Source organism: Devosia submarina (assembly GCF_003056345.1).
Classification (GTDB): Bacteria; Pseudomonadota; Alphaproteobacteria; order Rhizobiales; family Devosiaceae; genus Devosia; species Devosia submarina.
Map to the genome: position 1 here is coordinate 1 of NZ_PYWB01000007.1, position 53457 is coordinate 53457.

Annotated in this window: 70 protein-coding genes and 4 pseudogenes (1 of these 74 only partly in view); 30 read left to right on the top strand and 44 right to left on the bottom strand. The window is 59.9% G+C overall.

Annotated features, from left to right (window positions below; genetic code table 11):
* Both DDE77_RS11165 and DDE77_RS11170 read left to right on the top strand, forming a co-directional pair.
* A partial coding sequence (locus tag DDE77_RS11165) for an integrase core domain-containing protein (RefSeq protein WP_157959627.1) occupies positions 1–187 on the top strand: 187 nt, incomplete at its 5' end.
* A 60-nt stretch (positions 188–247) separates the two neighbouring features.
* Positions 248–1183, top strand: a complete 936-nt coding sequence (locus DDE77_RS11170; RefSeq protein ID WP_108397562.1) for an acyltransferase family protein — start codon at positions 248–250, stop codon at positions 1181–1183.
* Here the strand turns inward: DDE77_RS11170 and DDE77_RS11175 are convergent.
* The 8 genes from DDE77_RS11175 to DDE77_RS11210 form a co-directional block, all read right to left on the bottom strand.
* On the bottom strand, positions 1180–2790 hold the full coding sequence (locus tag DDE77_RS11175; RefSeq protein WP_108397563.1) for a hypothetical protein: 1611 nt from the start codon (positions 2788–2790) through the stop codon (positions 1180–1182). The two genes, DDE77_RS11170 and DDE77_RS11175, sit on opposite strands and share 4 nt — an antisense overlap.
* Positions 2783–2956 (bottom strand): hypothetical protein, encoded by a 174-nt coding sequence (locus tag DDE77_RS19455; protein WP_157959787.1) that lies wholly within the window; start codon positions 2954–2956, stop codon positions 2783–2785. The genes DDE77_RS11175 and DDE77_RS19455 overlap by 8 nt, the downstream gene beginning before the upstream one ends.
* 206 nt (positions 2957–3162) lie before the next feature.
* Positions 3163–3414: a hypothetical protein gene (locus DDE77_RS11185; RefSeq protein WP_108397565.1), complete on the bottom strand. Its 252-nt coding sequence runs from the start codon at positions 3412–3414 to the stop codon at positions 3163–3165.
* Positions 3415–3483: 69 nt separating this feature from the next.
* Positions 3484–4767 carry a phage major capsid protein gene (locus DDE77_RS11190; RefSeq protein WP_108397566.1) on the bottom strand — a complete coding sequence of 428 codons (1284 nt, stop codon included), beginning with the start codon at positions 4765–4767 and terminating at the stop codon, positions 3484–3486.
* A gap of 26 nt (positions 4768–4793) precedes the next feature.
* Entirely contained in the window at positions 4794–5459 is a 666-nt protein-coding gene (locus DDE77_RS11195; RefSeq protein ID WP_108397567.1) for an HK97 family phage prohead protease, read from the bottom strand.
* Entirely contained in the window at positions 5431–6714 is a 1284-nt protein-coding gene (locus DDE77_RS11200) for a phage portal protein (protein ID WP_108397568.1), read from the bottom strand. The genes DDE77_RS11195 and DDE77_RS11200 overlap by 29 nt, the downstream gene beginning before the upstream one ends.
* The gene (locus DDE77_RS11205; protein WP_342748566.1) at positions 6711–8366 is read right to left on the bottom strand and encodes a terminase large subunit; all 1656 of its coding nucleotides are present in this window, start codon (positions 8364–8366) and stop codon (positions 6711–6713) included. Before DDE77_RS11205 ends, DDE77_RS11200 begins: the two co-directional genes overlap by 4 nt.
* Positions 8367–8470: 104 nt before the next feature.
* On the bottom strand, positions 8471–9037 hold the full coding sequence (locus tag DDE77_RS11210) for a hypothetical protein (protein WP_108397570.1): 567 nt from the start codon (positions 9035–9037) through the stop codon (positions 8471–8473).
* Between the two features lie 367 nt (positions 9038–9404).
* Between DDE77_RS11210 and DDE77_RS19900 the strand changes: the two genes are divergently transcribed.
* Positions 9405–9518, top strand: coding sequence for an excalibur calcium-binding domain-containing protein (locus tag DDE77_RS19900; protein ID WP_245895183.1), 114 nt, complete (start codon positions 9405–9407; stop codon positions 9516–9518).
* 179 nt (positions 9519–9697) lie between these two features.
* On the opposite strand, the gene DDE77_RS11220 is transcribed toward DDE77_RS19900, so the two are convergent.
* On the bottom strand, positions 9698–10051 hold the full coding sequence (locus DDE77_RS11220; RefSeq protein WP_108397572.1) for an HNH endonuclease: 354 nt from the start codon (positions 10049–10051) through the stop codon (positions 9698–9700).
* A gap of 13 nt (positions 10052–10064) precedes the next feature.
* Between DDE77_RS11220 and DDE77_RS19460 the strand changes: the two genes are divergently transcribed.
* Complete coding sequence (locus tag DDE77_RS19460; protein WP_157959788.1) at positions 10065–10235, top strand: hypothetical protein; 171 nt, start codon at positions 10065–10067, stop codon at positions 10233–10235.
* Positions 10236–10327: 92 nt separating this feature from the next.
* On the opposite strand, the gene DDE77_RS11225 is transcribed toward DDE77_RS19460, so the two are convergent.
* From DDE77_RS11225 to DDE77_RS11280, 13 genes are all read right to left on the bottom strand, one after another.
* Positions 10328–10780: a GIY-YIG nuclease family protein gene (locus DDE77_RS11225; protein ID WP_108397573.1), complete on the bottom strand. Its 453-nt coding sequence runs from the start codon at positions 10778–10780 to the stop codon at positions 10328–10330.
* 31 nt (positions 10781–10811) lie between these two features.
* Entirely contained in the window at positions 10812–11399 is a 588-nt protein-coding gene (locus DDE77_RS11230) for a hypothetical protein (RefSeq protein ID WP_157959789.1), read from the bottom strand.
* Between the two features lies 1 nt (position 11400).
* Positions 11401–11574, bottom strand: a complete 174-nt coding sequence (locus tag DDE77_RS19465; protein WP_157959790.1) for a hypothetical protein — start codon at positions 11572–11574, stop codon at positions 11401–11403.
* Positions 11571–11861 carry a hypothetical protein gene (locus DDE77_RS11235; protein WP_108397575.1) on the bottom strand — a complete coding sequence of 97 codons (291 nt, stop codon included), beginning with the start codon at positions 11859–11861 and terminating at the stop codon, positions 11571–11573. Before DDE77_RS11235 ends, DDE77_RS19465 begins: the two co-directional genes overlap by 4 nt.
* Positions 11858–12721, bottom strand: a complete 864-nt coding sequence (locus tag DDE77_RS11240) for a helix-turn-helix domain-containing protein (protein WP_108397576.1) — start codon at positions 12719–12721, stop codon at positions 11858–11860. The genes DDE77_RS11235 and DDE77_RS11240 overlap by 4 nt, the downstream gene beginning before the upstream one ends.
* On the bottom strand, positions 12714–13424 hold the full coding sequence (locus DDE77_RS11245) for a helix-turn-helix domain-containing protein (RefSeq protein ID WP_108397577.1): 711 nt from the start codon (positions 13422–13424) through the stop codon (positions 12714–12716). Before DDE77_RS11245 ends, DDE77_RS11240 begins: the two co-directional genes overlap by 8 nt.
* A complete protein-coding gene (locus tag DDE77_RS11250) occupies positions 13421–13600 on the bottom strand; it encodes a hypothetical protein (RefSeq protein WP_108397578.1) in 180 nt (59 codons plus the stop codon). The genes DDE77_RS11245 and DDE77_RS11250 overlap by 4 nt, the downstream gene beginning before the upstream one ends.
* A 181-nt stretch (positions 13601–13781) precedes the next feature.
* Complete coding sequence (locus tag DDE77_RS11255) at positions 13782–14180, bottom strand: hypothetical protein (protein WP_157959791.1); 399 nt, start codon at positions 14178–14180, stop codon at positions 13782–13784.
* Positions 14173–14415, bottom strand: coding sequence for a hypothetical protein (locus tag DDE77_RS19470; RefSeq protein ID WP_157959792.1), 243 nt, complete (start codon positions 14413–14415; stop codon positions 14173–14175). Before DDE77_RS19470 ends, DDE77_RS11255 begins: the two co-directional genes overlap by 8 nt.
* Before the next feature lie 104 nt (positions 14416–14519).
* Positions 14520–14816, bottom strand: a complete 297-nt coding sequence (locus DDE77_RS11265) for a hypothetical protein (RefSeq protein WP_108397581.1) — start codon at positions 14814–14816, stop codon at positions 14520–14522.
* Positions 14817–14949: 133 nt separating this feature from the next.
* Positions 14950–16086: a hypothetical protein gene (locus DDE77_RS11270; protein WP_108397582.1), complete on the bottom strand. Its 1137-nt coding sequence runs from the start codon at positions 16084–16086 to the stop codon at positions 14950–14952.
* Positions 16087–16437: a LexA family protein gene (locus DDE77_RS11275; RefSeq protein ID WP_210204379.1), complete on the bottom strand. Its 351-nt coding sequence runs from the start codon at positions 16435–16437 to the stop codon at positions 16087–16089.
* A complete protein-coding gene (locus DDE77_RS11280) occupies positions 16434–16640 on the bottom strand; it encodes a helix-turn-helix domain-containing protein (RefSeq protein ID WP_108397583.1) in 207 nt (68 codons plus the stop codon). The genes DDE77_RS11275 and DDE77_RS11280 overlap by 4 nt, the downstream gene beginning before the upstream one ends.
* A gap of 93 nt (positions 16641–16733) precedes the next feature.
* Here DDE77_RS11280 and DDE77_RS11285 point away from each other — a divergent pair, with 93 nt between their 5' ends.
* Genes DDE77_RS11285 through DDE77_RS11295 form a run of 3 tightly spaced genes read left to right on the top strand, consistent with a single transcriptional unit; the run spans position 16734 to position 18081 of the window.
* Positions 16734–17498, top strand: a complete 765-nt coding sequence (locus tag DDE77_RS11285; RefSeq protein WP_170116509.1) for a S24 family peptidase — start codon at positions 16734–16736, stop codon at positions 17496–17498.
* Entirely contained in the window at positions 17498–17776 is a 279-nt protein-coding gene (locus tag DDE77_RS11290; RefSeq protein WP_108397585.1) for a hypothetical protein, read from the top strand. Before DDE77_RS11285 ends, DDE77_RS11290 begins: the two co-directional genes overlap by 1 nt.
* Positions 17773–18081 carry a hypothetical protein gene (locus DDE77_RS11295; RefSeq protein WP_108397586.1) on the top strand — a complete coding sequence of 103 codons (309 nt, stop codon included), beginning with the start codon at positions 17773–17775 and terminating at the stop codon, positions 18079–18081. Before DDE77_RS11290 ends, DDE77_RS11295 begins: the two co-directional genes overlap by 4 nt.
* On the opposite strand, the gene DDE77_RS11300 is transcribed toward DDE77_RS11295, so the two are convergent.
* On the bottom strand, positions 18078–18380 hold the full coding sequence (locus DDE77_RS11300) for a hypothetical protein (protein WP_108397587.1): 303 nt from the start codon (positions 18378–18380) through the stop codon (positions 18078–18080). The genes DDE77_RS11295 and DDE77_RS11300 overlap by 4 nt on opposite strands.
* A gap of 187 nt (positions 18381–18567) precedes the next feature.
* On the opposite strand from DDE77_RS11300, the gene DDE77_RS11305 reads away from it, so the two are divergent.
* From DDE77_RS11305 to DDE77_RS11370, 14 genes are all read left to right on the top strand, one after another.
* Entirely contained in the window at positions 18568–18960 is a 393-nt protein-coding gene (locus DDE77_RS11305; RefSeq protein ID WP_157959793.1) for a hypothetical protein, read from the top strand.
* A gap of 57 nt (positions 18961–19017) precedes the next feature.
* Positions 19018–19236 (top strand): hypothetical protein, encoded by a 219-nt coding sequence (locus DDE77_RS11310; protein WP_108397589.1) that lies wholly within the window; start codon positions 19018–19020, stop codon positions 19234–19236.
* Positions 19237–19239: 3 nt separating this feature from the next.
* On the top strand, positions 19240–19602 hold the full coding sequence (locus tag DDE77_RS11315) for a hypothetical protein (RefSeq protein ID WP_108397590.1): 363 nt from the start codon (positions 19240–19242) through the stop codon (positions 19600–19602).
* Positions 19603–19646: 44 nt separating this feature from the next.
* On the top strand, positions 19647–19874 hold the full coding sequence (locus DDE77_RS11320; protein WP_157959794.1) for a hypothetical protein: 228 nt from the start codon (positions 19647–19649) through the stop codon (positions 19872–19874).
* 100 nt (positions 19875–19974) lie between these two features.
* On the top strand, positions 19975–20172 hold the full coding sequence (locus tag DDE77_RS11325) for a hypothetical protein (RefSeq protein WP_108397592.1): 198 nt from the start codon (positions 19975–19977) through the stop codon (positions 20170–20172).
* A gap of 142 nt (positions 20173–20314) precedes the next feature.
* On the top strand, positions 20315–20572 hold the full coding sequence (locus tag DDE77_RS11330) for a hypothetical protein (RefSeq protein WP_108397593.1): 258 nt from the start codon (positions 20315–20317) through the stop codon (positions 20570–20572).
* Positions 20569–21414 carry an HNH endonuclease signature motif containing protein gene (locus DDE77_RS11335; protein WP_210204380.1) on the top strand — a complete coding sequence of 282 codons (846 nt, stop codon included), beginning with the start codon at positions 20569–20571 and terminating at the stop codon, positions 21412–21414. Before DDE77_RS11330 ends, DDE77_RS11335 begins: the two co-directional genes overlap by 4 nt.
* Entirely contained in the window at positions 21407–21622 is a 216-nt protein-coding gene (locus DDE77_RS11340; protein WP_108397594.1) for a hypothetical protein, read from the top strand. Before DDE77_RS11335 ends, DDE77_RS11340 begins: the two co-directional genes overlap by 8 nt.
* A 4-nt stretch (positions 21623–21626) precedes the next feature.
* Positions 21627–22031, top strand: a complete 405-nt coding sequence (locus DDE77_RS11345) for an HNH endonuclease (RefSeq protein ID WP_245895185.1) — start codon at positions 21627–21629, stop codon at positions 22029–22031.
* Positions 22018–22245 (top strand): hypothetical protein, encoded by a 228-nt coding sequence (locus DDE77_RS11350; RefSeq protein WP_108397596.1) that lies wholly within the window; start codon positions 22018–22020, stop codon positions 22243–22245. Before DDE77_RS11345 ends, DDE77_RS11350 begins: the two co-directional genes overlap by 14 nt.
* A complete protein-coding gene (locus tag DDE77_RS11355) occupies positions 22242–22640 on the top strand; it encodes a hypothetical protein (protein WP_108397597.1) in 399 nt (132 codons plus the stop codon). Before DDE77_RS11350 ends, DDE77_RS11355 begins: the two co-directional genes overlap by 4 nt.
* Positions 22637–22966, top strand: coding sequence for a DUF4326 domain-containing protein (locus DDE77_RS11360; protein ID WP_108397598.1), 330 nt, complete (start codon positions 22637–22639; stop codon positions 22964–22966). Before DDE77_RS11355 ends, DDE77_RS11360 begins: the two co-directional genes overlap by 4 nt.
* Positions 22959–23225: a hypothetical protein gene (locus DDE77_RS11365; protein WP_108397599.1), complete on the top strand. Its 267-nt coding sequence runs from the start codon at positions 22959–22961 to the stop codon at positions 23223–23225. Before DDE77_RS11360 ends, DDE77_RS11365 begins: the two co-directional genes overlap by 8 nt.
* Entirely contained in the window at positions 23197–24300 is a 1104-nt protein-coding gene (locus tag DDE77_RS11370; protein WP_157959795.1) for a site-specific integrase, read from the top strand. The genes DDE77_RS11365 and DDE77_RS11370 overlap by 29 nt, the downstream gene beginning before the upstream one ends.
* Before the next feature lie 252 nt (positions 24301–24552).
* Here the strand turns inward: DDE77_RS11370 and DDE77_RS11375 are convergent, their stop codons facing one another.
* The 4 genes and pseudogenes from DDE77_RS11375 to DDE77_RS11390 all read right to left on the bottom strand — a co-directional run bounded on the left by DDE77_RS11375 (position 24553) and on the right by DDE77_RS11390 (position 26847).
* Positions 24553–25164: a class I SAM-dependent methyltransferase gene (locus tag DDE77_RS11375; protein ID WP_108397601.1), complete on the bottom strand. Its 612-nt coding sequence runs from the start codon at positions 25162–25164 to the stop codon at positions 24553–24555.
* Between the two features lie 68 nt (positions 25165–25232).
* Positions 25233–25829, bottom strand: a complete 597-nt coding sequence (locus tag DDE77_RS11380; protein ID WP_108397602.1) for an IMPACT family protein — start codon at positions 25827–25829, stop codon at positions 25233–25235.
* A gap of 198 nt (positions 25830–26027) precedes the next feature.
* Positions 26028–26506, bottom strand: a pseudogene (locus tag DDE77_RS11385) (SRPBCC domain-containing protein).
* A gap of 17 nt (positions 26507–26523) precedes the next feature.
* On the bottom strand, positions 26524–26847 hold the full coding sequence (locus DDE77_RS11390; RefSeq protein ID WP_108397603.1) for an ArsR/SmtB family transcription factor: 324 nt from the start codon (positions 26845–26847) through the stop codon (positions 26524–26526).
* Positions 26848–26954: 107 nt separating this feature from the next.
* Here DDE77_RS11390 and DDE77_RS20145 point away from each other — a divergent pair.
* Positions 26955–27595 (top strand): annotated as a pseudogene (locus DDE77_RS20145) (dihydrofolate reductase family protein).
* 185 nt (positions 27596–27780) lie between these two features.
* Here DDE77_RS20145 and DDE77_RS11400 read toward each other — a convergent pair.
* The 10 genes and pseudogenes from DDE77_RS11400 to DDE77_RS11440 all read right to left on the bottom strand — a co-directional run bounded on the left by DDE77_RS11400 (position 27781) and on the right by DDE77_RS11440 (position 38211).
* Positions 27781–29400 (bottom strand): globin-coupled sensor protein, encoded by a 1620-nt coding sequence (locus DDE77_RS11400; protein ID WP_108397604.1) that lies wholly within the window; start codon positions 29398–29400, stop codon positions 27781–27783.
* 60 nt (positions 29401–29460) lie between these two features.
* Positions 29461–29697 carry a hypothetical protein gene (locus DDE77_RS19475; protein ID WP_157959796.1) on the bottom strand — a complete coding sequence of 79 codons (237 nt, stop codon included), beginning with the start codon at positions 29695–29697 and terminating at the stop codon, positions 29461–29463.
* A gap of 20 nt (positions 29698–29717) precedes the next feature.
* A complete protein-coding gene (locus DDE77_RS11405) occupies positions 29718–30263 on the bottom strand; it encodes a ShlB/FhaC/HecB family protein (protein WP_108397605.1) in 546 nt (181 codons plus the stop codon).
* Between the two features lie 70 nt (positions 30264–30333).
* Positions 30334–31311 carry an ABC transporter permease gene (locus DDE77_RS11410; protein ID WP_170116510.1) on the bottom strand — a complete coding sequence of 326 codons (978 nt, stop codon included), beginning with the start codon at positions 31309–31311 and terminating at the stop codon, positions 30334–30336.
* Positions 31308–32309 (bottom strand): ABC transporter permease, encoded by a 1002-nt coding sequence (locus DDE77_RS11415; RefSeq protein ID WP_108397606.1) that lies wholly within the window; start codon positions 32307–32309, stop codon positions 31308–31310. Before DDE77_RS11415 ends, DDE77_RS11410 begins: the two co-directional genes overlap by 4 nt.
* Positions 32306–33841, bottom strand: a complete 1536-nt coding sequence (locus DDE77_RS11420; RefSeq protein WP_170116511.1) for a sugar ABC transporter ATP-binding protein — start codon at positions 33839–33841, stop codon at positions 32306–32308. The genes DDE77_RS11415 and DDE77_RS11420 overlap by 4 nt, the downstream gene beginning before the upstream one ends.
* 63 nt (positions 33842–33904) lie before the next feature.
* Positions 33905–34888 carry an ABC transporter substrate-binding protein gene (locus DDE77_RS11425; RefSeq protein ID WP_108397608.1) on the bottom strand — a complete coding sequence of 328 codons (984 nt, stop codon included), beginning with the start codon at positions 34886–34888 and terminating at the stop codon, positions 33905–33907.
* A gap of 152 nt (positions 34889–35040) precedes the next feature.
* Positions 35041–35765, bottom strand: a pseudogene (locus DDE77_RS11430) (SDR family oxidoreductase).
* Entirely contained in the window at positions 35755–37410 is a 1656-nt protein-coding gene (locus tag DDE77_RS11435) for a GMC family oxidoreductase (RefSeq protein ID WP_108397609.1), read from the bottom strand. The pseudogene DDE77_RS11430 and the gene DDE77_RS11435 overlap by 11 nt, the downstream one beginning before the upstream one ends.
* Positions 37411–37449: 39 nt before the next feature.
* Positions 37450–38211 (bottom strand): FCD domain-containing protein, encoded by a 762-nt coding sequence (locus DDE77_RS11440; RefSeq protein ID WP_245895192.1) that lies wholly within the window; start codon positions 38209–38211, stop codon positions 37450–37452.
* A 158-nt stretch (positions 38212–38369) separates the two neighbouring features.
* Here DDE77_RS11440 and DDE77_RS11445 point away from each other — a divergent pair, with 158 nt between their 5' ends.
* From DDE77_RS11445 to DDE77_RS20080, 7 genes and pseudogenes are all read left to right on the top strand, one after another.
* Entirely contained in the window at positions 38370–39848 is a 1479-nt protein-coding gene (locus DDE77_RS11445) for an aldehyde dehydrogenase family protein (RefSeq protein ID WP_108397611.1), read from the top strand.
* 7 nt (positions 39849–39855) lie between these two features.
* Entirely contained in the window at positions 39856–40965 is a 1110-nt protein-coding gene (locus tag DDE77_RS11450; RefSeq protein ID WP_108397612.1) for a mandelate racemase/muconate lactonizing enzyme family protein, read from the top strand.
* 498 nt (positions 40966–41463) lie between these two features.
* The gene (exbB, locus tag DDE77_RS11455) at positions 41464–42501 is read left to right on the top strand and encodes a tonB-system energizer ExbB (protein ID WP_245895193.1); all 1038 of its coding nucleotides are present in this window, start codon (positions 41464–41466) and stop codon (positions 42499–42501) included.
* A gap of 3 nt (positions 42502–42504) precedes the next feature.
* Positions 42505–42960: a TonB system transport protein ExbD gene (gene exbD / locus DDE77_RS11460; protein WP_108397613.1), complete on the top strand. Its 456-nt coding sequence runs from the start codon at positions 42505–42507 to the stop codon at positions 42958–42960.
* Positions 42957–43937 (top strand): energy transducer TonB family protein, encoded by a 981-nt coding sequence (locus tag DDE77_RS19480; protein WP_108397614.1) that lies wholly within the window; start codon positions 42957–42959, stop codon positions 43935–43937. The genes exbD and DDE77_RS19480 overlap by 4 nt, the downstream gene beginning before the upstream one ends.
* Before the next feature lie 387 nt (positions 43938–44324).
* Positions 44325–44426, top strand: a pseudogene (locus DDE77_RS20220) (hypothetical protein); the annotation flags it as partial.
* A gap of 31 nt (positions 44427–44457) precedes the next feature.
* Positions 44458–44661: an SIP domain-containing protein gene (locus tag DDE77_RS20080; RefSeq protein WP_483863848.1), complete on the top strand. Its 204-nt coding sequence runs from the start codon at positions 44458–44460 to the stop codon at positions 44659–44661.
* A gap of 120 nt (positions 44662–44781) precedes the next feature.
* Here the strand turns inward: DDE77_RS20080 and DDE77_RS11480 are convergent, their stop codons facing one another.
* The 7 genes from DDE77_RS11480 to DDE77_RS11510 form a co-directional block, all read right to left on the bottom strand.
* The gene (locus DDE77_RS11480) at positions 44782–46053 is read right to left on the bottom strand and encodes an L-fuconate dehydratase (RefSeq protein WP_108397616.1); all 1272 of its coding nucleotides are present in this window, start codon (positions 46051–46053) and stop codon (positions 44782–44784) included.
* Positions 46054–46184: 131 nt separating this feature from the next.
* Positions 46185–46916, bottom strand: a complete 732-nt coding sequence (locus DDE77_RS11485; RefSeq protein WP_108397617.1) for an SDR family oxidoreductase — start codon at positions 46914–46916, stop codon at positions 46185–46187.
* A gap of 10 nt (positions 46917–46926) precedes the next feature.
* Positions 46927–48033, bottom strand: a complete 1107-nt coding sequence (locus DDE77_RS11490; RefSeq protein ID WP_108397618.1) for a mandelate racemase/muconate lactonizing enzyme family protein — start codon at positions 48031–48033, stop codon at positions 46927–46929.
* Positions 48033–49112 (bottom strand): ABC transporter ATP-binding protein, encoded by a 1080-nt coding sequence (locus DDE77_RS11495; protein WP_108397619.1) that lies wholly within the window; start codon positions 49110–49112, stop codon positions 48033–48035. Before DDE77_RS11495 ends, DDE77_RS11490 begins: the two co-directional genes overlap by 1 nt.
* An 11-nt stretch (positions 49113–49123) precedes the next feature.
* Positions 49124–49981, bottom strand: a complete 858-nt coding sequence (locus DDE77_RS11500) for a carbohydrate ABC transporter permease (protein ID WP_170116512.1) — start codon at positions 49979–49981, stop codon at positions 49124–49126.
* Positions 49978–50853 (bottom strand): carbohydrate ABC transporter permease, encoded by an 876-nt coding sequence (locus DDE77_RS11505; protein ID WP_425430751.1) that lies wholly within the window; start codon positions 50851–50853, stop codon positions 49978–49980. Before DDE77_RS11505 ends, DDE77_RS11500 begins: the two co-directional genes overlap by 4 nt.
* A gap of 336 nt (positions 50854–51189) precedes the next feature.
* The gene (locus DDE77_RS11510) at positions 51190–52518 is read right to left on the bottom strand and encodes an ABC transporter substrate-binding protein (RefSeq protein WP_108397620.1); all 1329 of its coding nucleotides are present in this window, start codon (positions 52516–52518) and stop codon (positions 51190–51192) included.
* Between the two features lie 207 nt (positions 52519–52725).
* On the opposite strand from DDE77_RS11510, the gene DDE77_RS11515 reads away from it, so the two are divergent.
* Positions 52726–53457 carry the 5' portion of an IclR family transcriptional regulator gene (locus DDE77_RS11515; RefSeq protein WP_342748569.1) on the top strand. It continues 36 nt past the right edge of the window, so the window shows 732 of its 768 coding nt (coding positions 1–732); the start codon lies at positions 52726–52728; its stop codon lies off the right edge, out of view.

The window sequence follows — 53457 nt, forward strand, 5'->3', positions numbered from 1 at the left end:
GAGCAATGGCATGTCCGAGGCCTTCGTAAAGACCCTGAAGCGAGACTACGCTTCGACCGCAATCCTCCCAGACGCCGACACCATCCTCGCCTTGCTGCCAGGATGGATCGAGGACTACTGTGAGGTTCACCCGCACTCCGGGCTCAAGTTCCGCTCACCACGAGAGTTCCTGCGCCTCAGTGCTTAAACCCAATCGCCGCCTGTCCGGTGAAACGGGGCGCACTCCACTCATGCGCTGAAGTCAGGTGTGGACATCTTCTTCGTAATCAGCGGGTTCATCATGGTGGTGACAACTTATTCGAAGTTCGATGCACCAGGCGCCGCGGCGTCCTTTGCGATCAGCCGTTTGTCCAAGATATACCCACCCTACTGGGTGCTCACCATTTTGCTGACGCTCTACTGGCTAAAAAGCCCTGGCAGTGTCAATTCAGAACATGGGGGCGTCGATCTTGTCGGTTCTTACCTGCTGACGCCAAGTGAAACGCTGCCCTTAGTGCCGGTAGCTTGGACGCTCACATACGAACTGATGTTCTACGCTTTCTTCTTCGCGTTCATCGCTGCCCTGCCACGGAAGCTCTTACCTGCCGCACTAGTTGGCTGGAGCGCTGTCGTGCTGGCGGGTTATCTAGCACTGCATACAGTAGGGGGAGGCAACGCCCCCGCCTGGGTCGGGACAGCGTTTAGCCCATTTGTGCTAGAATTCTGCGCAGGGTGTTTCATCGGTCTTGCCTTTAAAACTTCTACGCAGCCTCTCCGCTATGGCTGGGTTGCCATCGGCGTTGCTCTTGCAGCGCTTCTCGCAATGACCCTGCTGTATGACCTGATCGGGCTGGCTGAGACGCCCCTGCAACACGTCCGAGTTGCCATCTTTGGGCCGATTTCCGCTTTATTGATCTACGGCCTTGCAGCACTGGCGGACAAACCAGCGCCGCGTCTCGCCGTGATGATGGGGGATGCCTCGTATTCCCTATACCTGGTCCACATTCTAGTCATGCACGCCGGCTACCGCTTTCTGCTGCCACGCTTCGACAGTTTCATTGGATCAGTTGCAGTCTTCGTTGGGGTGACGGCTTTGTCCATCGTGGTCGGCATAGCGTTCTTTTGGGTCGTTGAGAAACCCCTGACCTATACAGTACGCAAATTCCTTGAGCACACACGCACCCGGTACTTCGCGCCTGCCTAAACTAATGTGGAGTTCAACACCGTCTCCGTCACACCGGACCCATTCACCGTTTGGGAGGTTAGGTTAGCTATGCCAGAAGCAGGCGTGCTAACTGCCCTGGTTTTCACGTTGGAAACGAACGTGCCAGTCACCGTGGATGCGTTGAACAATCCGGTTGGACCAGATGAGCCGCCACCGTCAATGTTCACGTCCCGGATTGAGCTGTCGATGCTCGCACCTGGCCAATGGATGCCGTAGACGTTTGTGCTGACCCCGAACTGGTGAATGCGGCCATCCGAGATTTGCTGACGGTTCGCGCCGATGCGGAGGCCTGAGTTGCCAATATTGCGCAGATGAAAACCGCTCACCACGCATTCCTGCGCAGAGAGACTGATGCCGGTCGTTGGGTTGCCGCGCGCGCTCGCTGTTCCTGTTAGATCGAACACGCTTACGTCTTTGAGTTCAGAGCGAACAGCGGTTGGCTGGACTAAAAATCCCGTGCCTTTCCCGCCTACAACTTCGCAGGACTTGGCCTTGGAGCGTGGGGCTCTGAACTCATACCCCATGTCCATGCCATTGTTGGCGCGACACCCGGTGAAAACGATGTCGTCGCCTTCTTCGTGCGTCGAGTACGCCGCGTTTGTATAAGCCGACGCCTGACAATCGCTGACGGTGATGTGCGCGGGCACACCACCAATGGCTGAGCTGGAGCCAGCGTTGGTAGTCACATGATGTCGGCATGCTCGAGAGTGACCGCCGTCGATGACAAAGCCCCGGGTGGCGTCCACCACATTATGCACGTAGCCGTAACGACCGTTAGTTTCGTCGTCGGCTAGGTAGGCGGCGCTCACGTCTTGTGCTTTGCCGCCAACAACGCCCGAATAGGTGAGCATTGGGCCATCAAGCGCTTCGCCGTAGAGGTCTGTCAGCTTAGGCCGTTCCGCTTGTCGAAGAACAAGCCCACCTGCCGCACCAGATGCGCCAGTGAGCGGGCTTCGGTTCACAAGGCCGAAACCTTCCAAGCGCAGTCCTTTGCCGAGGGGGCAAGCAGTTAGCGAAGCTCCGTTGGCGGTTGTGTAGGCGTAGTCAAGTGGCGAGTAGAGCGTCAGGGTTGTGCCATTTGTTACAGCTTTGACCTGAACGAGTTCGCCATATCGGGCTGCTTTTCCGCTGGACGCGTCCCAGACCTGATTGCTCTGCAGGTTCAGCCACTGCTTGGCCGAAAAGGATGCGGTGCTGCTCACAGTAAGGGCTGTGTCTCCAGCCGCAGCATTCGCTGTGAGGCTGACAGGCGCACTGCCATAGGTGCCACCGCGAATGTCAAACATATAGCTCTGCGAGTCATGGCAGAACAAAGATTTGTCAGCGCCATCGCCTACGATATGCAGCCCGTTCGGCGCATCAATCGTGGCAACGGAAGCCATATAGAACTGGCCGGAACGAATGCGAAGTGGAACGCCAGCCGCGATAGCATCTGCCGCTGCTGCGACAATGGCGGCCGTGCAAGTTGCAGTTGAAGGGTTCGCTGGCAAATAGTCGGACAGCTCGACCATTCGACCGTAGAGCTTGGAGTTGATTTTTTCCCTGACAGCGCCCCAAAGTTCATCAGTGCCGATCAGGTCAACCATTGTCGGTCATCCTTAAATTATCGCGCATCCGGAACAGGTCGCGCAGCACCGACAGTGTTCGGATGACCCCCACGCCCTCTATTGGGGTGGCAACACCAGCGCCGATATAGCTGGCAGTTGCGTCTTTGCGGGCGCTTACTCGAGATTGGCCGGATAGGCGCGCCATATCACACCGCCTTGGTCATGTACGCGCCCTGAATGTTCAGGGCGTACCGACCGGCGTCGTCCGTGACGTAGGCGCGGCCGTTCGGAGCAGCGACACCGGGCGCCGTGATGGTCCAAGAGGCTGGCGCAACGCTCGCCCCGATATAGGCGGCCGTGCGGTCCTTCCGCGCAGCCACTCGCGACTGAGACGAGACGTTGGCCATTGGCTTAGCCCTTCTTCTTGGCGGCGGGCGAAGTGGCGGCAACAATGTCCTTGTTGCCCGCCGTCTCGACGGCCTTGTTTTCGACGGCAGGCGCCATCTTGTTCTGCGCTTCAGGCGCAGCCTTGGCTGAAGTATCGCCTGATGCTTCGCGCACTGCTCCAAGCGCTTTCAGGCGCTCAAAGTCGTGCTTGTCGAACTCGCGTTCAGTGCCTTCTGGCTGGCCGTCCAGAGGCTTAATCAGGATTGCTTTGATCATGGGGTTCTCCTTCGGCTCATGAAAACGGCGGCACCCGAAGGAGCCGCCGCTTGTGATCAGCCGAACTCGTTACGCAACGCGGCCGAGATCGCCGTAGACGATGGCCTGAGGGCGATAGATGGCGAGTGCAAGGCGCTCTTCAGCGCGGATCGTCACCTTGTTTTTGATGAAGTTGTCCTGGTCTTCGGTCGAGACGTCCACGGTGGCGTCCTGACGGTCGAAGATCTGGGCAGCAAGGTTGAAAGCGCCAACAAGAGCCTTGTCGACGGTCATGGCCTGCGTTTCGACCACTGGAAGGCCCCAGAGGGTCTTCTGGATGGTGCCCTGCGGATTGCCGATGATGTAGTTGCCGCCGGCATCCTTGGCCATCTCGATGGCTGCCATGTCGATCGGATTCATGACGATGCCGTTTGGAGGGTACTCGGCAAGAGCAGCCTGCAGGATCATCAAGCGGACTACGTCCAGCTGAGTGGTCGCCGTGAGGCTCCCTGGCGCAGCATAGGCCGTTGCGGCAGTCACTAGGCCCAAAAGGTTCTGACCGGAGCCGGAGCCGTTCAGCAGCTGGTCCTCTTCGACCTTCGCAAGACCGTAGCGCAAGCGCTGATCGATGATTGAGCGCAGACCGGGAGCGTCAGCAAGGATCTGCACCGAAGTACGCATCCAGTGAGCGATCGTGCGAACGGTAGCGGTCTTGTCTTCGAACTGCAGTTCAGACTGCGGCTTGGTTGCACCTTCAGCAACAGGAGCGGCGTTGTTGGTGAACAGCTTCTCCTGCTCGTATTCGATGGCATTGCTGATGGTTTGGCCAGGCAGCAGAAGCGAGCGAACGGTGAGACGACGCTGAGGCAGTTCAACCTGAAGCCCGCGACGATCCGAGTTCACCAGGGCGCCGGCAGAACCAGCAGCATCCGTGGTCAGGGACGTGATGTCCTTGACTTCCACAAGAACACGGCCACGAGGACGGTTCTGGGAAGCAAAAGCCTTAAACTGCTCGTCTTCAACGAAGCGCTCGCCTGCGGTACGTGGCTGATCTTCGCCTCCGCCAGTGCGGGCCATCTTTTGGTCCATCTCATCGAGACGGGCCTTGGCTTCGTTCATGCCAATCAGCAGCTGATCGACTTCATCCTTGACGCCCTTCGCGAGCGGCTCGGAGGCAGCCTTTTCAGCGATTTCCTTGACCTTATCGAGCTTGGTGTCGAAGTCGGCCTTGAACTCGGCTGCGAGCTGGGCAGCAGTCTTATTGCCGTGGTCAGTAGGGGCTTCGAACGCGATCTGCGGGGCGCCGAAGTAGTTCATTGCGGGTGCACCAAAGCGCCCGCCGGCCGCAAGGGCCAACAGAGGAATGGTCTTCATGGTGATGTCTCTCTAGTGGGTGGGGGTTAGCCCCGGAGTGCCCGAAGAAATTCGAGCGTCTGGTCCGCTTCGGCAGGTTCCCCCTGCCCCTTCAGGTGAAGACGCGCGGCGCGCTCCGCCTGCGAGTTCGAAAAGCCCAACCCCTTGAGCCAAGTTTCGAACTCTCTTGCCGTCAGCTGGTCCCCAGCCTTCAGCTTTTCCATGAGGTCGTGAGCAGCCTTGGCGGCTTTGACGCTTTGCACGACTGCGTTCTCGTTTGCGCCGACAGACACGACGCTGACCTCAATCAGGTCCAGCTTTTCGAGCGTCCAAACGCCCGAATCCGTGTCGACGCTGTATTCCTTGATGCGATAGCCGATCGAAAGGCCGTCGATGTCGCCCGCCTTCAGCAGCGCATAAGCTTCGCGTCCACGCTGCACGTCCATGTTCAGCTTGCCAGCCAGCAAGAGGCCGTGATCGTCCTCTTTGGCATTCACCCACTTGCCGATGGGCTCGCCTGGGTTGTGCTGCCAGAACAGCTTGGGCATGGTGCCCTTGGCCTTGTGCGCGGCAAGGCTGTCCATGTAGGCGCCAGCGGCAATCACATCGCCATAAGCATCGGGTTCGCCACCGAAGGTCGAGCCGTAGCCTTCGAATTCGCCACTCTCCTTGAGCGCCTTTATCTCAAGCAGTGGCGCTGTTTTCTTGTCCATTGCTGTCTCCATTGATGGCGTCGGCGAGAGGAATGTCCTGCATCTGCACGGTAATGACGTCGCCACCTTCCACGGGGGGCAGGTTTTCCAGGGCGCGGGCCTCGTTTCGGGTCATAAGACCCATGCGAATTGCCTTCTCATAGGAATCGTACCGGCTCGCTGTGTCACCACGGAGCAGGCCTTCGAGGTTGAACTCGATGGTGATGCCTTGGGCGCGGCGCTCCGCCAGCGGCACTAACTGCTTGAGCAAAGCCTGCTCGATACGCTTCAGGCGCTTGCGAAGGTTGAACTTCTGGAAGCCGAGCACATCGACTTCCTTGCCGGTGCCCCAGTTTGAGGCCTTATCCCCGTATCCAACCATGGCCGGCGGCACTTCGAAGATGCGGCAGATTTGTTCGCCGCTGAATTTGCGCGTCTCGAGCATTTCGGCGTCATGGGGGCTGATTGAAAGCTGCGTCCACTTTAACCCGTTGTCCAGGAGCATAGGGCTGCCACTGCGAATTGCGCCTTGGTGACGCTCTCGCAGGAGAGTTTCGAGCTCTTGGCGCTGCTTTTGGGAAAGTTGCACGCCATCCGGGGTGGACAAGATGCCGCTCGGGCTCACACCATTGCTGAATATGCCGCTTGATGCGCTCTCCGCCGCCAACGCGTCCGAAAACACGTCGCTGCAAGCCGCCAGTGTCGACATCCCGCCCACTGCGTCACCTAGAGGTCCGCGAATATGCAGAACGTCCTGGCTGCGCTTCACATAGCGGCGCCCGTTTTCGCTCCATTCGTATTCTAGATCGCCATTTTCTAGCCGCCGCACCGTCATTCGGTCGGGCCGGATCGGCTGGAGAGCGTTTAGCACACCGCCTGTGCGGCGCTCCATCAACGCATAGGCGTTTCCATAGAGCTCTACGCTTGCAGCCATGATCTCCCAGAAGTTGACGGCGGTCTGGTCGTAATTTGGGCTGTCATGCAGCACAAAATAGAGCGGGTGATCCTTCGCTAGTCGGCGAATACCGTCATTCCCCGTGCGGTAGACCATCAGGGGTAGAGATCCGATTGTGCCGGCGATGAGCTGAACGCATGCCCAGGTAGCTGAAAGCCCGATAGAACCGGCCGACTGAGAAGACCGGACATCACGGTAGTCGGCAACAGTGACCTGGTTAGTGACGAAGTTGTCGGCATTCTCGGTCGAAACTTGCCCACCGCGCCACGGCTCGATGTCTTTCGCCCCGTCGAGCCGGAGCAGTCGTGTGATCCAGCTCATCCGTAACTCGCTATCCATTTGTCGGCGTCAAAAACCGGCTTCGCTACTGGATTTCGCGCCATCAGGGTCACCGCATTGAACATCGCCATGGCGGGGTCAATCTTGGCATCGCCGGCAGACTGCTTTGTCGCCCGAATGCCCGTTGCGGTCGGCTCAATCTTGAGGTTTGGCACGCACCAATTCATCAGCGGGCCACCGCTATGTTTCAGTAGACCCGATGCCAGCCGGCGCTCAGCGCCTTTGATGCTGCTCATCATCCAACCGCCTTGTGGGGCCGCAACGAGCAGGCCGGCCTCTTGTGTGACCTCGATTTCATCGAGGGCATCTTCCATTTCGCCCAAGCCAGAAGCGTCGACCGCCACGCCGCCAAGCAGGCCCATTTCCTTGATGCGCGTGATGTGCTCGATGATCGTCGCCACGTCGCCCAGCGGCGAATCCAAAATGGTAAGCTCGCCTGCAGCCTGAATGTCTCGCAGCTTCGTGGCGATCGACTTGCGGCGCTCCATCACCCCTTTGTGGCACCATGCGTGCGACCAGGAGAGCCAGCGCTTCATCCGGCGCATCGTCGCCACGCCATCAATCTCAAACTTTACTTCGACTTCGGTCGGCTCACGGCCCAGAACATTGAGGCCGAACAAGTCGTCCAGGCCGCCGCCGTCGATGCCAACCACAACTACTTCGCTGCGCTCAAGCAACCGGTCGAGCGCCTCATAGTGGCGAAGGCTTGAAAGCTCCTCATCGGCGGCATCGCCCCAGTGATCGGCGCCCGCCCAGCGGTTCGACCGCAGGTTGAGCCCAATCTCCACATTTAGGTGCTTCGCCAAGAAGACGTTGCGCGTCTCGGGTCCTTTGGCCTTTTCCTTGGCGAGTTCATCCTCAATCCACCGGCGCCCCCACTCTGTGCGGCCGATATACGGATTTGTAACGAAATAGTTCTCTGGAGCGAGATACGCCTCGCTCTCGATCATCGACTGCGGGAATTCGTAGATGACCGGAAGGAACTTCTTGTCTTCCACCTCGCCGTCCCGCACCTGGCGGGCATACTCGAGCTTATCCTTGAACACGCCGGCTGGCGGCGCGTCTGATTGGGTGGTGATCGAGATCAAGAAGCCTTCCGGCCTAGCAACTCGTCCGCCGGCCGCCTCGCGCATCATCGCGTCGGCGTTCTTTTTCGATCCAAACTCCCACAGCTCATCGACCAGCACGAAAGCGGCCTTGTTGCCCGCCACCGTACCAGTGTCAGCAGCCAGAATGCGGAGTGTAGCCTTGGTGCCTAGATGCGTGATGGTCCGCAGATGGTCCTGAATGTGCAGAGGACCATCCTCTGCCGCGTTTAGATCCGGATTGGCTCGCACCATGTCAGCAGCGGGCTTGAACGAGTTGTCGGCTGCCTTGATGGTCGGCGCCACAATGATCAGCTCGTTCGAATCTCTCCAGTTGCGGATGAGCGCCGTGAGCATGATGCCCGCGGCGATCGTGGATTTCCCGTTCTTCTTCGCCACGCAGAGGAAGAACTCATTGATCAGGCGCTCGCCGTTCTCAGCATCATAGGCACCGAACACGGCCTCCACGAAATCGAAGACCCAAGGCTCGCCTGCTTGCCCAAAAGTCGGACGCCCCGGCGCGTCAACGATATGAAGCGCCTTGAACACGTCCAGTGCCGCAGATGCTTCGTTTGGGAACAGTGGCTTGCCCGGTATCAGCGGGCGCCCTGCAACAATTCGTTCTGCCCAATCGGGGCAAGCGGTCGACCAGATCACCTGGTGTTATCCACGGCTAGCTTCGGCGCGCTTGGAACGGCGAACTTGTTACCGCCGGTCGAAACCTCTTCCGCCCGAGCTTGGCGCTGCGCCTTCTTTCCCCTCGGCACTTCGGTTGCTGTCTCGCCCATGGTCTTGAGCGCCAGTGCGATCGTTTGCAGCGTCTTGGCCCGGGTCGGCAGGCTCACGGCCTGCTTAATGGCTTGAATACGCTCCGGGTCGGTTTCATTCAGCTGAATGATGACTTCCATCTCCCCCATGTGGAGCGTCTCGGCGCCGAGTTCGTCCAGCAGCCGATCTGCGATATTGCGGCCGCGACTGATGACCTCTTCGACCTTCGTGACCTCTGTCGAAGCGGCAGCAACAACTGGCGGGTTCGCAGAAGCCGTTGCCTGCGAACTTGGCTGCTGGTTCGCAACCTTCCAGCCGTGCTTCTTTGCCTGCTTCCGGATCGCGGCGTCGGAGATCTTGTACCACTTGGCAATGGCCCGGATACTCTGCTTTCCAGCCTCAAATTCCAGTCGGATAGAGGCCCAATCGATGGCGCTGTTTTTGTCACTCATTGGTCGGTACGCGCCTTGGTTCGCACCTCTGATTTCCACCAGAGGAAAAAATCTCTACGTGAGGGGGACGCGGGTGCGGAACGCCGAGCCCTTCAGGACTTTCGACCACCCCCCGGGTGCATTCACGTTAGGTCCTTCGAAGTTGATCTAATCTCACAACCAGCCTTGAACAGCTTCGTCGTAAGACCAACGCATGGGAACCGCGTATCGCTATCGCAGAAAGCGCCAGTGGTGGCAGAGGCAGCAAGTCGTGCAGCTGTTCTGCCTAGCCAGCATTCTTGCTATCTTTTCTGGCGTGTTCATCTACCAGAGCAGTTGGCCTTGGCACGTGTCAGCTCGACATCTCTTAGCGGGCTTCAATTGTAGTATGGCGAGAACGGTCGGCCTAGCGCCAGCATACCGCGGGCAGCCGGGCTACCACGAGAACAATGATGCTGACTATGACGGCATTGCCTGTGAGCCAAAGCCGAGGAGATACTGATGGCCGAATGGACCAAAGAAGAACTTGAAGCAGAGCACCGCAGGCGCCAGAACCATGGGTCTGTGCAGGATGCACGTAAGCCTGATGCTAGGTGCATTCACTGCGGGCGCCCATTCTCCACTGCTACAGCTGCCGCAGGTGCTCATGGGCTTTGTGACGACTGCCTGGACGCGGATTAGTCAGTAGCCTCGCTTCTCTTCCCTCTGCGCCTCGCTGTCGTGCCATTCTTTTGACACGGCTTCGAGGTTGTTGATGTCCCAGAACAGTTGCTCTTCGCCCTTGTGCGGCACCTTGTGGTGGACGACAGGGCTGGTCGGTGCCGGCGCCTTGCCGGCGAGGATCACGCCAGTGTGCTGGCAGGTGTAGAGATCGCGCTCTAGCACTGCCTGCCTGAGCTTCTGCCACCTGGTGGAGTGATACCAGCCGCGCACTGTTGCGTCTGGGCTGTACTTGGTGTCTCGAACCATCCTCGGTGTGGATAGTCTTGGCGGCAGCTTGCTAAGCCTGGGCTTGAGGGTGGTAAGCTTAGGCATTTAGGAGAACACCATGCCTGCTACTTGGAAGATGGTTATCGCCACCCTCGTCTTTGGGGTGTTTGCCTACTTCTACAATTCAATGGCCAATGGCGGACATGCTGCAATATGGGCGATGGCCGGCATCGCTTATGGCGCTGCTCTGGCACTGATCTCAGCGCGGGCGAAACATGAGCGAAAATGACAAAACCCGCCAAAGCTTTCGCTGGCGGGCTGGTTCAGACGATAGTCTGAAAATCGCATTAACGTTACGGATAGGGTGATTTGCTGCGCTAGTCAAGCGACCGCATGATCTGATCCATATGCTAGCCCCGATAGAAGCCGCACATCATCAGATGCGTCTTGCCCTCCAGATGTCCGAATACCGATCTTCCGGCACATTGCAAGAGCCGAAAGCACATCAGACATCGTCAGTTCGAACCACTCACCTTTGATCCGTTTTCCTGAGAGTGTCTCGTGCAACTTCCGCTCCAGCTTCCGGGCCAACGCTTCGCTTGGGAGATGCGCCAAACCTACCACTCGCACTACGCGGCCCTTATCCCGCGATATCGATGGCATCCGGCTCTTCGTCGCTCCTGAAAAGCCTATTTTCATTCCATCGTCTGCTTTTGCAAAATACACCACGTAACCATCGTGGCTCAGCAGCCCGCGCTGTTCATAGCTTTTGCGCGATCTGCTTATCTGCCCGGAAGGAGTGCGTTCAACGTTTTGCAATCGAGGTCTTGCCATGGGTGAAATCCTGCCTTGATGTGGGTTCTAGTCAAGCGGCCTTTGCATTATCCACTGTGTGACGCTTAGGCCGCTGGATGATGCCCAGGTGATGCCCGATCGCGTTCAGGGCCAACCGCAGATCACCCACCATGTGCGGATGCTGCTGATCACGGCCGACTAGGTAATCCAATGCAGCCCACATGTTGGCACCGCGGTTCTCGTGGAAGCCCTGCTCGGTCTGGATGGCCTTTTGGATGCCTTCCCACTTGATGATAGCTCGCTGGCACCAAGTCTCATAGCCAGGCCCTTCTGCACCGCTGGCGCCGCCATTGCCGCTGGCAAGAGCATCGGGTGATTTCACCGCCTTTTGGAAGTTCTGATAGGCTTCTCGGTATGCTGTCGCAGCATCGTATTGAGCTTCGGTAATGCCGTCAGTGGTGCTGCGCATTCCTGCCAGGCACAGCCGGCCAACATAGGTGGCTGCCTTCTGGTCGCGGGCTTCCTTCTCGGTCAAACCGAACACCTTCATGCGCAGTGCAATCGCATCTGCATTCTCGTTGTAGGCGCTTGCGGCGCGGCTAATCTGTCCGCTCTTGGTCCGCTTTACCCCTGCCTTACGTGGCCTGCCCTTTGCCATTCTACGCTTCCTTCACTGGTGTTTTGGTTTGGCCGGTCATCCCGGCGATCTGACGTTGGATCTTGGAGAGGCTGGCGAGATGCTTCAGCCGCTGCTTGCCTGATGTTTTTCGGGCTGCGAACTGGAGCTCTTGGGCCCGCGTCCGCAGCGCTTCGATGCGTTCTGCTTGGTTCATGCCTGCGCCTGCTTCTGATCGAGGGCGCTGCGGCCCATTGGCGGATCGCCAAAGTATGTCGCTGTCAGCCGCTCCCCACGCGATAAGCCCGGCCGCGGGGCATACACCGGAGCCACTGGATCAGGCGTCTTGTTGATGGCGCTACGCAGGCTCGAAACCTTGCTTGTCACTCCCGACAGCGTGCGGCCGAGCGTCTTGGCAATCTCTGAATATGAGGCTTCCTCGCGGGCCATGGGGATCAGGGTGCGAGTCTCGTGTTCTGACCAAGGCTTGTTGTTCGGGTTCATGCTGATGCCCTCGCCTGCTCGATTTCTTCAATGCGGAATGTTGATGTGCCGGACTTGCCAACGATGACTGGACGGCCGCGCATCTTCTCGACTGCCTGGAAGTCAGGGTGATCTGGCTTGAGCACCACCAGGCCATTTGCCAGGGGCGGCACGGGATCAGCTTTGAGGCTGATGTGCAGCGCGCCGATCCAAGCGCTCGTCCTGATCCACTTCCCCAGCCCTGGCCGGAACTCCAGCTGATCCTCAGGCTTCACGCCGCGGCTTTCGGAATCCTCAATGTGCCACTGAGCAAACCGCTTGGCCGCGATGAGCAACCGCTGGGTTTCATCATCAGTTAGCTTCGAGAAGGCCTTCTGGGCTTCCTTGCGGTTAGTCATCGGGCGCTTGGGGAATGCATCCCAAACTTCATCGAACGACGCTCGCTCACCCCTCGTTAGAGAGGGGATCGTTGAAAGGGGGTCGTTAACATAGGTGCCGATCCTTGGGTCGGCAGGGGGTGCCGATGTATGCGCGGCAGGGGGTGCCGACCTGTCGGCAGGGGTAAACACCACATCTTGTGTCGGGTCGGGTACATCAAGCACAACACGGTATTCGTGCGCGCTGCCCCTTACACCCTTGGTGTGGATTTCGGTAACTGGCCGCTTTTCCAGCCAGCCCGCCTCAACCAGGCGGTCAATCGACGCCTGGACGGTCGAACGAGCGCAGCCGATTTCGCGGGCCATGACGACCTGCGAACGGCGGCACCAGCCCCGCTTATCCGTATGCTTCCCAAATACGCAGAGGACCTGCAGGTCACGCGGTTCTATCCGCTTATCGAGCACTGCATCTGCTGGGATGATGGAAAAACGAGGGTCAGCCATTGGTGGCCTTGCCGCCGCGCTTACGGCGGCTTTGGTGCGTCAGGCTGTGCTCATAGGCAAACCGCTTCACAGTCGCCAAAGACATGCCGATCTGCTCTGCGATCTCGGCCCTGGGCACGCCCTCCTCAAAGCCGCGCACGATCATGGCAGCGCGCTCCGGCGGCGTCCTTTCCCGAACAACAGGACCGTCATAGACAAACGGCGAAACACGCTCGCGCTGCATCGGCGGGAACTTGGCGAGTGCATGCAGGACGGATGTGTGATCCCGGCCGAACTTGTTGCCGATACGAGCGATGCTGTAGCCGGTGTGACCAGCAACTAGGTACATGGCCTCGTGCCGAGCCTTCACGACATCCTTGTTCCGACCACTGCCTAGGATGGCCTTCATGGTCTGACGGTGACGCAAGGCAGCAAGCTTCACCAAGAACTTCCATGAGCATGGTGCGAGCATGTCGAGAGGGACGCTGCCGACCGTTTCGACGGCGACAGGCACCGGTGGCGGGGTGTCGGGCCACGGAACAACATGCATGGGCTTCTCGCGCTTTGGCAGCGCAACCAGCGGCTTCCCGCGCAACCGTTCGCGCACAGCTTGGCCGGCAGATAGGACATCTGCCCCGCTGACATGCTCAAGGGCCGAAAGCGCATAGATGCGGCTATGCGATCGCTGCTGGACGGCGAGCAGCGGAATGAAGGAGGCGGTCATGCTGCCATCCGGTCTTGCTCTTCTGCCCAGGCAACAAGGTCATCTGCTGTTTTCTTGCTGTAGCCACGAGCCTGCCGACGCTTGCGACGAGCGACATGCATGTCTGCTGTGTCTGGTCCGGCTTCTTCCTGGCGGCGAATGTCGAGCTCGTTGAAAGCCCATTGCTGCGCGTTCACTGGCGTGCATCCTCATGAGCAACAGCCGGTCGAACAGCAGCCCTCTCCCGAGCTTCCCTCCGCTTAACCTGCGACTTCCCTGCCCGCTGCTTTACGAACTCCTGAAGCTCTCTATTGCGAGCGTTGAAGTCTCTGGTCCAATTACGAGGATTACCCATGATTTCAGTCTCCCTTCGGCTTTTCAGCCGGCTCGTTTGGAAGGCGGTCGTGCTTCCTCGCTCGCCGCAATTCCCAAAAACTCCTCCAGTTGAGCGATAAGCCGCGCACGAGACGGAGTAGTCGGGAGAGCCTTGAGGGCGATGAGGTTTTCGGCACTTTTGCCCTCCACCGATTTGATCAAGCGGTCATAGGTGTTCTGGAGCTTCAGGTAGGGTGAAGCGTCGATGCTGGCTGGCGGCCGATAGCGCAGGCTCCACAGCAGCCCGGGCGTTACTCCAGCCCAGCGAGCAGCCGTATGCCTGGCGTTTTCACTGCCTAGGCCCTGCAGCCCTTCTGCACGCTCCCAGAGCGCGATTGCCCATTCTCTAGCCTGATTGACCAGCGTTTCCGGCTCTAGGTCGTTTGCGCAGAGATCAGTCATTTTTTGATCCTCGTGCAAAGAGATTTTGCCCATCTGCAAATGCCTTCCCGATAGTTTTTGAACCATCGGATGAAGCAGAACAGGAAAGGCGACGAAGATGGAGAGGCCGGTCAGCGAGGAATTGAGAGCGTTGCTGCGCCGGCAGGAACTGCGCGGAAAGACGGTTGGCGCCGTCAAGCCGCACATAATGGGATGGGCGAATGACCTTCTCGATGAGGGAATCGATGATGATCACTCGCCCTCGGGCGGGGAGGAGAAACGCCCGAAGATGAAGCCAAGGCTGCGGATCGTTCGAGCGATCCCGTTCTTGGCTGTGATTGATGGTGGGAGAAGCTCGCATTAGGCGGGCTCCTCGACCGTGTTTAGCAATGGCAGGAAGTGTTCGAGATCCTGCTCTTGAGTGCGGGTGACAAGAGGGCGGAAGAAGTCGCTGTGGAAGCCGCAGGAACCATAGCCCTGCAGCGACAAGGCTGAGCCGCCAAACCGATGAGGCCCGATGCCGGTGACCACGTACACACCGCCAACAACGGGAAGCCCAAGGTAGAGCATCTTGAGCCAGTCGAGCCGCGGTATGCTCCCCCTCCGCCACTTGGCCTCGATGCAAACGACCTTCTGACCGATGCGGAAAGCGCTCACAGCGCACCGCCGATCAGTCGCAGCGTAGCAGCCCCAAATTCAACAGCAGTGATCAAGACCAGACATGCGCCAGCGGCAAGCACCAGGCAGTTACACAGGCGAGCAGATCGTTCAGGAGAGACGCAAGCGCGTTTCATACAACCAACTCCATTCCGAGTTCGAAGGCGCTGTAGATTTCTTCTTTGCGGCTTGGCTCCAGGCGGGCGAGACGCTGCGCTATCGTGCGCTTCTGAGCATCGTTGAGGATGCGGCCAGCCAAGTTCCAGCGGATGCAGTCCATGAGCGGATCGGTGCCGTCATACTGGACAACCGAGTATTCAACAGGCTTGCCATCGAGGCTGACCATGGTGCGGGATTTGATGTAGCGGGCCCAGCCGTCGAGGATTACTGGACCAATCTTCACGATAGGCTCTGCAGCGGCGTTCGCCAGATCATCCTCAATGACAGCTGCATCTTGACCGAGATCGCCGAAGGCTTGGCTATAGTCGTGACGCCTTACGCCTTCTGGTGGGGCATGTTCCCAGGTAATAACGCCGGGAGCGGCATAGAGCTGGCGCGGAGCGGTAGAGGCCGGAGCCTCCACCGACTTACCCGGGCTGGGAACAGGTGCCGTCTCTCCGGCTGTCACGCCATCACCTGGGCGTCCACGTCCGGCTCTGAGGGTGTCGGCCGACTGCCTCCCAGCGGTGTCCCTAGGCCCAGCAACGCTCAACCGCTGGTCGGTTTCCGGAGGCTGCTGGCAATCGTTCGCCGTTTCCGGCTGAATAGGTTGCCGGTCTACGATGCCTTCCGCACCGGCAAGAGAAGCTGGAATGACCACGCCTTCGGCTGCTTGCGGACCGTCGGCGCTCGCCTGCATCTGCACAGCCGCTTTGGTCGGCTGCGGTTCGGATTTCGTCTTGAGCTTGGATGGCTCGACAATGGCCATGGCCGGATCGGCGCGGAGAGCGGCGATTGGGTCCAGCCGCGTCTCCTGCGCATCTTCGGCAAAATAATTTTTTTCGTTCATATTCGCCAAGCCGAGCATTTCGGCATAGGCGTTCGAGCTGTCGGCCTTATCCAAGATCTTCTTGACGCGCTTGCCGTCTCCGCCCTCGTCAAGGCTATCCTCGACATGAGCTTTCATCAGCGCTTTGAGGGCCGACCAGTCGCCGCCATTGGCGCTGACGAGATCGCGGAAAGAGGCAATTACCTGCGCATCCTCAAGCTGGCGCTTAATGATCGGATAGGCCTCAGTCATGATGTCTTTGAGGAACTTGCTGCTGAGCATCTATGCAGCCCTCCTGATGGAAACAGACCGCCAGCGGCTGGGCAGCGCGTTCAGGGCGCCACGCTCGATCAGAGCATGCACCAGGCGATGCACACCGCTCTTGCTGGCGAGGCCGAGCGCATCCTTGATCTCGTCATAGGTGGGGCCGGCTTGATGCTCGTCCTGGTAGCGCTCGATGAACTTCAGAGCGGCTGCCTGCTGATTGGTGAGCCCTGCCCTGCCTGGCTTGGTGTCCAGCGCCATCAGAACCCGAGCTACAAGCTCTTCCTGATTGGATGCATTGCGGAACCGGCGGCAGAGAGTGACAGCACGCTCGTATGTCTCGTGGGGAATATCTGCCGGACGGTTCATGCTGCCGCTCCCGCAGAAGCAGCAAGCACATCAGCTGCCCGCTCCATTGCGCGCCAGTTGTCTAGCCGTGGCGTGGTCTTGCCGCTTTTCCAGCGCGTCCACATGGATCGATCAATGCCAGCTTCACGCAGCACATCAGCGATGCGCAGGTCACGGGCCTTGACGCTTTTCTCAAATGCGGCGATTTCATCTGCAGTGCTCATAGTCATGCACTATGCAGCATTAATGCACACCATGCAAGCATTAATGCACGGTGCATTTGTGCATTTTTTGGCTACGGTTTCGCCATGACCGGAATGAGCGAAGATACCAAGGCCTATGTGCGGCATGTGATGGAGGCGAAGAACCTCTCTGCCACTGCGCTCGCGAAGTTAGCGGGCATGCCCTCAACAACGCTGACTAGGCCGCTCAACGATCCGGAGCATAAGTTCGCGCTGTCGAGCACGACTATCGAGAAGATCGCTGCTGCAACTGGAATATCGCTCGCTTCATTCCTGTCTAAACTCGGCACAGTGCGCGAGCTGGAGCGGGTGCCTCTGGATGAAAACTGGCAGCCGACGCCTGATGCTGATGGCGAAGGGTACGAGCGAGAGAGCTATAGCCCTCAAATCCCTGGCGCTATTCCCGAACTGGATGCAAAGGCTGGAGGCGGTGAAGGTGCCGTTGGCGAGGTTATGGTGCTGCCGGTTGGCAACGGCACCATCTCCGCTCACAAGATCCTGGATGAGTGGCGCATCCCGCCGGCGTATCTGCGCGAAGCAGTAGCGAACCCCGATCGCGCCATCGTCCTGGGCATCCAAGGCGATTCCATGCTGCCGAACTATGCGCCAGGCGACCGTGTCATCATCGATTTGACCGAACACGAGCTACGCGCCGATGGCGTCTACCTGATCAGCGACGGCTATTCAGAGCCTCAAATAAAACGGCTGCAGCGGATCATGTTCACCGTGCCGCCGCGCTGCCGGATCATCAGCGACAATCCTAGCTATGAGGCTCAAGAGGTTGATGTTGATGGCGTGAAGATCCTAGGCAGGGTAGCTGCCTATGTCGGGAGGCGTTAGTGTCAGACGAGGAAACAAACGGAACAAACCAGATGTGGCCGGGGATAGTTGCTGCCAACAAGTCGGTGGCTCTTACGACTGCTGAGTTGGATCAACTCCTCTCCGTCTTGTTCCGGTCCAACAGCGCGAATTACAAGAGCCTCAGCGCAATGTTCAAATTGCTATCCAATGACAACGACACAGCTTTTCAGATGACCTCAGACGCTTTGGACGCCCTGAATGAATCTCAAGACATGTTGGTTGCTTTGTTTGACGCACTTACTGAGAGGTTGAAGTGAGCGCTGAAATCCCCTCCCTAGCAGCCGAGCGCGCCCGGCGCGACGCGTTGCGAGCAGCCAAGCAGGAGCCATTGAAATCCAGCGGAGGAGGTGGCACATCTGATGGCATGGAAGCTCGAATTAAACGGCTAGAGGAAGACGGCAAGGAGCTGAGGCAAGACCTCAAGACCATCATGCGTGACCTTAGTGAGATTAAAGGACGCGTGAACGCTATGCCAACAACCTGGCAAATGGTCGGGTTCATAGTGGCATTGTGCGTTGCCTTCTTCACCTACATCCGCTTCGGACTAGGTCTAGGCGGCTAATTCACGCCAGCGCCAAGCGCTTCATAGACCTGCAGTGTCTGGACCAGATCGGGAATAACTGTCGGGTCCAGCGGTTTGCAGAGATACACCTGGTCGGGATCCTCGCCCTCGCCATCACCTATCCTGCCCACGACAGGGATCACCTTGAAATCCTCGTCCAGGTTGCTCCCCCAGCCCGGCTCAAAGGTATAGTGCGGGTACTCTGACTTGAGTGCGCGTAGCAGGAGATCAATCTCCTGCATCCCTGTTCCGTTGAACCGGCCAGGGAAGATCACCACGAACTCACTAACCTCGCGCATCTATCTTGTTCTCCGTTTGTTCCGCACTGCATTAACGACTCAGACGGGCGGAAGAGTCGAGTCCCAAAATTACAGACAATGCCGATTGGTGCATTAATGCATTTTCCCACTTGACGGTGTGTGTGCATTAATGCATTCTTATACCCATCAGATCACTGAGGCAAGCGCCTCTATGGAGTGGATGGGAATGGACGTTTACTCAATGAACGATGATCAGTGGCAGCTGGTGAATAGCGCGTTGCTGACAGGTGCCGGGGCTTGCACCGTTCATGCTCCAGAGGTTCGCGACCAGCTTATCAAGGCGTCTATTGTCTTGGACGACATCGCTGATGCTGCAGGCAAGTCGCCGTTCACCGTCATTGTCGCTCACCCCGAATATGCCGATCAGGCCGACAACAGTTTCAATGGCACCTTCCAGGCTCACGTCATGGCAGCGGACGCCGGCGACGCTATTGATGACGCTGTCATACAAGCTGCCGAAAGCGCAAGGCGGAGCATAGGCGAGGATGCTGCATTCAGCGACTGGGCGGTCATAGCCTGCTTCGCTGGCCACCTCGATAGTCTTCACGGCGCTCCCTAATCTCTCCCCCCTCCTGGGCGGCGGGTTTGGCCAATAATCAGCCCGCCGATTTCTTCCATGCCGCATATCTCCGACGAACTGCTGACTGCCTTCCAACGGATTGCGCATGACGCTGCTGCTTTAGCTGCCTGCGTCCAGCGTGACGATACAGGCGACATCATCGGACATCAGTTCGTCGGCAATGGCAATGGCGGCAACCTCTCTCAAGAAACCCTCCTGGCTAAGGACGCAGTGCAACGCACGCTCCATGCCCTCAACAACATCAAGGAAGGCTGATCTATGGCCATAATGGATCGAACTCAGAAGAGGCGCCCGAACATTTCCCATGGCGCCAATCCGCTCACCTATCGGCCAAGCATCAAGACCGAACGCGCCTCAGCTATTGCGGCTCGAATGGCCGCTTGGAACCGGCTGTCGGAAGAGGCCAAGCAGGAACGGCAGCGGGAATGGCGCGAGCATGAAGAGGACCTGGCACAATGGCGCAAGGACTTCGACAAGTTCGGCCCTGCCAAGGCTCGGGAGATGCTGGAACAGCGCCGAGACGGCCGCGCAGCCCTCAACCGTATCAAGGACATGGAAGCTCGTGTTGCTGTCGAAGGCGATACGGATCTGAACCACGACAACATCGAGGCCGCGGAATGAGGAAGATAGTTGACCCAGCCAACTTCTACGCAAGACCGCGCGCAATGTCGTTCGAGGTCATGTTCTGGGGGAACGGCAACCTTGGCTCATTTACCGCCGACGCGTTCCGCAAGGACGATGAAGAGATGATGTCGCTTGCAATAGGGGTTCATGAAGTACCCGTCTCTGTCGAAGAGATGACGGCGATCCGGGATGCCTTGAGCATGACTCTTTCCGCTCGCCTTGAACGCGACCGAGCCCGCGACCTGACCGCGGGGGACGAAGAGATATGAACCTCACCCTCAACACCACCCTATTCGTCACTTGGGGCGCGCTGATGCTGGCTGCTGCCACGTGGATGCGCTTCGACGCATGGCCTTGGGAGTTGCTGTGATGCTTGACCCGCAGCCCTTGCACTTGACCCCTTCCGAAAAGATCAGAGCCCTCGGTTGGCAAGCCGAATGCCGCGACAAAGATGGCCACCTAACCCGCACCCATGCGCCCTTCGCCAGCGACGAGGATATTGTGTGGCTGGTTCGTGAGGCGCTCGAACATGGCGACACCATAACGATCTGGCCGGTGAAATCATGACCACCATCCTCACCACCAAATACACCTGCGACAGCTGCGGTAACTGGAGACAGGTGCCTGTTGTGCTTACTCGTAAGGGGAATGGATGGGTTGAAGTTCCTCCTGCTCCTGATCGGGTTGTTGAGCCGAGAGGGGCTGCGTGATGAAGAACAAGCTTTCAGACCTGAACGATCACCTGTTCGCCCAGCTCGAGCGGCTGTCCGATGAGGATCTCACGGCCGAGCAGATCCAGCAGGAAGCCAAGCGCGGCGAAGCCCTGGTCGCGGTTTCGGAGCAGATACTGAAGAACGCTGACCTGACGTTTAAAGCGGCAACCTTTGTTGCGCAGCACGGCGACCGCTATCGCCCTGCCCTTTCTGGGCTGATCGGCAAGTCCGTCACCGTGGAGACGGGCAAATGAGGGGCAAGCGGATCACATACAGCGCCGTCGAAATGGCATGGCTGGAAGCTAACCGGATTATGGTCATCAGCGACTATCATGCCGCCTTTGTCGCCACCTTCGGTCGAGATGATATTTCAGCACTGAACCTGCACGGCCTGCGTAAGCGCAAGGGGTGGAAGACAGGCCGAGAAGGCGACCGATACAAAGGGCGCCACCGGAAGTTTAGCTCTGCGGAGATGGCTTGGTTGAAGGAAAACCACCTTCTGCCAATAGCCGAATACCATCGCGCCTTCATCGAGGCGTTTCCGCGTGAGGACGTTCGCCCTCAGAATCTTCATGCGCTGCGGAAGCGTTTGGGTTGGAAAACCGGACGCACGGGCCAGTTCACCAAGGGCAACGTCTCGCACAACAAGGGCAAGCGCTGCCCTGATGGTGTTGGAGGGCGTCACCCGAATGCCCGCAAGACTCACTTCAAGAAGGGCCAGGAGCCGCACAACACCAAGTTCCTTGGCCATGAGCGGATCAACAAGGACGGTTATATCGAGATCAGCGTTGCCGAGACGAACCCACACACCGGCTATGATCGGCGTTATGTCCACAAGCATGTGCATTTATGGACCCAGCATAACGGGCCTGTGCCGGAAGGCTATGCGCTGAAGTGCCTGGACGGCAACAAGCTCAATACGGATCCATCGAATTGGGAAGCGATCCCGCGTGGCGTTCTGCCTCGCCTTAACGGCGGCAAGGCAACACGGGTGATGGCGTATGACAGCGCCCCAGCAGAGTTGAAGCCTGCGCTCCTCGCGATTGCCAAGATCGACCACACCATCAAGCAGAAGCGGAGCAGCGCCCATGCGTAAGCTCACCGACCAAGAACGCCAGTTGCTCGAGCTCATCAACTCCGCTGGCGGGTCCGTCTGCCCAGGTACTGACACCACTATACCAAAGGCAGGGCATAAGGCTTTGCAGCGTATGGCACGTGCTGGATTGCTGTCGATCGAAGAGACAGATGATGGCCCAAGGTTCCACCTGACGTCAGCCGGCCGCGGCGAGGTCGACGATGGCTAGGGCAGTGCCGGAGTGGATCGGCAAAACACCGGATAGCAAAATACCGGATCGAGTGAAGCTCCGCGTCCGCGAGCGAGAGAAGGACATTTGCTACCTCTCCGGCCGGAAGATCACCACCAGCGACCAGGTCGACTATGACCACCGCATCGCGCTTATCAATTGGACCGGCGAAGGGCACGGCAACCGAGAGAGCAACATCTTCCCGGTCATTCGAGACAAGCACCGCGAAAAGACAAGGCAGGACGTGGCTGAGAAGGCCAAGAGCGCTGCTGTTCGCAAGAAGCATCTCGGCATCAGGCCAGAACCAACAATGCGCTCTGCTGGCTTTCCGCCGCGGCAGAAGCAGCGCTCCGCCACCAGACCAATCGACAAGTGGTCACTCTTAGGAGGATCTAATGGCAACGCGTGATGATCCACCGCTGACAACAGATCAGCTGGAGGTCTTGGCCAAGCGCGGCAGCAACGTGCGCGATCGTGCCTGGATGATCCGATCCATGGCGCAAGAGATCCTGCGCCGGCGCCAGTGGGATGCTCCTCCACAACAATTCACAATCACCCCTGCCGAGCAGCGAATGATCGAAGCACTTCGCGCCATGCAGGACGAACGGAAGGACGCAGCATGATCGCTACCGCCGGCACCATCAAGCCAATGTCTAACCCCGACAACATCAGCGAGTTGGCGGAGCGGATAGCTCGTGAACAATGGTGGCCGCATCACGAGAGCCATTCCAGAGACATTGCCTTGGCCGACCTGGATAGCGGCAGCGTTGGTGAGATTACCATCGAGTTCGAAGATGTGGTGAACATAGTCCGCGCTGCGCTCACGGACGACATCATCACCTCCCTGCAAGCTCGCCTACTAGAAGCGGAGAAGGCTCTGGGTGCTGCCGCGATCTACTATGAGCGGTACTGTCAGGACGAAGCGGACGATGTTGAGAACTGCGTCTGCGGACAACAGCAGCATGAAGATGCAATCGCTTTCCGAGCCGCTGCCAGCAAGATCAGGGGGGAAGGATGAGCAAACCCCTTCGCGTGCAACTCTCCCGCCGCAAAGGCTGGCGCATGCCAGAGAACACCGTAAGCGTTGGCCGACCAGGCATGTGGGGCAACCCGTTTGCAGTTGGCGCGCCGGGCCCACTAGGTCGCACCGCACATGATCGCGGCGGCGCAGTCGGATTCTTCCGGCAGATGATGGAAGATCCGGAGCTTCTGGCTGCTGCCGGATATCCCGCAGACCTATCGCCACTCCGCGGCAAGAACCTGGCTTGCTGGTGCAGCCTTGATGGTCCGTGCCATGCAGACGTGTTGCTGGAACTCGCGAACAAGGGTTTCGCAGATGGCTAAACTTGCAGCCTCTGCCCTGCCCGACTGGCCTGCCGCAATGAACCAGCAGATGGCGGCTGCCTACTGCGGGATTTCGGTCGATACCTTCTCGGCTGTCTGCCCGGTTATCCCCATAGTTATCACCAGCTCAAACGCCGGCAAGCGCTACCTCAGAGTGCGGCTAGACGAATGGCTGCTGTCCCTAGACAATCCCCGCCCGCAGCGTCGGCTCGGTGTGGGAGAAAGACTGCGTGCCCAAAGTGAAGCTCAAAGGGCTTAACATTCGCCGGAACAGCGTCGGCAAGTGGTATGTGTCGCTCCGATCCACAGGGCAGCTCCTGTTATCCGCCAAGTGTGAACGCGACGAGCTCGACCGCATCATGGCCGAGCCGAAGTTCCTTCATGCCTACGCGACCGCAGAGCGGAAGCGCCGAAAGGTCCATGAGGCTGGAACGATTGGCGCTTTGGTAGAGCGCTATAAGCTCAGCCGCCGCTGGCAGAACCTGGCTGAACGCACCCAGTCGGATTACGACAAGGTATTGCTCTATTTAGACCCGATCTTTGACGACAATGCTGGCGAATATGAAACTGCCGATGTCGTGGAAGCTCGAGATGCCGCCGCCACAGCAAAGGGCGACAAGTTCTCAGACTTTGTTCTGGCCGTTTTGTCAGCCGTGTTCAGTGAAGCTGTGGAATCTGGATTGCTCAAGACCAACCCTGCACTAGGGGTCCGGAGGCTCTACAAGGCAGATGCTGACGCTAACAGACGTTGGAGCGGCAAGGAGTGGGAAACGGCCTACAGCCTTGCCCCTGCCCATCTGCGGGCAGTTCTGGCCATAGCCAAAGGCTGCGGATTGCGTGGCCAGGACATAGCTGTGCTGACATGGGAGAACTACTGCGACGATCCCGACATGGGAAAGGTGCTGGCATTCGTCCCGCGCAAGAACGGCGATAAGGTGGGGGAGATTACCATCGGCGTGCCGGCCGATCTGAGAGCGCTGCTCGATCAGATGAAGGCGGGTGACGGTGTGGTGCAGCCGGCGAGCAATGCGCCTATCTGCCGGAACAGCCTGGGCAGGAAATACCCAAGCGAGAACGCCATGCGGAAAGCCTGGCAGGACTTCAAGGCGTCCCAGCCCTTCAAAGCCGCCCTGCCCTCATCCAGCGATTTGACGCTGCACGGGCTGCGCGTGACATTCAGCAGTGAGCTCCGCGAGCAAGGCTTCAGCGACCGTGAAGTGGCCGACATGCTGGGCGATCTGTCGGAAGGCATGGGCAAGCGCTATTCACGCGGCGCAGAGATGCGAAAGACCAGCGTTCGGGTGCACAAAAAGCGTGTGCAAAACGCCTCGTAACGCACCCGGTTTGAGCGCATCTGACAGGTGGTGTGTGCAAGAAAATTGTTGATTGGCGGGCATGGCAGTGGATTTGCAATCCGCTGCGTCACCACTCCGCCACGTGGCCTCACAGAGGAAGTACCTATTGGAGGACCATGCCTTATGCAAGAGGCATGCTAATGGAGAATGCGCTTTCTGAAATTCGCCGGTGCCTTACCAAAGTGATTCCCCAAATCGGTTCACGACTCGCGCTGGGCCGACGCTCAGCGGCTACTTCTCGAATGCCAAGTGGGTCCAGGTTACGCCTTGAGCCCTGTTTCGTTGCTGCACCGATTGAGCGTGCAGTTCAAGGATGCAGCGAAGGCCTTCCTTTGCGGCCAATTCGGAAGTCTCTTTGGAGGTCACCGGGAACATGCGCCGGCCGTCTGGAACTGGCCCATGCCTGAGCGACATGATGATGCGTCCACTTTCACGCAAGAGCGCGCAAACTCGCGCCATACCACGCCTTCGCTCTCCTTCGTCGAGGTGCATCCAAACAGCTGAAAGCAGGACCAGATCGAACGTTCCCACGCGAGGCATAAGTGTTCCAAGACTAGGCAGCGCGTCGGTGACCCACTCGATATTGGGCGATGGATGAAGTTGCCGACCTGACTCGCGTAGGGCAGCGACCGGCTCAACAGCCACAACCTTGTGACCCAGCGCAGCAAGGCCAGCAGCATCCACCCCTATGCCTGCGCCAATATCGATGATCAGCGAAGGAAGCTGCGGAAAAAGCTGCAGCACCTGCTTGGGTCGATCGGTGAAAGACAGTTGCTGCCACCAGGCGACAAGCTCAACTGCATGCTCGTCATACCCTTCCGTCCCAGCCACTTCAGCGTTCATTTGGCAGCCTCAAAGGTTGAGTCCAATTGCAACCGTCAATCAACCCTGCCTTGAGAGGGGGCGTTGCCTTAGTCGTCGAGTTCCAGATAGGCTCGTCCGCCCGTTAGGTCCCTGATCAAGTCGCCTATCGTTTCAACCTTGGACATTGGCATGGTGATGGACCAGCGCGATCCTGTTTCGTGAAATTCAGGACTATGGAGCGTGACGCCGGAAATCGACCCGATCCGAGATTGGAGGACTGCTAGGTCCCCGAATGAGCAGCCCAGCCGTCCCGAAGCCATGGCGACCAGTTCGCGTTTTTGAGCGGAGCTCAGAGCCATCGCTGCCGTACCGCCATAAGCGCGAACCAAGCCCCCACTTCCTAAGAGGACGCCGCCGAACCAGCGTGTCACCACCACAATGATCCTGTCCAACCCATGACCATCAATGGCCTGCAGAATGGGCTTGCCAGCTGTGCCACTTGGCTCCCCGTCGTCGCTAAACCGATAGCTCTGCCCAATGCGCCAGGCCCAGCAATTGTGACTGGCCGACGGGTCGACGTGTTCGGCCAAAAATGCCTTGGCCGCTTCCTCGTCCTCCACCGCCCCGGCAAACGCAACGAAACGGCTCTTCTTGACCTCCTGCCGCGCCTCCGCAGTGTCGATGAGAGAGTAAAGTTGGCTCATGAGAGGGAATTTATTGCAAGGAGTGTCGCTGTTCCATTGTTGCTCATTATCTCAGAGCGAGTCTTGGCTGAAGACCTGCGTTCTCCCAGTTTTCCCGCTCCGTAATCAAGACAACCTTGAGGCAGGCTAGGAACGATTGAAGAAGCGTCCTGCAGCGCGCTGGACGCTGATCCTAAGCGCAAATAGAACAGTCTTCCGTTAGGCCAACCATCTCTCCAGCCCGCCTAACGTCTGCAGCCCATATTCCACTGCACCAAAGGTCACCACGGCTTGCCGCCGTTCGCGGCTGGGGTGTAGCTGACGCATGGTCAGCACGGTCTTGCCATCACCCTGCTCATCAAAGGTCACCACCATGTAGAAGCGGTTGGGATCGCCGTCCTCCCCGCCATAGTCGATAATTATTCGCTCATTGGCAACGATCTGGATGAACCGCATCACGCTGGAAAAACGCTGCTGCTTGCCCTCGAACACGCCCACCATGTCGAAGCGCCAGAACCCGCCCTCGCGGATATCGGCCTCATGGCTCTCGATGCTCAGCCCCTCCGGACCTACCATTGAGATAGCGCTGCCGGGTCCATCCATGCGGCAAAAACCCTGGCGCGCGGGTGGTTCAGCACCTTCACCAAAACGATCTCGCGGTCCATAGACCAGGTTTCGAGCAAGTCCTCGAACGTCATCGTCATCAGCGTTCCTCTTACGTCCGGTCGAGGTACTTTTCCAGCCGATCGAGCCGCTCTGCCGCGAGCCGGCGTTCATTTTCCATCCAGTCAGCGGCCGCGTCGAACCGTTCCGGTAGGAGCCGGCACCACCGGGTCCGCCCGCGCTTCTCGCTGGCAATCAGCCCGCAATCTTCCAGCACCTTGAGGTGCTGCGAAAACGAAGGCAAGGCCATATCAAACGGCTCCGCCAACGCACTGACCGACAACTCACCCTCGCGCAGTCGCGACACCACAGCGCGCCGCGTAGGATCGCTCAGAGCGTGGAAGGCCAGGTCCAGCGGGCTCAAATGGTGAGGCATGCTCAAAGCCTAGCGCCGACCTCCCGTATGGTCAACCATGAAAAGGCACTTGCCTTACTAACGCCACCTCGATAGTAAGGTAACTGACTTATCGAAGCGGAGCTGCCATGGTTGTTCGTGTCGATCTGCTGATTTCTCTGGATGGCTTCGCCACCACCACCGACATCACCCCTGAAAGGCCCTTCGGCAACGATTGGGGGCGTCTGACTGCTTCCTATGTCGCTACCCGCACCTTTCGCGAGCGCGTCTTCCATGACAATTCAGGTGCCGGCACCACCGGCGTCGATGACGCCTATGCACGTGCCTATTTCGAGAATATCGGTGCTGAGATCATGGGCGCTGGCAAGTTCGGCCTTCACAACTTTCCCAACGATCCGAACTGGAAGGGCTGGTGGGGCGACGAGCCGCCATTCCACTGCCCAGTCTTCGTCTTGACCCACCGCGAGCGCCCCACGCTTACTGTTTCCGACACCACCTTCCACTTCATCGACACCGATATCGAGGACGCCCTCGCGCGCGCCGAAGCGGCTGCGGCGCCAAGGATGTCCGCATCGGCGGAGGCCCAACCGTGGTGCGCGCTTATCTTGAGGCCGACCTTGTTGATCACCTGCATGTGGCCATCGCCCCCATTATCCTCGGCAGCGGCGTTCGCCTGTGGGATAACCAGCGCGGTCTCGAAAGCCGTCTGCCATCGGTCAAGTCCGAAACTGCCGAAAGCGGCACTATCCACCTGACCTTCGCCCGCTGAGGTCACTGGCGGTGGAGCCCCACTGTCTCAGCACCCAATTACTTGGTCAGGCCTCGTTTATCACAGGCACCGAGTCGTTCTTGAAGGTAGCGCGGCGCAAATCTCATACTGAGGTCGGGACGAAAACCGGCAGCTTTCCGCCCCCACTGCCAAGACTACCTCCAGCGATCGGCAGCCGTCGGCGATCAATTACTACGGGCTACGTGGCTTAAACGGGGTCGTTGTGTGGCCCCGGTCTGTAGCAGCGGCGTTTCGTCCTGCAATTGCATCTGCAGTTTAGCGAGCCGGGTCTCCACTCCGGTCTGGAATACCTCGATGATCTGATCGAGTTCGGCAGCCTGCGCTTCGGTCTGCTCTATGGCAGCATTAGTCTCTTCCACCAGAGCCGCGTTATGCTGAGTCATTTCGTCCATCTGCTTGATGGCTGTGGCGAGTTCATCGAGCGAGGAAGCTTGCTCCTGATTGGCAGCGGCGATGGAGTTGATCAGTTCCGAGCTTTCCCGAGCACTGCTCAGAATGTCGAGCAGTTTCTCGGACGCTTGCCCAACAAGGCGCGAGCCCGACCTGACCTCTGTGGCGCTGGTTTCGACCAGTTGCTTGACTTCGGCCGATGCAGCGGCTGCCGATTGGGCGAGACGCCGCACTTCCACGGCAACGACGGCAAACCCCTTGCCTGCATCGCCGGCCCGCGCCGCCTCCACCGAAGCATTGAGCGCCAGCAAATTGGTCTGGAAGGCAATGTCGTCGATCAGGCCGATGATGTTGGAGATCTTGCCCGAGCTGGCTTCGATAGCATCCATTGCGCCATTCGCCTGTTCCATCACCGCCCCGCCTTCGGTCGCGTTGCTCGACACGGCTTGCGCCGTGCGGCTGGCGATCGCCGCGCGACGGGCATTATCCTGCACGGCACCGCTGAGCTGCTCAACGGCAGCGGAGGTCTGCTCGATGGTTGCCGCCTGGCGTGTGGTTCGCTCGGAAAGATCATTAGCGCCAGCCAGGATTTCCCCCGTTGCGGTCTTCAGCGAGCGCGAAGTATGCTGCAGTTGCTGAATGATGTCGGCCAGCCGGTCGGCCACCGCATTGGTATCTTGCTTGATCTGCTCGAATTCGGGCGAGAACTCGGCCGTCACTCTCGCGGTAAGATCCCCTTGCGCCAGCCGCGTCAGCACGTCGCCGGTGTGTCGCACTGCATGGTCAATGCGCATGCGCGATGCCTCTTCGTCCGCCTTGGCCTCTTCGGTTAGCTTGGCAAAGTATGCGCTAACGGCGATATCAACGTCGAGCAGCATCGACTTGAGCACATCGGCCAGAGTTTGACCCATGACCTCGGCATCCGCCAGAACATCCTCGGCGCTTGGCTGTTTGCTGCGCCCGAAACGGCCAGGCTGGGGCGCCAGCGCTTCTGCCATCATCTCTTGGACGAGACCGCGGACAAGTGTCCCTACGACGAGGCCATAGCCTCCAATATGCCAGCGCGGTTCCAGTCCGATCTGCGCATGCCGGAGACCGACACGCGCGCTGGCCTCGAAATACTGGTCATCTAGCTGCCCACTGGCGATCGCCGTCCAGTGCGCCACTTGCTTGAACTTGGCACGGTCCATCTGGCCTTTGCCGTCGAAGAAGCGAGCCGTTTCCGGCGTCGCCGCAACCTTCTCGTAGAAGGTGTCCAGCGCCGTGGCAATATAGTGCTGGATGTGTCCAGTGACAGCACAGAGGCGCTGCTGGGCGGCCTCGTCAAGTCCGATAAAATCAAGGCGCGATTGCAGCGCCTCTTTGGCAGCGAAGGAGGCAGTCTGGGATGACATAGTGGGTGAGCCTTACCAGCCGCCAATTTTCGACCGGATTGGATGTATCAATGTAGATACTTAGTCTGCCCTATTCCTGGTTAACCACCAGTAAAAATGGAGCAAGCCTGTGCCGGTCTGGCGGGCGTAAACGACGGCGGATTGTTGGGCGGGAACGGCATTGGCCAAGAGCGGGAAGCCTACCGAGATGTCTCCTCGCACCCGGTTGTTCCAGGTGTAGTTGAGACCGACGCCTGCCGACGTCAGCGAAGTCTCGGCAGGGAATTGGGAATAAACCCTGCCGTGGTCAAGAAACACGAAACCTTCCAGCCCCTCGACTACCAGATCGAAGCTACGGCGGAGCTCGCGGTTGAGGTAGTAGCCCGCATCGCCTGATGCCGCGCTTTAGGGGTAACCGGCACGGTGGACGGACCGCCGATCTGAAACAAATCGCTGCCCGGCAGCAATTGCTGTGAAGCGATCTGTCCCGCACCGCGCAGACTGATCAGATAGCTTTCGGCAAAGCGGAGCGAGGCGGCGCCGGAAAGCTGGTACAAGGTATAGTCGATGTTCTGGCCAACCACATTGAGGTCGGCATCGACAAAGGAAATTGTGGGCGACAGGGTCGCGTTGAAATCGCCGCCGAAGTAATTGGCGTTGAGTCCGATCGTCACCTTACGATTGGAGCCGTCTGTGACTACTACCCCGGCTTGCTGCGTCTGCGATGTGCCTCGGGACAGTGCGAAATTGCCCAGCAGCAGGAATGCCCCTTGGTTGATCAGCGGATGGGACAGGTTGGCTGCATAGACCTCGGCACTGCCGGTGACATCGAGATTGACGAACGGCCCGTCCACGATGCGGATGCCCGAGCGGCTATAGCTCACCCCCGCCCGCGTTCCCCGGAGCCTGTGGATCCTTCACTTGGAGCACCGGTGTCCCAAACGGTTCGACTTTTTATGACGTCACATGCTTGGCTTCCTTGGACATCAGCCTTGCCTGGATAATAACGACAACTAGGAGGAAACCGCCACGGATCACAGATTGCCAGTAGGCGGAAAGCGAGATCCAGCCCATGCCGTTCTCGAAGTTCAGCATGTTGAACAGAATACCCAGCAGAAGCACGCCTGCCAGGGTTGTGCCGACCGACCCCATGCCGCCGGTCAGCAGAGTGCCGCCCACCACCACCGCAGCAATGGCGAACAATTCCCAACCAACGCCCTCGATGGGTTGACCGGCACCAAATTGGGCGGCCAGGATGACGCCGGCGAGACCTGCCAGACTACCGCTTGCCAGATAGGTCAGGAACTTGATGCGCTCGGTGCGCAGGCCCATCATGTTGGTGGCATCCTCATTGCCGCCGATTGCCAGCACCGTGCGCCCGGCGCTGGTGAAGTTGAGGATCACCGATCCTGCAACATAGGCCAGCGCCGCGATGACGGCTGGGATCGGCAGGATCCAGATATTGCCCTGCCCCAGGTTCATGAAGCCAGTTTCATAAGAGATCGATACGGACTGATTATTGGCCAGCAGCAGCGCCGCCCCACTTGCCGCCAGCATGGTGGCAAGCGTGGCAATAAACGGCATGATATTGAGCCGGGTTACCAGCGTGCCGTTGACTGTGCCGACAAGCAGGCCGGCACCCACGCCGCCCACAATGCCCGGAATGATGCCATAGTGACTGCCAAGCGCCGCAGCGACACTTCCCAGGGCCGCAGTTGAACCGACAGACAGGTCGATGCCGCCAGTCATGATGACAAAGCACATCCCGAGCGCGACCAGCGCGAACATAGAATTATAGCGCAGCACGCTCATGACGTTGAACATGCCCAGGAAATTTTCGTAGCGCCACCAGCCGAAGGCGACCAACAGCACAAGCGCAACCACGACGCCATAGGTGCCTAGAAGTACACGCATGTCGACCCTGCGCTTCATCGCACCCTCCCCTGCTGCTGCAGCCAGACGGCTCCTGCGATAATCGCCGCCTGCACCATCAGCGCTGCCCCTTCGGGCAAACCGTTGGACAAAAGCGTATAGCGCACAAGCTGAATAGTGAGCGCGCCGATCAGCGTACCAATGATGGTCGCCTTGCCGCCAACCAGCAAGGTTCCTCCGACGGCCACAGCCGCAATGGCATCAAGCTCCATGCCCAGGCCAACCAGATTTGCGTCGCTTGCGGAGTTGATGGCGATCACCACCAGCCCGGCGACGCCAGCACAAAACCCGCTTATGCCGTAGACGGTGAGCTTAATCCGATCCACAGGAATGCCAGCGAGCCCGGCCGCCTTTTCGTTGCCGCCGGTGGCAAGGATCTGCCTGCCGAGGACCGTGCGCCGCAGGATCCAGGCCGCAACGACGATCATGACGACCATGATCATCACCTGAACCGGTATGCCGAACGGCCGGCCAAGGCCAATCCACTGAAACTCAGGGACGCGGAAAACCTGAAGATTGCCGTTGGTCAGCACCTGCGCGATGCCACGACCGGCGATAAACAGCACCAACGTGGCGATGATGGGCTGAATGCGCATCTTGGCCACAAGCCAGCCGTTGAAAAGCCCAAGCAGCGTTGCTGCCAAAAGTGCAACAGCGATGGCGAGCGTAACGGACACGCCGATATTGCCCACCGGGAAGATTGTGCCCAGAAAGATCAGGGGAGCCAACGCCCCCGAGATGGCCATGATCGAGCCTACGGAGAGATCGATACCGCCGGTGCCGATCACCATAGTCATGCCGATGGCGACGATCACGATGGTGCAGACCTGCGTCAGGTTGACGTTGAGCGTCTGCAGCGTTGCGAAGTTGCGCGTGAAGATAAGGTTGAAAACAATCAGCAGCGCCAGCGCGACCAGAGTGCCGTAGCGCGCCAGGAAATCGAGCGGATCAAAGAAGCGCGCCGTCTTGGCCGATGCGGGGGAAAGAGTTTCGCTCATGAGGCCACCTGTTCGATCTGATGGGAGTGGCCGTGGGCCATCGCATCGAGCACGCCTGCTTCGGTGATTGCCTCCCCGTCCAGTTCGGCCACTGTACGGCCCTCGCGCAACACAAAGACGCGGTCGGCACCTTCCACGATCTCTTCAAGCTCCGAAGAGATCATGAGCACTGCCAAGCCTTGGTCCGCCAAGCTGCGGATCAGCCGCTGGATTTCACCTTTTGCACCCACGTCGATGCCACGGGTCGGTTCATCAAGGATCAGCAGGCGCGGATGGGTGGCGAGCCATCGTGCCAGCAGCACCTTTTGCTGGTTACCACCTGACAATTCACGAATCTTCTGCCCCGGACCAGAGCATTTAATGCCAAGCTGCTTGATGAAGCTTTCTACGAGTTCACGCTGCTGACGTTCCGAGATTATGCCCCGGCGGCTGATGCGCGGGAAAAGGGCCAATGTTAGGTTTTCGGCAACGCTGAGCTCGGGCACTATGCCTTCGAGTTTGCGATCCTCGGTGACAAAGCCAAGACCGGCTCCAATTGCGTCCTTCGGGCTCTTGGGATCATAGGCTTGCCCCTCCATCCTTATTGAGCCGGCTTGCGCCCGGTCTATGCCGAACAGCACACGTGCAGTTTCGGTCCGGCCCGCCCCAAGCAGGCCGGCGAAGCCGACGATCTCCCCTCGCTTAACCGCAAAGGAAACGTCGCGGACAGCGTGTCCAGCGGCAAGGTTTTGCGCCTGCAACACGATTTCGCCCGCGCTCCGTTGCCGTTCCGCGAAGGCAGTGGCATGGCCATCGCTGCGTCCCACGTCACGTCCTAGCATGGCGGAGACCAGGTCAAGCTTGTCGATCTTGTCCATGTCAGCAACGCGCACGGTCTTGCCGTCGCGCATGATGGTGACCCGATCGCAGACCTCGTAGAGTTCGTCGAGCTTGTGGCTGACGAAGATCACCGATACGCCATCGGCCTTGAGCTGCCGGATTACACGGAAAAGCACTGCCACCTCCTTGTCATCCAGCGAGGAAGTAGGCTCGTCCATGATGACGAGGCGCGCCGAGAAACCGATGGCACGGGCGATGGCCACCATCTGCTGGGTGGCGGTGTTGAAGTCCATCAGCGGTCGGCGCACGTCGATGCGGATGCCGAAGGTGGACAGGAGGCGCTCGGCCTCCCGATGCATGGCGTTCCAGTCGAGAAGACCGAAGCGACGCTGTTCCCGTCCCAGGCAGATGTTCTCCGTGACTGAGCGGAGCGGCACCAGGTTGATTTCTTGGTAGATTGTGCTGATACCGCTGGCCTGAGCCTGGTGCGGCGAATGCACCTCAAAGGGCTCTCCGGCAAAGGTCACGGTCCCGCCATCGCGGCGATGGTAGCCGGTCAGCACCTTGATCATGGTAGATTTGCCGGCGCCGTTCTGGCCGATCAGCGCATGCACTTCCCCGGGCAAAATTTCGAGTGAAGCGCCCGAAAGCGCCGGAATGCCGGCAAAGCGCTTTTCCACGCGGCTCATCGACAACAATGGGGTATCTGCCATGCCTCTGCCTTCACTTTGGCGCATCCGCCCGCCGAATGGCGGGCAGATGCTGCGTGGATGGTCCTAGTAGGCGGTGTCTATGAGGTCCGCAGCGTTCTCCGGTGTATAGATCTCGTCCGGGTTGATGATCACCGGCGGGATTTCCTCGCCTGCGGCATAGGCCACGGCGGTGTCGAAGGCCTTGGGTCCGAAGCGGGGGTTGCACTCCACTACGGCCTCGATCTTGCCGTCAATCACGAGTTGTACCGCTTCACGGCCGCCATCGATGGAGAACACCAGGCAATCGTCCCGGCCCGCCGTCCGGCCAGCAGCCTCAAGAGCCGCAATGGCGCCGATCGCCATTTCGTCGTTGTGGGCATAGATCACGTTCGCGTCGGGATGCGCCTGCAGCAGCGTTTCAGCAACCTGCCGGCCTCGGTCTCGCGCGAAGTCGCCCGACTGGGAGGCAACGACTTGATAATCGGAATGATTGGCGAGGAATTCCTCGAACCCACGCTTGCGGTCATTGGCAGGAGAGGATCCGGTTGTGCCCTCCAGCTGGATGATGGTCTTCTTGTCCCCACCCATGCCCACCAGATACTCGGCAATCCGCCGGCCTTCTTCAACGAAGTCCGAGCCAATAAAGGTGATGTAGTCCTCGCCAGGCTGAGCAAGGCTCTGATCGACATTGCGGTCGAGCAGGATCACCGGTATGCCGGCGCCCTTGGCTGCCATGATTGCGGGGATGAGCGGCTTTTCTTCGCGGGGGGCGAGGAAGATGAGGTCGACGCCCTGCGCGATCATGGAATTGACGTCAGCGACCTGCTTGGCGGCCGACCCGGCGGCGTCGGTATAGACCAGCTGCCAGCCCCGTGCCGCCGCCTCATCCTGCATGGACTTGGTTTGAGCCAAACGCCAGGGATTGTTGCTTTCAGTCTGAGCGAAACCGACTTTGTAGGTTTCCTTCTGTTCCAGCGGCGGCGGCGCGGCAAAGGCACGCGAAGCCAGAATCGAAGCCGCGGCACTGGCGGCAGAGGCAATAAGCAGACTGCGACGGGTTATTTTCATTGAATGGTTCCTCCCAAACTCCTCGCATCCTGGCGAGGCGGTTGCAATTAGCTGACGACGCTGGTGCGCACGCTCTGTGTGGTCCCAGCACTGATCCTGGTCCGGCTTCGGAGCCGGCGGATCCCTCCCGATTGTTCGACCCTCCTTTTGTCTCAGTTGACCGCAAATCCTGCGTCCACGGGCATCGCTACGCCATTGATCATCGCCGCCGCATCGCTGAGCAGCAAAGGATGACCGAGGCGACTTCCTCGGGCTGGACGAACCGCCCCAGCGGCATGCGACGCAGCATTGGCTCCGACTTATCTGGATCGCTCCAGGCCTTGACGGCCATCGGCGTCAGCGTGATCGCTGGGTTGACCGAGTTGACGCGAATGCCCTGCCTGCCGAGTTCGTTGGCCATGACCCGTGTCATGGCGTCGAGCGCGCCCTTGCTGGCGCAGTAAGCGGCATGATCGGCCCAGCCCATCCAGGACGCATTGCTCGAGACATTCACAATCGCCCCGCCTTGCCCGCGCGAAATCCGGTCTCTGGCGTATTCCTGCGCCAGGATCATCGGCGCCTTGACATTGACCGCGAACAGGGTGTCGAGGCTCTCGATGCTGGTGGCGAGGAAAGGATCGAGAATGGTTGTGCCCGCATTGTTGACCAGATAGTCGCAGGGCAAGGCCTGTTGCGCAGCGGCCCGGGTGGCCTCTGCATCAACAAGATCGACCGGGATGATCTCGCAGCCGATGTGATCCCGGAGTTCCTGCAGGTCAGCCTTCGTCCGGCTCATGGCGATGATCCGGGCGCCTTGTTCGGCCAGCATCAGGGCCGTTGCCCGGCCGATACCCTTGCCGGCACCGGTGACCAGAACGGATTTCCCCTTAAGCGACATGGCTTACCCGCTCCTGACCCACCTGCCGCGAGGTGGCGCCCAGAACGAAGCTCGCACAGCGATCACCCAGCATCATTGCCGGCGCGGCAGTGTTGCCCGAATTGATAGTCGGGCATGCGGACATATCGGCGACGCACAGATTTTCGACGCCACGCACTCGCATCTGGGCGTCCAGCACCGCGAGGGGATCGCCGTCCGGCCCCATTCGGCAGGTGCCGGCCGGATGGTAGTTGGTCTTGACCAACTTTCTGCAATGGGCCGCCAGTGCGTCATCGCTGAGATCGGCGGTATCGGGTCGCAGGACCTTGTCCACCCGCCTGCCCAGCGGTCCGTCCTGGAAAGCCCGAAGAAAGAAGCGCTGACCGGCAATCATGGTTGCCATGTCGTCGGGATGCTTGAGAAGATGCGGCGACACGATGGGCATGTCGGCGGGATCCGCCGAACGCAGTTTCACAAAGCCTCGCGATTTGGGCTTGGTCACCACGGTCGTAATGGTCACGCCATGTGTCGGTTCGATCAACTTGAGCAGGTCGCGGTCGAGATAAACAAAGGGGACGCAGAAGGCCTGGATGCTGGGCTCGCCTTCGGGGTCAAGCGGATTGACGAAGGCTCCTGCCTCCACGCCTGCCGAAGTGACCATCCCCGTGCCGAACACCTTGAACTGCAGCCCATGCATGATCATGCGCCAGCCGTCGGTATGGCCGAAATAGCCATATGGTCCGTTCAAATGAGCAAGGATCGGCACTTCGGGGTGGTCGATCAGGTTCTGTCCCACGCCGGGCGCATCGATCACCGCGTTGATACCATGGTGCCGCAGATCATCGGCCGGACCGATCCCGGACAGCATCAGCAGCTTGGGCGTAACCAGCGCGCCGGAAGCAACGACGATCTCGCCCCGTGCTCGTACGGTTCGCTCCCCAGCGCCATCTGCGAACACGACCCCCGTGGCTCGTTCGTGTTCCACCAGGATCCGTTTCACGGCCGTGTTGAGCCTTACCGTTAGAAGGGGATTATTCCGAAGCGGCTCGATAAAGGCATAGGCCGCGCTGCTGCGCTTTCCGCGCCGGTTCATGAATTGGTAAAAGCCCGCCCCAGCCTGCGAAGGCCCATTGAAGTCGGGGTTAAACGGCACACCAAGTCCCTGCATTGTCTGCACGAACCAGCGCGACACATCATCGATATGGCCGGGATCGGAGACAAGCAGCGGGCCGCTGTCATTATGGCGTTCGTCGAAAAAGCGGTTATTGCCTTCCATGTTGCGGAAGTGGGGCAATACGTGCTCCCAGTCCCAGCGGACGCCACTGTTGTTGCCGCGCAAAAGCTCGTCCCAGGAGTCGTAGTCGGACGGGCGACCGCGCATGTAGACTTGGGCATTCACCGAGGTGCCGCCGCCTAGCACATTGCCCTGGCTGATCTCATGCACACGCCCGTCCAGATGCTCCTGGGGCGTGGTCGCATGATAGCGCATGAACTTGCTGCCATTGATCATCTTAAAAATGCCCGGGGGCATGTCGAGCAGCGGATGGTGATGCGAGTGCCCGGCTTCCAGCAACAGCACGCGCCGTCCCGACTGGACCAGCCGCGCGGCCACAACGCAGCCCGAAGCGCCCCCTCCTACGACGATATGATCGTATTCTTCAGCCACGTCTCGTCCTCCCACTCGACCTGTTTCTCTTTGCGGAACTCAGGCCGGCTCGAATGTTCCCCGCACGTACTCCCAGGCCGCAGCGAGATGCCCGTTCAGCGCCTCCTCCGCCGCCTCCGGATCCCGCTCCACAATGCGGCGATAGATCTCGCGGTGACTGAGGAAATTGCTCCGGTTGCGCTCAGAGGAGCGATGCATTTGCTCCCAATGAGGGCGCAGCCAGGCGGTGAAGGCGCGATGGATCGAGGGCATTACCGGGTTTCGCGGCAGCTCGTAGAGCACCGCGTGAAAGGCCATATCGCTGCGATAGAATTCGGCTGCGTCGGCGATAGCTGCCTCGTTGGCATCCAGCGCCATCTTCAGCGCAGCGATATCATCCTTGCGAGCATGAAGCGCGGCATAACGTACTAGCGCGGCTTCCATGAAGACGCGGGTATCATAGAGATTCTTGACGCCGGCCGACTGGCCGAGCAACTGGCCGACCACTCCGCCCAGCGCTGAAAGCGCCGCGTCATAGCCAGGCCGGCGGACCACGGGGCGAAAGCGCGGACGCGTTTCGACCAAACCCCGCCCGGCCAGCCGAGCCACCGCTTCGCGCGCAACCGTTCGGCTGATGCCGAACTGCGCCATCAGTTCGCGTTCGGCAGGCAGGAAGCTGCCATCGGGCAATTCGCCGGTACCGATCATTGCCTCAAGGCGCGCAACCACCGCATCGGCCGCCCGATCCGTGCCGCCTTGCCTTGCTTCCGCAAATTGCTCCACCGCACCGATCACCCTGATCTCCTCTCCTGCCTCACTCAACCACATCAGCACCAAAATGCAATCTAAAAAGCACTTTTGGTCGCTCCAAAAACGACGACTATCCCCATTTCTGTCGCGGTGTGACTTGACTTCTGTCGCCATCCTTGGCCTGTTTACCTAGGGTTTGGTCGGATCAAACTGCCTGCGGAGAAGCAGTTATGTTGCAAGAAATGTTGTCGGCGCTGACTGGCTCAGGCGTCTATCGGGGCCAGATGTTCATTGATGGGCACTGGACCGACGGCAGCTCCGGTGACGTATTCGAGGTGGAAAACCCGGCCACTGGACGCATTATCGGCACCATTCCCCAGGGAGGCGCCGACGATGCTGCGGCCGCATTGGATGCGGCGCGCAGGGCGCAACCGGCCTGGGCGGCGCTGCCGCCGTTCGAGCGCGCCAAGCTGCTGTTCGCCCTTGCCGATGCGGTTAAGCAATATGATGGCGTGCTTGCGCGCATCGTTGTTGCCGAGCAGGGCAAGCCGCTCAACCAGGCAATGGGCGAAGTGGGAGCTACCGAGACCTTTTTGCGCTTTGCGGCCGAAAGCGCACGCCGCATTGAAGGAGATATCATCCCCTCCGACAGCATGGATGAAGAGGTCTGGATTCGCCGCGTCCCGCATGGTGTCGTAGTTGGCCTTACGGCCTGGAATTTCCCGGCTGCTCTGGCTGCCCGCAAGTTGGGCCCGGCACTTGTGGCCGGCAACACCTTTGTGCTCAAGGCTCACGAATTTACGCCGTTTTCCGGCATTGCTCTGGCGCAGCTGGCCAACCAAGTCGGCTTCCCACCCGGCGTGTTCAACGTGGTCACAGGTGCCGGGCGCACCATCGGCGAAGCCCTTGTAACGAGCCCTGACTCAGACCTCATCACCATGACCGGCAGCACCCGGGCCGGCCGGGAAATATACCGGTCGGGCGCCGACCAGATCAAAGTGCTGCGGCTTGAACTGGGTGGCAAGGCACCGTTCATCGTTATGGACGATGCCGATATCAATGCCGCCGTGGAAAGTGCCGTTGCTGCCCGCTTCAGCAATTGTGGGCAAATCTGCACCTGCAACGAGCGCATGTATCTCCACGACACAATCGCCGGAGAGTTCCTCGACAAGTTTCTGGCCCGCACCAGCAGCCTCAGGGTTGGCGATCCGCTAAGCAACCCCGATATCGGCCCAAAGATCAGCGGGCTTGAGGTCGACAAGGTCGAGGCGATCGTCGAAGAGACCATTGCAGCGGGTGCCGAGGTGCTGCTGCGTGGCGGGCGCCTGAGCGATGGCGCCTATGCGCAAGGGCACTGGTATTCACCCACCGTGCTGAAGGTTCGTGACAATACGGCTCCGGCCATGCAGCAGGAAATCTTTGGACCCGTCGTGCCCGCCATGACGGTCTCGAGCTTCGAGGAAGCATTGGCACTGGCCAATGACAGCGAGTACGGCCTTTCAGCCTATATTTATTCGCAGAACTTCCGGCGGCTGATGCAGGCGGCCCGGGATCTGCAGTTCGGCGAAATTTACGTCAATCGATCCAGCGGCGAATTGGTCCAGGGCTTCCACACCGGCTGGGGTCAATCCGGGCTTGGCGGAGAAGACGGGAAGTATGGCCTCGACGGCTATTTCCGCAAGAAAACCATGTATGTGAACTGGTCGTGAGCGGGCAATGAACAGCAGGATCGAGAGCATCGAGGCGCAGCTTTTCCGCGTGCCGCTGCCCAAGGTGATGACCGACGCCAAGCATGGCGCTCACACCCATTTCGAGCTGGTTACGGCGACGGTGCGGACGGCCGATGGCCTCGAAGGCGTCGGCTACACCTATACCGGCGGCAAGGGCGGTCACGCCATCCGCGCCGTGCTTGAACATGACCTTGGTCCCGCGCTGGTCGGCAAGGACGCAGCCCAGATCGAAGCGCTCCACGACGCCATGTGGTGGCACATTCATTATGTTGGCCGCGGCGGCATCACCAGCTTTGCCATTTCCGCGGTCGATATCGCGCTCTGGGATCTTCGCGGCAAGCGCGAGGCCCTGCCGCTCTGGCAGATGGCGGGGGGCACGAGCGCCCGGGCAAAAGTTTATCGTGGCGGCATTGACCTCAACTATACGCTCGACGAACTACTTGCGAGTATCGAGGGCTATCTCGCCGCCGGCTTCACGGCGATCAAGATCAAGGTTGGAAAGGATGATCTTGCCGAAGATCTGGAGCGGGTCGCAGCGGTACGCCGCCTGATCGGTCCGGGCATGCCCTTCATGGTTGACGCCAATTATGCCCTGGACGTGCCACGCGCCATTGCGGCAGCCAAGGCATTTGGACCCCATGACATTCTTTGGTTCGAAGAGCCGATCATTCCCGATGATTACCGCGGCTATGGCGAGATCGCCGAAGCCACCGGCATGCCACTTGCCATGGGCGAAAACCTACATACCATCCACGAATTCGAATATGCCATTGCGCAGTCCAAGCTTTCCTATCTACAGCCTGACGCATCCAATTGTGGCGGCATCAGCGGCTTCCTGCGTGTTGCCGAGATGAGCCGCGCCGCCAGCATTCCCATCTGCAGCCACGGGATGCAGGAACTCCATGTCAGTTTGGTTGCAGCGCAACCCAATGCGGGATGGGTGGAGGCGCATAGCTTTGACATCGACACCTATACGACCCGGCCGCTGCAGCTGCGCGATGGGTGGGCAGTGGCGCCCGACATACCGGGCACCGGCGTCGAGTTCGACTGGGCCAAGCTCAAGCACGCCGCCACGCAAAGCGCGCCTGGCGAATAGCTCCTAGAGAACAAGCAACCCGAGCACTCAGACAGCGATTGCCGCATTCCATGCTGGCCGCAAATCAATCTGCCTCGAAGAGGTGGTCCCGGCGTCGGAACCGGCGTTGAGCTCCTTCGGTTCGGCCAGCGCGTGGTCGTGGGCCCGCTCGATCATTCCCCAGCGCAGTGTCCTACTCAGCAAAAGATATGCAGCTCACGGCGAAGACAGGCGAGCGTTTCGGTCAGCTTCCTGTCGCCACTGTAATTCCTGCTGCAGCGGCTGATAAACGCAAAGCCTGCCGTCGACCGTGGGACCGTCCACACACTCGCATGAACCGCTGTTTCTATCAGCAAGCCGGCAGCCGAGAGCGGCAATGATTTGTTTGAGTGGCTAAAGCGCCCCGCTAACGCGCGGGCGCAGCACGACGATTCCCCCTTGTGCAGATCACCGCAATATTGTTGACACCTGTACTCATGTTTCATAATGACCTGCTCACAAGGTTTCGGAGCTCGAGGCATGGACATGGTCGGCGGCGTTGCAGGAGTTAAGCTGGGGCTTGCTCTTTCCTTGGTGATCGCCTTGAGCGCGGGCGCGTCTTTGGCCCAGCAACAGCCAGCCCCTGCGCCAATCGAGCAGGCGGCCCCTGCCCCGGCGCCGGTCGCTGTTGAGGTCGCCCCTGTTCCTGTTCCTGTTCCTGAACCAGCTCCTGCCCAGTTCCCTCCGGCAACACCCGCGCAGCAGAGCATCGACATCGAAGCCAATGACGGTGCTGCCAATACCGCGCCCGTGCCCCTCACGACCCAGCAGGCATCGCCCGAACACACCGACGACACCCTGCCGCATGACCTGTCCCCCTGGGGCATGTTCATGGGGGCCGACTATGTGGTCAAAGGCGTGATGATAGGCCTCCTGCTTGCGTCCATAGCCACCTGGACGGTCTGGCTTGCCAAAACGCTTGAACTGATCGGCGCCAAGGCGCGGATCAGGCGCGCGCTCAAGGCCCTGCAATCGGCCACCAGCCTTGCAGAAGCCGGCCGGGCGCTGGACGGCAAGCGCGGCGCTGGCGCGACACTGGTTCTGGCTGCGCAGCAGGAAGTGGCGCGCGCCGAAAAGGTTATCGATTTTGCGCCCAGTGCAGGCCTCAAGGAGCGAGTCAGCTCTCGCCTCCATCGTATTGAAGCTGCTGCCGGACGCCGCCTGACCAAGGGCACGGGCGTGCTCGCCACGATTGGATCGGTTTCGCCGTTTGTCGGTCTGTTCGGCACGGTGTGGGGCATCATGAACGCGTTCATCGGCATTTCGCAGGCGCAATCGAGCAGCCTTGCAGTCGTGGCGCCCGGCATTGCCGAGGCGCTGCTGGCGACCGCCATGGGTCTGGTCGCGGCCATTCCCGCTGTTGTGTTCTACAATGCCTTTGCTCGCTCCATCACGGGCTATCGGCAATTGCTGACCGACGCCTCGGCGGCCATCGAACGGCTGATCAGCAGCGATCTGGACCATCGCTATGTCGCGCGCAACCACCCGGGCGCGCTGCAGACCCTAGCAGCGGAGTAGATCATGGCGGGCGGCATTCACGAAAACTCCGGCGATGACATGGCCGAAAGCCATGAGATCAACGTCACCCCGTTTATCGACGTTATCCTCGTCCTGCTGATCATCTTCATGGTGGCAGCGCCCCTTGCCACAGTGGACGTCAATGTCGATCTGCCAGCATCGACGGCTAGGCCATCGCCAAGGCCGGAAGAGCCGCTCTATGTCACCCTCAAGGAAGATCTGAGCCTCTCGCTGGGCAATGATCTCGTGGCACGCGAACAGCTTGGCGCTGAACTCGACAGGCAAACCGAAGCCGATCGAGAAACCCGCATCTTTTTGCGGGCCGATCAAAGCGTTGACTATGGGCAGTTGATGGAGGTTATGAACCTGCTTCGCGCGTCCGGCTATCTCAAGATCGGGCTGGTGGGGTTGGAAACTGCACCCGTAGCGTCTGCGGCTGACGCGGCCCCCGCGCAATGAACGATCCGCTTGGCACACGCCCAAACGATGAATTCGGACGCGGCTCCTGGCGCGATTTGATGCTGTGGACAAGCGCCTTTGTTGTCGTGCTCGGCACACAGGCAGGCGCTGCCTATTGGTATGCCAACAGGTCTCCAGAACCCATGCTCGAGGGGGGCATGCCAGAGGCCATCATGCTGGAATTGGCACCGATGAATACATCGGTAGACAATGCGATGAGCGATTTACCGCCAGACCAGCAGACCATGGTGGAACAGGCCGAGATCGCGCCGACCGAAATGCCGGAGGAAGAAGTGGTGGATCCTCCTCCCGAGCCTCAGGTGCAGCCAGCGGAGTTGCCCGACGAAATAGAGCCTCAGCCTGAGCCCGAACCGGAGCCCTTGCCGGAACCGGAACCAGAGCCGGTGGAACCACCACCTGAACAATTACCCGAGCCGGAAGAGCCGGCAGTGGAGCCGCCCGAAGAGATCATTCCCGATTTGGTCGAAGCGCCCGAACCGGCCGTGGTTGCGCCCATGCCGGTGCAGGCCTCGGCCAGTTTGCAGGAGCGTCGCAAGCGCCCTAGGCCCGTCGCCAGCCCACCGCCGCAAAAGGCTTCATCGCGCACAAGCGCGCCTCCGCCTTCGGAGGCACCGCGCGCGGAAAAGGCCGCCAGCACTCAACCCGCAGCGCGTCAGGCCGCTCCATCCGTGTCGCCTGCACGCTGGCAATCTCAGCTGATGAGCCACCTCAACCGGCGCAAGCAATATCCGCGCTCGTCCCAAAGCCGGCGCGAAGAAGGCGTCGTTCTGCTGCAATTCTTGCTTGATGGCGCGGGCAATGTCCGGTCATCGAAGATCGCCCGCTCGTCGGGCTATGCCGAGCTCGACCAAGCCGTGCTGACAATGATCAGCCGCGCCTCGCCCGTGCCCGCACCGCCGGCGGAAATTGCAGGCAAGCCCATTAGCATCCCGATCGAGTTTGTTCTGGGACGCTAGACTGAGTTGGGAGCCAGGACTCGCGACGTGCGCGTTTGGACAAGAAGCTTCAACTCAAGCTTGCGACCGGGGATTAAGCTGGAAATAGCCAGTATCGGGTTCGTGGCAGGAAACTGACGCCGAGATCGTGCTGTTCGTCCGAGGGGTCTTGCGGACACGCTCAGACCAACAACACGTTAGCCCACCCACCATATGGTGGATTGGCCGGTTTGATTTACCAGCTTTGATTGAGCGTTGCGCTGATAGTGCGGCCTGGATTGTAGAAGGTTGCTCCGAGCCCATTGACATATTTTTGCGCGGCGCTCTTCTCGTCGAGGATGTTGCTGACGTTGGGCTGCAGCGTCGTGTTTCCCGGGTCTCGTAGTTCAGGGCAGCATCCTGCCCGCTATCGCCCGGATCATCGAGGAAGTGCCGGCGAACACTCGCGTAGAGGCAATCATCGAGGTTTGGGACGATCGGGAAGAGCAAGACATCCGCTCCCCTGCTGCCCTCGACATCCCCTGGGTTCACCGCAAGAACTATTCCGACATCAGCGAGGGACAATTTGCGCGAGACGCCATCACCGCTCGAAGGCGTGGACGCGCAGACCTTTGTCTGGGTCGCCTGCATAAAGCAGGACGTCCGCGCCGTCCGCTCATTCCTCAGGGATCGCGGCCACAACAGGAAAGCCATGTATGTGGCCTGGTATTGGGAAAAAACAGAAGCTGCGCCGGCCGCCGGCTAGCTCAGGATCAACCTGCGACGCACATTTGCGCGGGGGGGATCGCAAGCTGCCCTGGCGGAGTTCGGCATCATACCCGCCAGGGACGTTGAAATTTGTGATTGTAGCCGGCTCGCATAATCCTCAGGCGAAGGTGTTAGCGGCAATCGACTCCGGCTTCATTTCAATCGAAAACCCCGGCCGGTCGGGCGGCATATAGGCCGCATCGCGGATCACGCAGGGATCAATGAAGTGCTCATGGAGGTGATCGACATATTCGATCACGCGCCCGTCCTTGGTGCCCGACACCACCAGATAGTCGATCATGGAAAGGTGCTGCACATATTCGCACAGGCCGACGCCACCGGCATGCGGCCACACCGGCTTGCCGTATTTGGCCGCCATCAGCAGCACCGAAAGCACCTCATTGAGCCCGCCGATGCGGCAGGCGTCGATCTGAACGATGTCGATCGCGTCGCGGGTAATGAACTGCTTGAAGAGGATCCGGTTCTGGCACATTTCGCCGGTCGCGACTTTCACGGGCGCCACGGCTTCGCGGATCACCCGGTGCCCTTCCACATCGTCGGGGCTTGTGGGCTCCTCGATGAAGTAGGGCCTGAAGGGCTTGAGGGCATTGACCCATTCCACCGCCTGGCCCACTTCCCAGACCTGGTTGGCGTCGATCATCAGGAACCGGTCCGGCCCCATGATCTCGCGCACGATCTGGAGGCGGCGGATATCGTCCTCAAGGTCGCGCCCCACCTTCATCTTGATGTGGTTGAACCCGGCCTCCACCGCTTCACTCGCCAGCCGCTTCAGCTTCTCATTGCTGTAGCCCAGCCATCCAGCCGACGTCGTGTAGCAGCTATAGCCCTCCGTCCGCAGCTTTGCGATACGGTCCGCCTTGCCTGCCTCCGCCTTGCGGAAGATCGCTAGCGCCTCCTCGGGCGTGATTGCGTCGGTGAGATAGCGGAAGTCTATAATCGAAACGAGCTGCTCCGGGCTCATCTCGGCCACATAGAGCCAGACGGGCTTGCCCGCCTCTTTCGCTAGAAGATCCCACACCGCATTGACCACCGCCCCGGTTGCCAGGTGCATTGCGCCCTTGTCCGGCCCGATCCAACGCAGCTGGCTATCCCCCGTCACATGCCGCCAGAAGCGGCCGGGGTCCTGGGCGATCCAGTCGAGTTCCAGCCCCACGACCCGGTCGGTCAGAGCCTTGATCGCCGCCACCACCACTTCGTTGCCGCGCCCAATGGTGAAGGTCAGCCCATGCCCCTCATACGGGCCATCCGTGCCCAGCACCAAATAGGCCGCCGAGTAATCGGGATCGGGGTTCATCGCGTCCGAGCCATCCAGCGACTGGGAGGTCGGGAAGCGCAGATCATGCGTTGAAAGGCTGGTGATCTTGGTCATTTCTACTCTGAATGTAGTGGTGCCCGGCCTCGTGGTTCGACAAGCTCGCCATGAGGTCTCATCTTGGCTCGAATTCCCAGAGGACCTCATCCTGAGCCCGTCGAAGGACGAGGTCCGGGCAAGCTGAACTCTTAGGCGGTCCAGCCGCCATCGATGATGTGGACCTGCCCCGTCGTATAGGTCGCGCCAGCCAGATAAACGGCAAGGTCCGCCACCTCGTCGGGTCGGGCAATGCGGCCGATCGGCTGGCGGGCAATAAAGGCCTTTCGCGCCCCTTCGAAATCCCCCGTCGCGTGCCAGCGCTCATGCAGGCTCGGCGATTCCACCGTGCCGGGGCAGATCGCATTCACCCGGATATTGGACGTAGTATAGTCGGCCGCGATCGACTTGGTGAGCCCCACCACCGCCGCCTTGGAGATCGAATAAGCAGCCCGGTTCGGCACGCCTTTAACCGAACTTGCCACTGTCGCCATGTTGATGATGGCGCCGTCCTTGCGCTCCAGCATTTGCGGCAGAACGGCTTTGATGGTGCGGATTTGCGCCCGCACATTGAGGTTCAACGCAAAGTCGAGGTCCTGCTCGCTCATCTCCAGCACGGTGCCCGAATGCACCACGCCCGCGCAGTTGAACAAAACGTCGATCCGCCCGATCTCGGCTACTGCCTGCCCCACCGCTTCATCTGAAAGCACATCGAGAACCCGCGTGGTAATGCCAGCCGTGCCCTCGAGCTCGGCAAGCTTGCCGGCATTGACGTCGGTCGCAATGACCTGGGCACCCGCCTTGGCAAAGGCCAGCGCCGAGGCTTGCCCAATCCCTTGTGCAGCGGCGGTGATAAGAACGATTTTGCCGGAAAGGTCGGCCATGGGTGAAATCCTATTGAATGGTCACATTGGATGCCTGAACGGCCAGGCGCTCGATGGCGGCGAAATCCCAGGCGATCCCCAGGCCCGGCGCGTCGGATGGTAGCGCCTTGCCATCGACGATACGCATGCCCTCGTTGGTGATCGCGTCGAGCTGGGGAATATACTCCACCCAGCGCGCATTGGGCACTGCCGCGCAGAGGCTCACATGCAGCTCCATCAGGAAATGGGGGCACACCGCGATATTGAACGCCTCCGCCATATGCGCCACCTTGAGCCAGGGCGTGATCCCGCCAATGCGGCCCACATCCACCTGGATGATGCTGGCGGCATGGTGCTGCAGATATTCGCGGAAATGAGACACAGAATAAAGGCTCTCGCCCACGGCAATTGGCACGCTTGTATGCTGGCTCAGCCGCACATGGCCCGAAATGTCGTCGGCCGGCAGCGGCTCCTCGAGCCAGCCAATATCGAGCCCCTCATAGGCCCGCGCCCGCCGGATCGCCTGGTCCACGTTGAACGCCTGGTTGGCGTCCGTGAAGATCTCGAAGCCCGGCCCCACGGCTTCGCGCACCGCCGCGATGCGGCTGACATCCTCATGCAGCGGCCGCCCGACCTTGAGCTTGGCGCCACCAAACCCCGCGGCCTTGGCACGTAGCGCGTCTTCCACCAGCGCGCTTTCCTCAAGATGCAACCAGCCGCCTTCGGTTGTATAAAGCGCAATCTCGCGCTGCGCTCCGCCAGCAAGCCTATGGAGCGGCATGCCCAGCCGCCGCGCTTTCAAATCCCACAGCGCCGTATCGATCGCCGCCATGGCAATTGCCGTGATCGCCCCTACGCTTGTGGCATGGGTCAAAAACAGCAGGTCGCGCCAGATCGCCTCGATCTCGTCGGCTTCCCGTCCGATGATCGCGGGCGCCAGCGTGCGCTCCAGCAACGCCATCACCGATGGTCCACCAGTCCCGATCGTATAGCTATAGCCCGTCCCCACGGCGCCATCGGCATCGGTGATCCGCACGATCGGGGTTTCCTGGCTCACAAAGCTCTGGATGGCGTCGACCCGCTTCACCTTGGGCTTGAGGTCGACCATTATGAGGTCGACCCGTACGATCTTGGCCACTAGAGCCTCCGCCCGCTGGCTTTGTCGAACACATGAAGCCGCGAAAGGTCTAGCGTGAACTCCAGCTCCTCCCCCGGATGCACCTCACGCGGATTGAGCATCTTGCCCTGCACGTCCTTGCCGCCCAGTTCCACAAAAAGGATCGTTTCGGTCCCCAGCGGCTCCGCGATAACGACGGGCCGCGACACGGCAATGGTCGCCCCTTCCCAGTGAAGGCTGTGCCCCCGCGGCGCAAAGCTTTCCGGCCGGAAACCCAGCACCACTTGCTGCCCCTCGCTCAGGACAAGCCCCGCCGGCAGCGGCACTCCCGTCCCATCGCCCAGCACCGCCATTTGCCCGCGCACAACAGCATCGAGCTGGTTCATCGGAGGCGAGCCGATAAAGCCTGCCACAAACACATTCACTGGCCGCTCGAACACTTCGGTGGGCGTACCCACCTGCTCGATATGGCCGTCGCGCATGATCACGATCCGGTCGGCCAGCGTCATCGCCTCGACTTGGTCGTGGGTCACGTAGATCACCGTGGTCTTGACCCGCTGGTGCAGCTTCTTGATCTCGACACGCATCTGCCCGCGCAGCTTGGCATCGAGGTTCGAGAGCGGCTCATCAAACAGGAACACATCGGGATTGCGCACAATGGCGCGCCCCATGGCCACACGCTGGCGCTGCCCGCCCGAAAGATTGGCCGGCAGGCGATCCATATAGGGGCCTAACCCCAAGATTTCGGCCGCTTCATTGACGCGTTTTTCGATCTCGGGCGCCGCCATGTTGGCGATCTTGAGCCCAAAGCCGAGATTGTCGCGCACACTCATGTGCGGATAAAGCGCGTAACTCTGGAACACCATGGAGATGTTGCGCTCGCGCGGCGGCAAGGCATTCACCACGCGCGAGCCAATCGAAATCGTGCCCCCGGTGATTTCCTCCAGCCCTGCAATCATGCGCAGCGTGGTAGATTTCCCGCAGCCCGAAGGCCCGACCAGCACCACGAACTCATTGTGCGCGATCTCCAGATCGATCCCATGCACGGTCTCGAGCTTGCCATAGCGCTTGACGACTTTGTTGAGGCGGACCTCGGCCATGATCTGGCTCCTTACTTGACGCCGCCAAAGGTCAGACCGGCGATCAGGTGCTTTTGCACGATGAAGGTCAAAACCAGGGCGGGAATGATGATCAGCACGGCCATGGCGCTCATGCCGGTCCAGTCCACGGTAAACTGGGCCGTAAAGTCCATGAGCCCAACGGGCATGGTTTTGCTGGCCGTGGTGCGCGTGAGCTGGCTGGCCAACGCATATTCGTTCCAACTGGTGAGAAAGGCAAAGATCGCGGCCGAAGCCAGCCCGGAACGGGCCAGCGGAAACTCGATCTTCCAAAAGGCCTGCCAGCGGGTGCAGCCATCGATCTGCGCGGCTTCGCTGAGATCAATCGGAATCTGCCGGAAAAACCCGTCCGTCAGCCAGATTGTGAAGGGGATGTTGATCGCCATATAAACAAGGATCAGCCCGAAGCTGGTGTCGATGATGCCCAGTCGCGCCCAAAGCATGAAGAGGGGCAGGCTCAGCGCCACGCCCGGCACGGTGCGCGACAGCATGAAGGCAAGGAACATCGGCCCCTTGCCGCGGAAGCTGAAGCGCGCGAACGCATAACCTCCGGCCATGCCGATCACGATCGCAACCAGCGTGGAGGTCAGCGAGATCACCAGCGAGTTGATGAAATACTGCGCCACCGGCAGGCCCTGCTGGCTCGCCGAAAGCCCGAACAGCCGCGCGAAATTGTCGAGCGTCCAGTTCTGCGGGATCCAGATCGCGGGCCGCGCCAAAACCTCGATATTGGGCCGGAACGCGGTCAGCATCACCCACAGACCCGGCACGGTCAGCACCAGCATGGCCAGGAACACGCCGATGCGGATGGCCCAGCGCTGCCAGGGCTTTTCGATGGTCATCGCGCTCATTGTGCGCCTCCCATGAAGGTGCGCGCCGCGGTCAGCTTGCGATAAAAATAGAAGGTGAAGACGATCGAGAGGATGATCGACACATAGCCCATGGCGTTGGCCATGCCCATTTGCGAGTTCTGGTAGCCCGTCCGCGTCATCAGCGTCCAAAGCAGTTCCGTGCGCCCTGCCGGCCCGCCATTCGTCATGATGCGCACCATGTCATAGGCGCGCGCCACATCCAGCGAGCGGATGGTCATCGCGATATAAACAAACGGCATCAGGAACGGCAGGGTGATATGGCGGAACACCTGCCAGCTATTGCAGCCATCGACCTTGGCCGCCTCGATCGGCTCGCGCGGCAGGGCCATCAGCCCCGCCAGCAGCAGGATCGCAAAGATCGAGGTCGACATCCAGATCTCAGCGAAGATGATCGAGAAATTGGCCAGCGTGCCATCCACCAGCCACGGGATGGGCTGGCTGATCAGCCCAAGGTCGAACAAGGCATTGTTCACCAGCCCGATCGAGTCGTTGAAGATGTACTTGAACTGGAAACCCACCAGGATGGGCGAAAACATCATAGGAAACATCATGATGGTGCGCAGCGTACGCTGTCCCCAGGTGATCTTGTTGACCAGCAGCGCCAGCCCCAGTCCCAGCAGCATTTCAAGGTTGAGCGCGATGGTGATGAACAAGAAGGTCCGACCGAACGCCCACCAGAACTCAGCATTGCCCATCAGGCGCTGGTAGTTGCGCAAGCCGATAAAGTTATAAAGCGTGTCGGGCTTGGTGAGGTTGTAATTGGTGAAGCTGGTCCAGAACGAGAGCAGCAGCGGCACCAGCACGACCGAGAGAATGACGAGGATTGCCGGCAGCAGCAACAAATAGGGAATGGCCTTCTGCGAGCGGAAAAAGGCCGTGATGCCCTCGCTTGTTGTCGGCCGGGAATAGGGTTCGGTGGTAGTGGTCACATCAGTCCCTTGCTGGGCAGGCCATGCAAGGCCTTAGTCTCTAATGACGTCGCGACGAATTGCATTTGCACCAGGCCGACCCCACCCACAATGTCACCCCGGCTTTGAGCCGGGTACCATCCTGAGATGTTGGACCTGCCGCAAGGTGGACCGATTGACCCTCCTTGCGGCTGTGATGCGATCTCGGGCTGGATCGCGGCTCAAGGCCGGGATGACGCCGAGTTTTGGGGAGCCGCCGGGCATGACCCGGCCGCTTGATTACAGCCGACCAGCGTCTTCCAGGATGATCCGCGCTTCGTCGGCAGCCTGGTCCAGCGCTTCCTGAGCCGTCTTCTCGCCAACGATGGCTGCCTGCAGCTGCGGCCAAAGCACGTTCGACACTTCGATCCATTCTGGAACCAGCGGTGGCGTACGAGCCTCAGCCAGCGACTGCTGGAACACGGTGAACATTTCGGCCAGTGCCGGCTTGTCGTTCTCCACAAACCACTGTGCTGCCTGATCAAACGTCGCGGTGCGCGTCGGCAGATTGCCGGCTTGCGCTTCCATCAGCTCGCTCTCGTCATTGGTCAGGAACACGGCGAAGGACACCGCTGCTTCCTTGTTGTCGCAGGCTTCGGTCACCGAGAACGAATGCGAACCCGACCAAGCGCCGCTCTTGCCGGAGGTACCGACCGGCGCAACCGCAAAGCCCAGATGCTCGGCAACGGTCGATGCTGCCGGATCGCTATACATGCCGGCAAAGCCGGGCCAGTCGAGATCAAGCGCCAGCTGCCCCGCAGCAAAAGCCTGCCCGATATCATCCCAGGTATAGTTCACCGTACCGGCGGGCACTGCGCCTGCCTCGTAGATATCGACAAACCACTGCAGCGCGGCAACGCCTTCGGGCGAATTGAAGATGGGGTTCCAGTTCTCGTCGAACATGTCGCCGCCATTGGCGCGCAGGATTTCCATGAACCGGCCAGACATGCCTTCGTCCTTGCCGGCGAACGCGGTGCCGTAAAGGTTTGGCGGATCGGCAAAGAAAATGACCTGCTGCTTGAACTCGTCATAAGTCTTGGGCGGCGCCAAATCGGTGCCGAACTCGGCCTTGTAGGCCTCCTGCTTGGCGGCATCTTCGTAGAGGTCGCGGCGGTAGTAAAGGTTGGAAACGTCGGTTACGCGCGGCAGCTGCACCAGGCGTCCATCGACGCGCGAGGCTTCAAGCGTCCCCTGCACGTATTTGGCAAGCTCCTCGGCGGGGATGTGCTCGGCAAGGTCGATATAGAGGCTGCCATATTGCGGCGCGAAGCTCGTGTGGTTCGAACCCACGCACCAGTTGATCTGGCCAGCAGCAATGTCCTGCTTGATCTCGCGGTCCAGCTCGAAGTGATTCTTGGACGAGACGATCTCGACCTTGGCGCCGGTCAGCGCCTCCCATTCGGGGATGCGAGTATAGAGCTTCTCATACTGTGTGCCGCCGATCAGCTTCACCCGCAGCGTGTAGTCCGGAAACGAGCCATAGTCGAATTCCTGGGCCAGTGCACCGCCGGCCACGCCTGCAAAGGCACATGAGGCCAGGAGCGCCCTGGCGAAAATCTTGCTTGTCATTGCTTTCCTCCGTTTGACCTTCCGGACCCCGCTTCGCAGCTTGCTAATCCATATTTGAAAAGTCTATTCGTAGGTAAGCATAAAGGAACGGATGCCGTCAACGTCTCGCGCCTGATCATCCATACAAGACTTGCCAGCCCGAAAGGGCCGTTCAATGCTAACAGTCTGCTAACGCGAAGCGCCAAGTGCGAACCCGGGAGAAACAGAGTGCTGTCCGAAGATGATGAGGATCGATACCGCGCCCCGGCGCTCGACAAGGGCCTCGATATTCTTGAGCTTCTGGCCGGAACAGCCGACGGGTTGAGCCAGGCCGAGATCGCCAAATCGCTGGATCGCACCCCCAACGAAATATACCGCATGCTCGATCGGCTGGTGCGCCGCAATTATGTGCGCCGCACTGCTGGCGACCGGTACGAAATCTCACTGAAACTCTTCGAGCTGGCCCATCAGCGCCCGCCCATGCAGCGCATGATCAGCCAGGCAAATCCGGTGCTGCGCCGTTTTGCGCTTCAGGCCGAACAGGCCGTGCACCTTGTGGTGCAGGATCGCAATCTCCTGGTCGTTGTCGCCCAGGTTGATGGCCCCGGCTATTGGAACGTTTCGATCCGCGTCGGCAGCAGGATCGGCCTCGTCAATACCGGTTCGGGGCATGTTTTCCTGGCCTTTGCGACACCCGAGGAGCGCCGGCTTATGCTTGAGGAGCAGGATCTGGGCCCCGAGCAGATGCCGCGCGGCCTTGAAACGCGACTCGAGGGGGTGCGTGAACAGGGCTACGAGAACATGCCCTCGGCTCAGGTATCAGCCGTTTTCAATCTGTCCGTGCCGGTTTTCGGGCCCCTTGGGACGGTGATCGCCGTTCTCACCTGCCCCTATACCCAGCGCCTCGACAAGCTCGACGCTCCCAACATGGCCGCGGTGTTGAAACTGCTTCAGCAGGCC

Coding starts and splice junctions, on each gene's coding strand:
- DDE77_RS11175 (WP_108397563.1), bottom strand. CDS start 2,790: ATGGTTGACCTGATCGGCACTGATGAACTTTGGGGCGCTGTCAGGGAA.
- DDE77_RS19455 (WP_157959787.1), bottom strand. CDS start 2,956: ATGGCGCGCCTATCCGGCCAATCTCGAGTAAGCGCCCGCAAAGACGCA.
- DDE77_RS11185 (WP_108397565.1), bottom strand. CDS start 3,414: ATGATCAAAGCAATCCTGATTAAGCCTCTGGACGGCCAGCCAGAAGGC.
- DDE77_RS11190 (WP_108397566.1), bottom strand. CDS start 4,767: ATGAAGACCATTCCTCTGTTGGCCCTTGCGGCCGGCGGGCGCTTTGGT.
- DDE77_RS11195 (WP_108397567.1), bottom strand. CDS start 5,459: ATGGACAAGAAAACAGCGCCACTGCTTGAGATAAAGGCGCTCAAGGAG.
- DDE77_RS11200 (WP_108397568.1), bottom strand. CDS start 6,714: ATGAGCTGGATCACACGACTGCTCCGGCTCGACGGGGCGAAAGACATC.
- DDE77_RS11210 (WP_108397570.1), bottom strand. CDS start 9,037: ATGAGTGACAAAAACAGCGCCATCGATTGGGCCTCTATCCGACTGGAA.
- DDE77_RS19900 (WP_245895183.1), top strand. CDS start 9,405: ATGGCGAGAACGGTCGGCCTAGCGCCAGCATACCGCGGGCAGCCGGGC.
- DDE77_RS11220 (WP_108397572.1), bottom strand. CDS start 10,051: ATGCCTAAGCTTACCACCCTCAAGCCCAGGCTTAGCAAGCTGCCGCCA.
- DDE77_RS19460 (WP_157959788.1), top strand. CDS start 10,065: ATGCCTGCTACTTGGAAGATGGTTATCGCCACCCTCGTCTTTGGGGTG.
- DDE77_RS11225 (WP_108397573.1), bottom strand. CDS start 10,780: ATGGCAAGACCTCGATTGCAAAACGTTGAACGCACTCCTTCCGGGCAG.
- DDE77_RS11230 (WP_157959789.1), bottom strand. CDS start 11,399: ATGGCAAAGGGCAGGCCACGTAAGGCAGGGGTAAAGCGGACCAAGAGC.
- DDE77_RS19465 (WP_157959790.1), bottom strand. CDS start 11,574: ATGAACCAAGCAGAACGCATCGAAGCGCTGCGGACGCGGGCCCAAGAG.
- DDE77_RS11235 (WP_108397575.1), bottom strand. CDS start 11,861: ATGAACCCGAACAACAAGCCTTGGTCAGAACACGAGACTCGCACCCTG.
- DDE77_RS11240 (WP_108397576.1), bottom strand. CDS start 12,721: ATGGCTGACCCTCGTTTTTCCATCATCCCAGCAGATGCAGTGCTCGAT.
- DDE77_RS11245 (WP_108397577.1), bottom strand. CDS start 13,424: ATGACCGCCTCCTTCATTCCGCTGCTCGCCGTCCAGCAGCGATCGCAT.
- DDE77_RS11255 (WP_157959791.1), bottom strand. CDS start 14,180: ATGACTGATCTCTGCGCAAACGACCTAGAGCCGGAAACGCTGGTCAAT.
- DDE77_RS11270 (WP_108397582.1), bottom strand. CDS start 16,086: ATGCTCAGCAGCAAGTTCCTCAAAGACATCATGACTGAGGCCTATCCG.
- DDE77_RS11275 (WP_210204379.1), bottom strand. CDS start 16,437: ATGAACCGTCCGGCAGATATTCCCCACGAGACATACGAGCGTGCTGTC.
- DDE77_RS11280 (WP_108397583.1), bottom strand. CDS start 16,640: ATGAGCACTGCAGATGAAATCGCCGCATTTGAGAAAAGCGTCAAGGCC.
- DDE77_RS11285 (WP_170116509.1), top strand. CDS start 16,734: ATGAGCGAAGATACCAAGGCCTATGTGCGGCATGTGATGGAGGCGAAG.
- DDE77_RS11300 (WP_108397587.1), bottom strand. CDS start 18,380: ATGCGCGAGGTTAGTGAGTTCGTGGTGATCTTCCCTGGCCGGTTCAAC.
- DDE77_RS11305 (WP_157959793.1), top strand. CDS start 18,568: ATGGACGTTTACTCAATGAACGATGATCAGTGGCAGCTGGTGAATAGC.
- DDE77_RS11310 (WP_108397589.1), top strand. CDS start 19,018: ATGCCGCATATCTCCGACGAACTGCTGACTGCCTTCCAACGGATTGCG.
- DDE77_RS11315 (WP_108397590.1), top strand. CDS start 19,240: ATGGCCATAATGGATCGAACTCAGAAGAGGCGCCCGAACATTTCCCAT.
- DDE77_RS11320 (WP_157959794.1), top strand. CDS start 19,647: ATGTCGTTCGAGGTCATGTTCTGGGGGAACGGCAACCTTGGCTCATTT.
- DDE77_RS11325 (WP_108397592.1), top strand. CDS start 19,975: ATGCTTGACCCGCAGCCCTTGCACTTGACCCCTTCCGAAAAGATCAGA.
- DDE77_RS11330 (WP_108397593.1), top strand. CDS start 20,315: ATGAAGAACAAGCTTTCAGACCTGAACGATCACCTGTTCGCCCAGCTC.
- DDE77_RS11335 (WP_210204380.1), top strand. CDS start 20,569: ATGAGGGGCAAGCGGATCACATACAGCGCCGTCGAAATGGCATGGCTG.
- DDE77_RS11340 (WP_108397594.1), top strand. CDS start 21,407: ATGCGTAAGCTCACCGACCAAGAACGCCAGTTGCTCGAGCTCATCAAC.
- DDE77_RS11350 (WP_108397596.1), top strand. CDS start 22,018: ATGGCAACGCGTGATGATCCACCGCTGACAACAGATCAGCTGGAGGTC.
- DDE77_RS11355 (WP_108397597.1), top strand. CDS start 22,242: ATGATCGCTACCGCCGGCACCATCAAGCCAATGTCTAACCCCGACAAC.
- DDE77_RS11360 (WP_108397598.1), top strand. CDS start 22,637: ATGAGCAAACCCCTTCGCGTGCAACTCTCCCGCCGCAAAGGCTGGCGC.
- DDE77_RS11365 (WP_108397599.1), top strand. CDS start 22,959: ATGGCTAAACTTGCAGCCTCTGCCCTGCCCGACTGGCCTGCCGCAATG.
- DDE77_RS11375 (WP_108397601.1), bottom strand. CDS start 25,164: ATGAACGCTGAAGTGGCTGGGACGGAAGGGTATGACGAGCATGCAGTT.
- DDE77_RS11380 (WP_108397602.1), bottom strand. CDS start 25,829: ATGAGCCAACTTTACTCTCTCATCGACACTGCGGAGGCGCGGCAGGAG.
- DDE77_RS11390 (WP_108397603.1), bottom strand. CDS start 26,847: ATGCCTCACCATTTGAGCCCGCTGGACCTGGCCTTCCACGCTCTGAGC.
- DDE77_RS11400 (WP_108397604.1), bottom strand. CDS start 29,400: ATGTCATCCCAGACTGCCTCCTTCGCTGCCAAAGAGGCGCTGCAATCG.
- DDE77_RS11410 (WP_170116510.1), bottom strand. CDS start 31,311: ATGAAGCGCAGGGTCGACATGCGTGTACTTCTAGGCACCTATGGCGTC.
- DDE77_RS11415 (WP_108397606.1), bottom strand. CDS start 32,309: ATGAGCGAAACTCTTTCCCCCGCATCGGCCAAGACGGCGCGCTTCTTT.
- DDE77_RS11420 (WP_170116511.1), bottom strand. CDS start 33,841: ATGGCAGATACCCCATTGTTGTCGATGAGCCGCGTGGAAAAGCGCTTT.
- DDE77_RS11425 (WP_108397608.1), bottom strand. CDS start 34,888: ATGAAAATAACCCGTCGCAGTCTGCTTATTGCCTCTGCCGCCAGTGCC.
- DDE77_RS11445 (WP_108397611.1), top strand. CDS start 38,370: ATGTTGCAAGAAATGTTGTCGGCGCTGACTGGCTCAGGCGTCTATCGG.
- DDE77_RS11450 (WP_108397612.1), top strand. CDS start 39,856: ATGAACAGCAGGATCGAGAGCATCGAGGCGCAGCTTTTCCGCGTGCCG.
- exbB (WP_245895193.1), top strand. CDS start 41,464: ATGGACATGGTCGGCGGCGTTGCAGGAGTTAAGCTGGGGCTTGCTCTT.
- exbD (WP_108397613.1), top strand. CDS start 42,505: ATGGCGGGCGGCATTCACGAAAACTCCGGCGATGACATGGCCGAAAGC.
- DDE77_RS19480 (WP_108397614.1), top strand. CDS start 42,957: ATGAACGATCCGCTTGGCACACGCCCAAACGATGAATTCGGACGCGGC.
- DDE77_RS11480 (WP_108397616.1), bottom strand. CDS start 46,053: ATGACCAAGATCACCAGCCTTTCAACGCATGATCTGCGCTTCCCGACC.
- DDE77_RS11485 (WP_108397617.1), bottom strand. CDS start 46,916: ATGGCCGACCTTTCCGGCAAAATCGTTCTTATCACCGCCGCTGCACAA.
- DDE77_RS11495 (WP_108397619.1), bottom strand. CDS start 49,112: ATGGCCGAGGTCCGCCTCAACAAAGTCGTCAAGCGCTATGGCAAGCTC.
- DDE77_RS11500 (WP_170116512.1), bottom strand. CDS start 49,981: ATGAGCGCGATGACCATCGAAAAGCCCTGGCAGCGCTGGGCCATCCGC.
- DDE77_RS11510 (WP_108397620.1), bottom strand. CDS start 52,518: ATGACAAGCAAGATTTTCGCCAGGGCGCTCCTGGCCTCATGTGCCTTT.